Genomic DNA, 52,968 nt, shown 5'->3' with positions numbered 1-52,968 from the left:
CAGCAGGTTTGTTGCTGATCGTGGGCTCGCATGTGGTGGCTGCTGCGGTGGTGCTGATCATCGTGCGATCACGACTGCCAGGTTCGCGATCCGGCCCTGATCGAGCATCTCGGTCAGCTCGACCTTGAGCGTTTTCGCCTCGTCGGGGACGTCTCCGGCGGTCAACGGCGAGATCCCCAGATCCCCGGCCTCATCCACCCGAACCGGTCCGTCACCGCCGGACAACACCGCATCCAGCTCGTCGACCGACTCGTACAACTCGTCGACCACCGCCGCGAGGGCCTGGCCCGGGTCGGCGGGTTTGCCAAGGGCAGCTGATCGTCGGGACCATTTTCACGTCAGCGAACTGATCGGGGCTTGGAAAGCATGGCTGGCAATACCTTTCAAGGGCGACGGATCGAGATCATCGATCACGACGACCTCAGCGTCGATCAGCGAGTCTTCGAGTTCACCGACCCGGCCATACCCGAAGGCGGCTCACACTTCGCCATTGCAGTCCCGGACCCGGACGACGGGAACGGGTCATGGACCGATGCGGTGGTGAGCCTCCACATCAATGAGGTTCCCGTCGACCTGCTGCTGTGGGCGATCGCAAAGGCCAAGGAGATTTCCCGGTTGTAGGGGCTTTCAGAGGTCCCGATGATCTCGCGGCCCGCGGCAGACTGCCTGGGTATGAACATACGGGGAGCACTAGGAAAACGGCAGTGGCCGGCGCTCGGCCAGTACCAGATCGATGCTGCCGGTTGATCTTCCGACGTGTCACGCTGGCCGTTCCGAACAGCACGGCATGCGGCAGTACAGGAACGTGGCGGCCACTAGCTGCCTGCCCCAGCAGCAATCTCGACAAATGCGAGACCATCAGCAAAAGCGGGTGCTCCTACCTCCACGGTGATCTCGACGAGTCCCGGCGCTGCGTCGTCGGCGACGCTGATTCCTGTGGAGAACAGCTTGAACCCGCCTGGCGAGACATTGAGATTGACCTCGCCGATCCAGGTGAGCCGATCATCCGACAGCACTCCCTTGCATCCGCCCCCGGCCAGATTGTCCCAGAGCCACCTGCTCGCAACGGGAGTATGCAGCGAAACGGTGTCTGGCACAGAGATTCTGACGGTCTCCCGCCCAACTGGTCGCTGCCGTTGTTGAGGATCACCAGTCCGGCGTATACCAACTCCTCACCAGGATGAACCCTGCTGGGGTTCTGCGGCCAAAGAATGAGCTTGCGACCAACCTTCGACCTCAGCCCCTGAGTGGGATCGAGCCAGAACGACGTCTCTTGAAGGACTTGCCATTTCGTCATCGACGCACGCCATCACGGCGGCGCCGCACCTGCCACTTCATGCAACGGTATGCGGGCTCCTGCCCCAGCGACTCGCGTACGAAACTCGGCAGTAGCGGACGTTCCGCCGGCGTCGGATCGGCACGGCCAGTTGATCTTCCGCCGCGCCAGACTGGCCACTGCGGTCAGCGCGGTATGCGCAATAGCGTGCGTTTGCTGGGCGTCCGGTGCGCGATGAAACACCATGGCTCGGAGCCACCGGCGGTAACGGTTGCCCGCGCGATGACGAACACCTTCTCCGGGATCCGTCCGGCCGACGTGCCGGGCTTCGTGCTGGCCGAAGTTGTCGGCGTCACAGGAGCCATCCTCGTATTCGGCTGGCTCCTGCCGGTCTCCTCAAACACCGAGGGGCCACCGGCTATCTCGCCCGGTGTCTCCAAAACGAGACCGATCATCACCCCTGCTGTCTCGATCTCGAACGTCTCATCGGCAGAAACAAGCGGGACCTTGCCGACTGATCGAAGACCGACGGTGGACCCACCCCGGCGTTCTCAGCTGTCCGCACGGATCGAGAGGGTCAGGCCCTGGGTCGTGACGTTCGGCAGTTGGCTCATCTCCGCGAAGGCCCGTTGATCGTGGGCCGGCACAACAATCAGGTCGGGGATGCGCTGCATGATCGAAACCATGCGGAGGATGTTCTGCCGGTTGCCCTCGGCGTCGAAGTCGGCCAGCCGCCTGATCGGCAGCGGACGCTCCGCGCGGTGGGTGAGTCCCTCGCGCTGCCACACCAGATCTCCCACCAGGGCATAACGCACCTGATTCGGCAGTGTCACGAAGATGATCACACTGCCGGGCGTATGGCCGGGGGCTGGGACGCAGACGATCGAGCCGTCGCCGTACACATCGTGATGCCGCGGGAAACCTAGGTACGGCCCGCCCGGGAAACTCAGCTCCCGCCAGTTGAACGGGATTTCCCGGAAGAATCCGCGGAAGTTTCCGAACATTTCCCGGCTGTAGAACGCGGCTCGGTCGCGCGGGGAGATCAAGACCGGCAGATCGGGGAAATCGGTGATGCCGCTCATATGATCCCAATGTGCGTGGGTCAGCAGAATCCCGGACAGTCGCCCAAAGTCGTAGTCGGCCGCTTCCAGCTGATCGACAGCAGGCTTCCAGAGGTCATACTTGGTCATCTTCCGGAACAGCCGGGGCATCGTGGTCAACTGCTTCGCAATGTCGCGGCCGAAACCGGAGTCGACCAGAAGATCACCCTGCGGGTGCTGAATGAGCGCCGCGCCGATGTAGAACTCGCGCTTGTCGAAGATGGACCCGCCGACGTACGCGTATGCGGCAGTTCGGTGATTTACCCCGGTCGGCACCGCGACGAGGTTCATCTCGGCCGGTGGGTCAGCTCTCGGGATCGGGATCGATTCGGGCAACGGCAAGGGCATGGGGAGCTGCTTCATGACCTATTCCTCCTGCGTCAGGCCGGTCGCGTTCGACGGGACGTCGAAGGCGGCCAGGGTGAGCGAAACACCGGTGAACCAGCCCATCAGCATGGTGACATCGACAATGCCCGCCACGCCGATCGTTGGCCGGACCACGCGCGGGCAGGCTCGATGCGAGCTCATACCGGCAGATGAACAGGCACCACTGCCAGCCCGGTCACCGATCGGCTCCCGCGTAGATCGCAGTACCGTCGGTGTCGCCGCGATTGACCAGGCCGAACGACCAACCGGCGACCACGAGGCCGACACCCGCGGCAACACCGGCCGGGCGATGCCGGTAGGCCGCCCACCAGGCCACGATCTGTCCGGCCAGCCGAACCGCTTGGGCGGCGGGCGGCATATGGGCGAGTACGTAGCGGCCGCGTCGGGTCCGGCGCAGCGATGTCAGATCCCTGCGCACCAGCAACGCGGACGCGAGCACGGCGGGCACATGCGCGACGACCAGCGCCGCCGCCACCCGCCGCTGCCACATCAGGCCCATCGAGGCGATGCCGGCTGTGATATCGGTGGCGAGCTTGGCCGGATGAACCTGATGCAACAGATATGCCTCACGATCCATACGTTCATTCTCCGGATCTTCCGCGAGTGGGGCGGATTCTCCGCCTATCACTTCACCGCACCCGGCCGGCTACGCGCCGACATCGCCCATCTGCTACCTGAACTGGCCAGTGTTCGAAGCCGGGTCCACGGGAGTCAGGCTGCGCCGGTGGGGAACAGGGCGCGAGGTTCCAGGTCCAGGCGAGGCGAGTGACCAGCTCCCCCTCGGGTGGGGTGAGGTTGAGCACCCAGTCGCCGAATCGGCGGGGCCGGCGCGCCGAAGCGTCGAGGCCCGACCGGAGGTTCGGCATCGGGGATCGCTCGTGCCCATCGACGGACAGCGCTACACCATTCAGGACGTAGATGACGTTGGACAGTCGTCGTTTCAGGGCGCGGATCGCCTCCATCGAGGTTTTGCTCGTGCGGGTGTCAGTTGCGGGTCTTGGCAAGCATTTCGACGATTTCGGTGGTGGTACCGGTCTCGCCGAGGCGAGGGAAGAAGTTGCAGGTCGAGGTCGGTTCCGTAGAAAGCACCCCAGGCGCGCTTGGTCACGGTGATGTCGTCAGGGTGGCCGACGAGGTCATCGACGATGACATCCCAGCCTTGGGGCAAGGAACCGGGCTGGCTCGGGGTTTCGTTGCGACCTGGTGCGGCATCCGATCCGTCGGAACGGGTCGTGACCCGTACCAGGACGACCGGGGCGCTGTGTTCGTGGAAGCCACGGGCCAGCTCGACCGCCCGGACCACGACCGCAAGACCAGCACGGCGATCAGCGGTAACGACCTCCCGCTTCGAACAACTCGCTGTTGATGGCTGTGATCAAAGCGAGGCCGAAGGGGCGGAATCAAACAACTGACCTGGCGGCGAGCCACAACCGTATGTTGTGCGAGTAGGGTCTGCTGCGTGGATCTCAATGCCGTGCGCACCTTCGTCACTGCTGCGGACGCCGGCCAATTCCAGGAAGCCGCCGCGACGCTGTCGATCACCCAGCAGGCGGTCTCCAAGCGCATCGCGACTCTGGAGAAATACCTGGATGTGCGCCTGTTCGCCCGCACGGCCCGCGGCGCCCAGCTCACGATCGACGGCCAGGCATTCCTGCCCCACGCGCGCGAACTGCTCCGGGTCGCCGACCGGGCCGACGCCTCCGTGCGCCCTGGCCGACGCGTGCTACGCGTCGATGTCGTCGCCCGGCGAGTCATCACAGCAGTGCGCCTCCAGGAATTCCACCGCACGCATCCCGACATCGAACTCGACGTCGTCACCCTCGATGCCGACCTCGACGCAGCGATCGCCGCTGTCGAAGCCGGAACGATCGATGCCACCTTCCACGCAGTCCCCCCACAGCAGCATCTGCCCACGGCGATCAGCACTGCACGAGTGATCGACGAGCCGCACCAGCTGCTCGTCGGCCCCCGCCACCCGCTCGCCAACGCCCGCGCCGTCACGCCCGCGCAACTGGCCGGACACCGAATCTGGATGCCGGGCCTTCCTTCCCGCGGCGAGGTGGCTGACTACTACGCCGAACTCACCACCACCTTCGGATTCACCATCGACGTACTCGGCCCTGTCTTCGCAAAAGAGGCCCTGCTGGACGAGATCGCCGACTCATCGGACCTGGCGACCCTGATCGGCGAAGGCACGCGATATCTGTGGCCAGACAACTACGACCTGCGGCGCATACCGCTGCGTAACCCGACACCGGTCTACCCGATGTCAATAATCTGGCGCGCCGACAATCCGCATCCCGCGCTCACCAAACTCCGCAACCACCTCCACACCAGACGAGCAGATGCACCTGACACCGAGGTCTGGATACCGAAATGGACACAGCGCAACCCGCGCGCGGCGACATCCAGCTGATCGGCAGTAACAGTCTGTCTGATGCGGCGCGTCGATCCCCCTGGTCGTCTTCCTGACGAACGCGAGTCGGATGGCGCGGCGGTCCTGGATCAGTACCGACAGTGGCCGCAGCGGGGAGTGCCCGGGCCAGTGCCCCGGCAACCGTCGTGGATCAACGATTGCCGGGGCCGGTTCGGCCGGGTCAATCGTGTCCCCGGAAGACCCGCTTCTGCTGGCGTTGCGTTGTGGAGCACCCGAAGGCAACCACCCATCCCCACCGCACTCCACGGCAACGGGCGAGGGCGACTCGGGAAACTATCTGCGGCAGCAGGTGTGGCGCGGAGTCCTCCCATTGGAGGACGCGCACCGGCGGATGCCTACTATACGGTCGGCATATGGAGCCGCCGACTGCCGACCCGCCGCCCCGCGCCGCCGTATCCGCTGGAATTCTCCTGGTATTCGCGGCTGTCACCGGTTGGTGGATGCTGCTCATCGACGGAGTGGGCGCAGTCCTCGGTAGCGAGTACACCCGTGGCGGGCATATCGTCCGGGCGGTGGGGGCGACGCTGTTCGTGATTCCCCTGATCACGCTGATGCTGCGGTTCCCCGTCCGGCTCCGCTGGTCCGATCTGGGACTCACCGGGTGGCGGGTCGGGTGGAAAAAGTTCGTATCCGGTGCCGCCTGCTGGTCGGTCCCGGCGTTGCTCACGCTCGTCGCACTGCTCGGGGCAGGATGGGCCGAGTTGACCGTACGGGCGTCGGTGGCCGAGATCGCCGTCGCACTGCTCGGGCTCACCGCGCTCGTACTGCTCTACGAGGCGATACCCGAGGAGCTTGTGTTCCGCGGATACTTCTTCGCTGTCCTGGCGGGCCGTTTCGCGCCCGTCTGGGCGGCATTGGGCCAGGCGGCGCTGTTCACCGCCTGGGGCGCGCTGAACGGTGGCCAGATCTCGGTCGATCGCACAGTGCTGTTCGCGCTGTTCGCCACTGTGCTGGGTGCGCTGCGCGCGGTGACCGGCAGCCTCTGGGCTTGCATGGGCTTCCACACGGCATTCCAGGTGACGGCCCAGTTCTTCGGCGGATCCTGGACCCAGATGGAGTTGCACGATCCAGACCTGACCGTCACCGCGGTGGCTTTCGTCGCCGCGCCGTTCGCGTCGACCGCAGTGCTGCTGTGGTGGCAGCGCCGTTCCCGGAGAGCCCCGCGAGCCGTGCTGAGCTGATCACAGCGCCCGGAAGCCCCTCACGCGGTAATGGACCAGCAAAGACACTGGCAAGTAAAAGAGCACCTCCATGGGGCGGCGACTGGTCGATGACGGCCAGGGCGGGACGACCGAACCCGCAGAACTGATAAGGGGTCCCGGTAGTAATCGCCGAGAAAACAACGGATATGGCGTAGTCCCTGGTCAGGGAGGGTCTTTGCTGACTATTGCTCGTTGGAGCGCTCAAGGACTTGGGCCTGGAGGCGTTCGCGAAGGTCGGCTTCCTCGGGCGTCAACGGATCGCCGGGGCGCCGGATCCGGGCAGGTTTGGGCCGGGTCGGCAGGCCGACGTCCGCGGCGGCCTGCGGTTTCGTGATCGCTGCGGGGCTGTCGCAGAACTCTCGTATCCGGTTATCTATGGGAAGGATCGAGGTTCTCGGTGTCGGCGATAGTGGCCCATCGGTGTGCGAGACGGCGGCATGCGTGGACGAGCTCAGGTGGGTGCAGGTCAGTGAGTTCGGTGTCGAAGGTGGCGAGGATGCCGGCGATGCCGGCCCAGGACCAGGCGCCGAGAGTGAGCCGGCAGTGCTCGGTGTCGACGTGTTCCACGACGGAGCCGCCTGGTGCCCAGCGGGCCACGATGTGAGCGGGCAGGTTGAGCCGGGCGGTGCCCGTGTATGGCCAAGCGGCGGGGCTGTCGCCGCGGTCGTGGGTGCTCATCACGAAGTGGGCGAGGTCGTCGCCGGGAAGCGCGCGGGCGGAGAAGCGCTGGGTGGTGGGGCGGGGGTGCAGTCGGTCGACGCGGTGCACTCGCCATCGATGGTCGGTGACGTCGTAGGCGACCAGGTACCACCGGGCGGCCCAGACGACCAGGTGATGGGGCTCGATGTGGTGGGCGGGCAGGAAGTCGGCGTCACCGGGTTCGGGGCGTGTGCCGTCGGGACGCAGTGTCTCGGTGACGAGTAGGTGGCGGTGGCGGACCGCGGTTCCGACGGTGGTGAGGGCGGCCGGGTCGATCGGCGGCCCGGGGAACTCCCAGTAGTTCTGTAGCCGGGTCAGGCGCAGGGATTCCATGGATGCCCGCAGCGCGGGGGGCATGACTTGGTGCAGAGTGGCCAGCGCCCGCACGGCGTCGTCTCCGAGGCCGAACATCGTGCTGGGCGCGGTTTGCAAGGCCACCGCGATCGCGAGGGCCTGGTCGTGGTCGAACAGCAGTGGGGGCAGGGTCCGCCCGGCGCCGAGCCGGTAGCCGCCGTCGGGGCCGTGGATGGTGGCGATCGGATAGTCGAGTTGGCGCAGGGTTTCGATGTCGCGGCGGACGGTACGTTCGCTGGCCCCGAGCCGGGTCGCGAGCTCGCGCAGCGACCACTGCCGTCCTGTTCCGAGCAGGGACAACAGTCGCAACGCCCGGTGTGAAGTGTTCGCCATCGTCCCATCATGACCGGGTTGTGGCCACTCGGTGTCCACTACCGGTGTCAGCGTGGGTTGTTCTGTTTCGGACGGGCAATGGTGGAAAGGACGGTCAGGTATGCGGGTAGTCGTGGTAGGTGGTGGGATCGGTGGGCTCGCGCTGGGGGCGGGGCTGCGTCGCCGGGGGTTCGAGGTAGCGGTATTCGACCGTGACACCGATGTAGCGGCGACGGGTGGCTACCACATCACCTTGGATGAGCGGGCACAGTCGGCGCTGACGGATCTGGTGGAACCGAAGATCATGCAGCGGTTGCTGGCATCGGGTTCGGCGCTGCGGCTGCGCGAGCGTGACGCGTTCTGGGACCGCCGTGGCCGGCTGCTCGGCTACGGACCGGATCTGAGCGGCAGCGGCAGCATAGACGTCGATCGGATCACCCTGCGGATGCTGCTGGCCGAAGCGGTCGGAGATGACCTGCATCTGGGATGCAGCGTCTCCGGTGTCGGCCATGACGATCATGGCGCGCCGCAGGTGTTGTTCACCGATCAGGCGCCGGTCTCGGCGGACCTGGTGGTGGGCGCGGATGGCGCCCACTCGGTGGTCGCCCGCCACCTGGCGGGAGGCCCGACCAACAGCCCGGCGGGCATCATCGGGTTCTGCGGCCGCACCCTCCTGCAAGACCTCAGCCCCGGCGAGCAGCAGCGGCTGAAACCACGATCGGGGACGGCGATCGGCCCGCGCGGGGCAGCGCTGTATGTCGGGTTCCTCGACCCGGTCGGCAACACCGCGCTCGACGCCCCCGAGCTGAGGATGTCGATCACCACCGGACCCACCTACATCTGGGGCGCCATGTTCCCCGAATCCGCCGTCCGCGATTCCCTGCGTGACCTGCGTGGCGGCGCGTTGCAGGCCGCACTGCTCGGCATGTTCTGCGAGCGACGCTGGGCCGAGCACACGCTCGAGGTCATCGCCCAGGCCGACCCGCACAGCGTGGCCGGGTTCCGCTTCAACGCCGCCTCCACCCGCGCAGCCGATCTCGCGCCCTGGCCTGCGGGTCGCATCACCGCACTCGGCGACGCTGTCCACGCCACACCACCCACCGCCGGAATGGGAGCGGGCGCGGCCATCCGCGACGCCGCCAGCCTGCTCGAGCACATCAGCGCCGCTGCCAACGGCACCACCACCCTCACCGACGCCGTGGGCGATTTCGAGACCGGTATGCGCCGGCGTGGCAGCGAAGTTCTCACCCTGGCCATGAAAACCGTCCGATGGATCCTGGCCACCGACACCACACTCGGCGCCGCAGCCACCGCCATGAGCACCCCGATTCTGGCCGCAGCAGCCAGGCTGCGTCACTGACCAGCCACGCGACGGCCGTCTCCCTGGGCCCGCAGCGGCGCGCGGAGCTGGACCGGGCCAGGAGCTACGCCATATCCGCCCGAAATTCGGCGAATAGGCCCGTGGGGTCAAGTCCGCCGGATCCGGCGGTAAGGCGCCACCACAGATAGTTTCGCGAGTTCGCGAGTTGGTACCACCCACCGAGTGCACATGCCTAAGTGACTGTTCGAGTCGGCTATGCACTCATAGCGCGCTAACGCCAGATTTCACAGATTTGAACTGGCCGCTAAAACGCCCCTGGTCATAACGCCATCCCGTTGGCTACCGCCAGATTTCACGCTGATGGAACCCACGGGCAGGGTCGTCCGCAGGGCGGGCAAAACGCCTGGTCGAGCTCAACACAACACAACCTCATTCCAGCGGGACTCGCTCGCCGAGCCGGAACCGGACGGGCCAGTACGAGCGGCGCCAGCGGGTCTTGCATGGATCCCCCAGTCGCGCGGGCAGTTCGCCGAGCTAGAACGCTTCGTCGATTGCCGACCGGCCACCAGCCACGGTCGCTGTCGTACTGGTCGGGCCCGCCGACCTCGCCGTAGAACTTCCGGCATCCCCTTCCGGGCCCGGCTGGCTACGGGCCCGCCGGGAGATGAAGACGATCTCCTGAATTGAGGTGGCAAACCGACCCGAGTTCCGACGCGGCTCCCGGTGTTCGCGAAACGACCCGCTGTCAGCGGCTGCCAGCGGCGTGTCAGGCTGTCTGTGCAGACTATTCAGCATGTCAAAGCAGAGAAGCAGCCTTATGGCGGTGACGAGCATCGTGGGTTTCGGCGTCACCGTCGCGGTCGCCGGTACAGGTCCGGCCCTGTCGGCGGTCACCGTGTTGGACCACGATGGGGTCTATGCGGTCCCGAGCGACATTGCACCGGGGCAGTATATGACGTACCACGCCAATGATGACTGTGTGTTCACCGTCGCGGACGCGGCTGGGAATGTGCTGTTTTCGGGAGGTATCGGCGCGGCGATTCGCGGCAGCGGTGGACAGATCCAGATCGGCATCGGAAGCAATGCCGCAACGTTCTCGACGACGAGCTGCGGTGTCTGGCGCTTGGTGGACGGTGGTGGCCCGGCGACCGGCCCGAGCACGGGATCGTCCGGGCTCGGATTCTGAGCCCAGGTTTCACGAGCTGGCTCACCGCCACTGAAACTGAAATCAACCTAGTCCGAAAGCCGAAGGCTGGCGACGAAATTCGCGGGAACCTGCTCGGCCGACCTGGCTACCCGAGAGTCCGGAATTCGAGATCCGGTGCGATGAGGGCGATCTGGTGCGGTGGCCGAGCCTGTGCGGCGGGCGGGTTGGCGGCGCATCTCTGGCCTATTACCGCTGCTGGAACAACGAACCGGTGGCGCTGGCGTGGCTGGTGAAAGTGGCTGATGAAGGCGGTGTGCGAGCTGTCGATCTCGTCGATGGTCGATCCCATGCGTTTGGCCATGAACCGCTGGGCTTCGGGGTTGATGGCGTTGTCGTGGCGGGCGACCTGGTACCAGGAGGGGATCTGTTTCCACCCGGCCTCGGTGGCCTTCTCGGCCAATGCGGCTGCCGCGAGCGGTCGCTGTGCGGCGCCCATGATCTGTGCCAGGTCGACCGGAGCGTCAGCGCAGAAGGTTTCGCGGAACCGCTCCGCATTGATGTACAGGTCGGGCCCGCCGGCCGCGCCCGGCGCGTCGTAGGGCGTCGGACGGGCCGTTTCGGCCAGCAGCGACGGCGCGAACGGCTGCTGGACGTCGATGGTGGTGCTAGATGATTGATTCCAAGGGGTGTGGTGCTCGGTTACGTCGCGCACCACACACCTGGATCATCGACGGCGGGGTGGTCAATGCCGCCAAGGTAGTGGTGAAAGATGTTGCCGAGCAACGTATTCCGCTGATCGCGGTGAATTCGGGGCGAGGGTGTCGTAGATCAAGGTTGTGAGCAATGACCTCGACACCCTCGTCACCGCACTCTACGTCAGCACCGACGACCTGTTGAGGCTTCGCCCGGATCTGGCGCCGACACGCCCGGCGGTCGGATTCACCCCCTGGCTGACCGACTCCGAGCTGGTCACCCTGGCGGTGATGCAGGCACTGCTGGGGTTCACCTCCGAGGCCCGCTGGCTGCGGTATGCCCACAAGCATCTGCGGCACCTGTTCCGGTACCTGCCCCAACAGCCCGGCTACAACAAGCGGCTGCGCCACGCCGCCACCATGCTCACCGCGGTGATCCGTGCCCTGGCCACCGACACCAGCCTGTGGACCGATGACGTGTGGGTGGTGGACTCCACCCGGTCGGATGCGGATGCTCCCGCGAAACCGTGAAACGATCCGACCTGGCAGGGTGGGCCGAATACGGGTACTGCGCTTCGCATTCGCGCTACTTCTGGGGGCTGCGGCTGCATCTGGTCGCCACCCTGGGCGGCCTGCCGATCGGGTTCGCGCTGACCGGCGCGAAGGCCGACGAACGCGAAACCCTGCTGGGCGTGTTGGCCGCCGACCCGGCCCTGGTGGCCCAGCGCCCGGGGCAAACCCTGATCGGCGACAAGAACTACTTCGGTGCTGGGTTCGAGACCGAGCTCGCCGCGGCCGGGCTGAGGCTGCTGCGCCCGGCCCGCAAGGGCGAGCCCGACCGCGCGGGTGCTGCCCTGTTCAAGCCGCTGCGCCAAACCATCGAGTCGATCAACCAGACCTTCAAAGCCCAACTCGACCTGGAACGCCACGGCGGGCGCACCCGGGCCGGGGTCATCGTCCGTGTGCTGCAACGCATCCTGGCACTGACCGCCGCGATCTGGCACAACGACCACACCGGCGCACCGATCCACCGATCACTGATCGCCTACGACCACTGACACCGGGTGGCAGGCCCGCTGCGCGGGCCTGCCACCCCTTGGAATCAATCATCTAGTGATGGCGTAGGTGTTCGGCGTCCTTCCAGATCCCGTCCGGCGGCATGTCCAGGCGAGCGGTCAGCGGCGCCCGCCACTGCGGAGTTTGCGTTGGTTCGCCCCAGTAGTCGGTGACCCGGACCGCCTTTCCGTCCCGCAGTTCGCCGATCGTCACGTTGCGGTAGAGCCGGCCGTCGCCGTAGTTGCCGGTCCATTCCACGACGACAACGTCGCCCAAGTGGTGCCGCCGGCCGACCTCCAGCGTGAGCTCTGGGAAGTTCCCTTCGACCTCCGCGACGAGGCTACGGGTTCGTACTACCTCCCCCATCTGCGGCCACTGACGGACTACGTCATCGTCCAGCGGGACACCGAGAATGTAGGCCAGGCGGGTACTTCCATCTGATTCTGGCGTTTTGGTGGCCATGTGATCACGGTACCGTCAGCAGCCCAGGCCGCAGATCAGGGCTTTCGCAAGTGGACCGCACGGACGTATGCCGCGATCGCCGAACCCGTCCCAACCGCGCACTTTGTCCTCAGCCCGGCGCGAGCGGCCCTTTGCGCCCCACCACTGCGTCCTTGTCGAGGGTGTGGTCGTGCGGTCACCGTGCTGCGGGTGCGGTGAGGGCGTGGGCGAGGTCGGTGCCGAGTTGGTCCCAGCTGGCGTCGAACTTGGCGACGCCGTCGGCTTCCAGGGCGGCGACGACATCGTCGCAATCGACGCCAACCGCGGCGAGTTCGTCGAGGACCTGCCGGGCCTGCGGGTAGGTGCCGTGGATGCTGTCGGCGGGGACCAGGCCGTGGTCGGCGACAGCCTGCAGGGTTGCCTCGGGCATGGTGTTGCTGGGCGCCGAGGTCGTGCTCGCCGACAGACGATTGGTCACAGCAGACGCCACGCACGAGCCCGAGCTGTTCTGGGCACTGCGTGGCGGTGGCGGCAACTTCGGTGTGGTGATCTCTCTGCGGATCCGGCAGGCAGCCCGGCAGCTTTCGCCCGGGCCGTACCGCATCAGGGCACCCATCCGATGAGCAGCTTCCTACCGGAATTCGCGGTTGGGTTGCTGAAGAAAAGATAGGCTACTGAGGGCGTCTGATTCCCGAAGACAACCTGGCTCCTGGTCGAGTGCTATCCGGTCGAGAAGTCTAGGAGGAACTGATGGGAAAGACATGTAATGGGATCTGCGGTGTCGAAATCACTTGCCCCGACGGCTGCGGTGTCCTGTGCACCGACGATTGCGAGTGCACCCAGTGGTGCGAGCCGGCGCAGGTCGAGGTACCCGACGAAGCGTCCGGTGTAGCGCTGCCGGTGGGTGTGCTGACATACGTGTCTAAGCGCGACGGCACCGTGCGTGTTCATGTTGGGACAGCCGATGGCGCTGAGTCGCGACACTATCCCCCCGACACGCGATTCGAGCTCCGATTCGACGGTATCTCACCAGACGGACTCGCTCGTTTGCTGAGCAGTATGTCGCCCAACCGCATACAGGCGCCGTCGTCGAATGCGGCGGAGAGGATATCGGGCAGCGCTTCGGGAACAATTGCGGAGCTCGCAGAACAGTTTTCTCTTGTCGTGGAGTAACGTCCGACAGGTGGTGCCGCGCTGGGGAATTCCCCGGCAAATTTTCTGTCATATTTTCCAAGCACACTGAGCCGACGGCTGGTCAGGCGGGCGAGTGGCAGCATTTTCGGGGGTTGTTCTGTGCCGCTCATGCCCTCGGTGCCGTGACGACCGGGTTCTGGTTGTCGATCTCATGGACTACAACTGCTCGGCCGTGTCGAGTTCGGCGGCGACGTCGGGCACCGCATCCCGGTCGGAAGGTAGTGCCGGCCCGGCGTTGAGGTAGCTGTAGACGGTTTCACGGCTGATACCGAATTCCCGTGCAAGAGCGGCCTTTTTCTCCCCGGCAGCGGCGCGCTGGCGCAGCTGGTGGGCTTGGGCGTCGGTGAGGGCCTGCTTGCGGCCGGTGCAGGCGCCGCGGGCCTTGGCCGCGGCGATGCCCTCACGCTGGCGTTCCAGGATCAGGGAGCGTTCGAACTCGGCGAAGGCCCCCATCACGCTCAGCAGCAGCATCGCCATGGGCGAGTCCTCACCGGTGAAGGTCAGGTTCTCCTTCACGAACTCCACCCGCACGCCCTTGCCGGTGAGGGTGCGCACGAGGCGGCGCAGGTCGTCGAGGTTTCGGGCGAGGCGGTCCATCGAGTGCACACGCACGGTGTCGCCCTCGCGCACGAACCCGATCAGCTCGTCGAGCTTCGGGCGTGCGGTGTCCTTGCCGGAGGCTTTGTCGAGGAAGGTTTTCTCGACGTCGAGGTCCTCCTGGCGGGCGGTGTTCTGATCGACGGTGCTGACCCGGATGTAGCCGACCCGCATGGTTATCGCGTCTCCTCGCTCGTGGTGGTGTCGCCGGCGGTGGCAACCCGCACCGGCACGGGCAGCAGTGGCGCCAGGCCCTCGAGGGAGTCGGCGGCCTGCCACCGCACGACGAGTGGGCGGCGCGCTGGGATCCGGACCGGCAGTGCGTGGTCAGCGGTGTGCCGATGCCTGGTCAGAAACACGCACCCGAGCAGCGGCGAGAACGGCTGCTGGCGGTGTGTGACGCGGTCGTTCGCCGCTGTGGCATCCCACTGCCCCCACCCGGCCTGAACGGGGAACTCGACAGCGCGCGGATCCTGCCCCTGCTCCCCGCCGACGGCAACCTTCGGGTACCCGTGCCCGACCGGTTCGCCGACCTGGTCGACGCCGCGCGGCCCGAGCATCTGAGCCACGTACTCGCCAAGCAGATGACATCACTGGCCGCCGAGACCGGACTCGACACCTACGACGAGGTCACCGACGCACTGCTCCTGTTGAGCAAGGGCGATCGCCCCGGCCTTACCGACGATTCGGCCCTGGGCCTGCGGCTGCGCCGCGTGCACGCCGAGTCCAGAGCGATACACCCCGCTTTCGCCGACCAGGTTGCCTGGCAGAACCGCGCCATGGCCGCCCGCGCGCTGGCCGACGCGCTCAGCGTGCCGGTTCGTGAAGCACTCGGCTTGGTCGTGGTCCTGCGTCAGGATCCGCGTTGGCGGCAAGAGTTTCGGAAGCAGCTGAGGAACGACTGATTGCTGCCCTGCGAGCCGGCCCGCGAACCAGTCAGTGGTGGGCGCGCTTTTCGGACTTCCACCTGTGGTCCGAGCATCGCTATATCAGACACACGTGCTGCCGCCACTGATCAAACCCCGGCTGTGCACACGCACTCGATTCGGCATGATGGAGCGTGAGCCCGGACTCAGATCAGCAGCGCCCGTTGATCTTTCGCCGTGTCGCGCTGGCCGGTTCGGTCAGCGCTGTATGCGGCATGACCGGACGTTCCTGCCCGCCTTCGTGGCTGTCAGCTGAGGCCATTCATACCGGCATCAGTGGTATTCGGCCGCCTGTCCTCGACGTGTACGACATGCAGCTCGGTGCCGTCCCGATGGCGCTTGGTACGACCGCACAGCCCGACGGCCATCTGCGAAGGATCGTGGGGCTCATCGGGACCGACGTAGGTGAGGACATCGTTGTGGTGCCCAGTGACGACCCATCCCTCCACATTTTTGGGGTTGATCACGCCGAAATCTCCTGCCGCCGATCCGGCACGAGCCGGGCCGAACTCCGCCAGGATCGCGGTGGCTTGCTCGGCGAGGTCCCCATCCGGAGTGGTGAGCACGACAGAGGTGCCGTGCTCGAAAAGCACCCACGACTTGCGGGGGTCGGCGAGCAGCTGCCGCCAGACGTCGGTAAGTAGTCCTGCGTTCATGGTGGTCATCATTGCGCAGACCACTGACTTGTCCGGTTTCTGTTGCGGTACACGCTCGTTCGATGTTCTGGCTACACGCTGGAGGGGAGCAGCCGGAAGAGTGCATCAATCGCTCGCCATTCGGCATTCCAGTGCGTTTGTATACCTCCTGACCGGACAGAGGCGGCGGCCGGAACGCGGCTTCGAACATCGACACCACCCAGGCGGCCCGCTCGCGGCTGCGCGCGGGGCGGGCGGTGTATCGCGAATCCGCGAAAAAGGCCGTGTACACGGCATCCGTTACAGAACCGACCTGCGGAACACGTTGGCGCTGATGGTGTCTCGTGAATGATCATTACCGAGGCAACCAGCGCTCGTTCACACGCTGGGGCACAGCGTCAGATCAGTCGTCGACGCGATCCTTCGTACTCCGCCTCTCGTCGGCCACCACCGCCCAGGTAAGGGCCCGTCAGGGCTCTGGTCTGCGGTTCGTGGCATGATCTCGACCTAGTCGGCAGTGAGGGGGAGAGGTGGCCATCGGCATCAGGATTGGGGATTTCGGCGAATACGGCGCGTTGCTCGAGGTGCAGATCTTGGCCGATCAAGGCGTGCTGGAGGACCATCTCATGATGGCGACTCCGTCCGCCGCATTGGACTACCCCGATGCTTTGAGGGGTCTACCGGATGTTGCTCCCTTCGTGGAGATGATCGCGGCCAGCGGCAGTGCGTTGATGATGGCGATCAAGACGCTGCCCGAGTTCGTCCGGTCGCGGCGTACTGATGTCACGGTCAGTATCAAGCTGGGCTCGGGAGGGTCCAAGGCCGTGGTCATCACTGCAGCGAACGCGGACGATGCGGTTCGGGTGATCGGGCAGGCACTGGCTGCTGAACGCACCCCGAGTGTCGCAGCCCCGGCCACCGACGAACCCGAACCGGACCCCGGTAGTCAGAGATAGCCTGAGGAGGCGCCAACCGACGGCGCGAGAACTCCGCCACTCATCGCCGCGAGTCACAGCGCGGGCAAGTTCAAGGCGGGCGCACATGTTCGTCAGATCACCGTTTTCCGAACACTCGAGCGACGTGGGCGGACGGGGTGGTGGAGCCGATAACGACCTCATCATCGGTCGGCCACGATCGGGCACCGGCCGGTTGAGAGGGCCGAGCTGTTGGTGTGCGCTGAGATGGTCCGACCGCTGAGATTGTCCAATCTCATCGGCTGACTTCTCGGGGAACCCGGACACGGCGGGGCGCTCTGTGTCCCTGCCGTGTCCGGACGACCGCCTCTCAGGTCAGGGGGTCCACGCCGGAGGTTGTGTTGGCCCGATGCAATCGAGCAGAAGGGTGATGACAGCTATGACACATGAACCTGTCAATAAAGAAGCCGCCGGTTTCGACGAGTCCGCGTTCGGGTTGATCGACACCGACGGGGACGGACTGATTTCGGCCATCGACATCGCCACCGCGGTGCACGGCATGGGCCTGGAGATCCGCGAGGAAGACGCAGCCGCGATCGTGGCCGCCGCAGACACCGACGGGGACGGGTTGATCTCCGAGTCGGAGTTCGTTGAGGAGTTCGATGCGGTGCGAGCACAGGAAGGGCTGCCGCAGGGCGTCGCTTCTGTCGAGGATGCTTTCGCCGCCTTCGATGCCGATGGCGACGGCTTCATCTCGGTCGGCGAGTTGGAAAAGGCCGCCGAGTTCATCGGTCTCGATCCCGCCGATGCGTCGGCTCTGATCGAATCCTTCGACAGCGACGGGGACGGCAAGCTCTCCTTCGAGGAATTCTCCGCGCTTTTCGGCTGAGGCCGACCTGCACGAACCCCCGAGGGCGAGCCCTGGCGGGGCTACCGGAGGCCGTGGACCTCGGGCCAAGCTTGCAGCGGGTCACGGGAGTACCAGTGCCCGTCCCATTCCCGCCCCGCATCGCAGGCGGCATGGAAGTCCTCGTCGTCGGGCAGCGCGGGAAAATACGCGCTCACCACCGGCCTGTCGCTGTGGAAGCGGCGGGCCCGTTCCACACACCGTGCGGCCTGCTCGGCCTGATAGGCCCGCTTGAGGGTCCGCTGCTCATCGCCGGGCCCCTCGTCGAGGGGATAGTGCAGCTGGAAGTAGAAACGCGCGATCTCGGGATCGCGGTCATAGACCCAGTGGATCCACGCCGGGACCGCCGGCGTCGACAGTATCCGTTCAGCAAACCCGTTGTGTGGAGTCAAACCGCCCGGCTGCTGCCGCGTGGTCTCCCGGACCCCGGCCACCGCAGCACGGTCCACGGCTGCCTGCTTACGTCTCCTCCATTTCATAGCGAACGACTATAGGCAGCCATGGTGTGCATGACGCGATACGACACTATTGCGACAAAGCCGCCATCATGATCGCCGCCGCCTGGAAGTCGACATCCTGGGTGACTCGGGACGGCCGTGGGGCCCGGTGCTTGGGCTCATTTCGATTCTCCGCCCATCCAGATGTCCCAGCAAACGTTCCGCGTACGCTTGTGTGCTGGATCGATGACGAACCAGGACGGGGCTGTTCGGCGGTAACCAACCGGCAAAGGAGAAAGGGTATGGACCAGCAGCAGTTCATCGCCACCCGGCGCGAGTTCGACGAGATCGATACCGACGGCGACGGTTTCATCACCTTCGATGACGCGCTCGTGTGGGGTATGGCCCAGGACCCGGAAGTGCGGGAGATCGTCGGGCGCCGTATCAACGAAGACCACATCTGGGCCGAAGGGCAGGTCTCCTTCGTGGCCTTCCTGCGCTACAAGGAGCTGACCGACCACTGATAGGCGAACCGCTGGTTGATCTGGTTGAGAATGTGCACACCCGCCCGGTCCTGCCTCCCATCCCCTGCAGGCCAGGCGGGGCCACGTTTGCGAGGAGTGTGGTCAGCCCTGGGGCAACCCCGGGGCGTGGTCAGCGGGGGATGCGTTCGTGCAGGGTGAGCAGGATGTGGTCGAACGCCGACACCGTGGCGGGCTCGGCCGGCGGCATCTTGGGCAGCTCGTGCAGCAGTTGTTCGGCCAAGGCGCGCAGCTTGGTGTTGGTTTCCTGGGACCGCCACGCCAGCAGCTTGAATGCCTGCTCGTCGCCGATGCTGTACATGCGCATCAGCACACCCTTGGCCTGCTCGATCGCCGCGCGCGCTTCAATGACCTCCGGTAGCTGCTCGAGGAGGGCGTCGTGCTCGGCACGGGCGAGGGTGTCAGCCAGGTCGATGTAGAAGCCCGCGGTGCCGACCACGCACCCCTGGTCGAGGATGTGGTCGGCGACCACGCACCCCTGGTCGAGGATGTGGTCGGCGACCACCATCACCTGATGCTCGACCCCGTGGGTGTCGATGAACCGGTGACGGCTCGAGAACGGCTCACCCAACTCCACCGAGCGGGCGATCGTCTCGGCGACCTTGTCGCGGTCGTCGGGATGTTTGTGTGCCAGAAGAAGTTCGGTGGTCGGCTCGATCTCGCCGGGGGCGTAGCCGTGCATGCGGTACAGCTCCGGCGACCACTCCCAGCGGCGGGTGGCGAACCAGAATCGGAAACTGCCCGTCCGCGGTTCCGCGGTGCCGGATACGTCCTCGCAGCCCACACCTGCGATTCCTCAGTCGGCTCGGCAGGAGTACCCATATCCCGATTATCGCGCCGAGATGCCGATGCGCTTCAACTCGTTCGGGGATATATGCAGGTCACATACCCCGTGCGGTTGTCCATCGCCTGCGCGATATGCGATACAAACACTCGCCAATCCCTTGCGCACGCCAGTCAGCCGGACTCACCAATTCGGGTGTAACTGGCAGGCGGAGCATCTGGTGATGGGCAGGGGATGGTGTTGTCGGGGGCGGTGTTTCACACTGAAGGCGACCGGTGTGAGGCGTCCGCCGGTCGGTCCGGATCGGTGGACGGCACGGCTGGCCAGAGCAGGTAAGCACAGGCCGGCACCCGGATGTCTGCGGATCCCGGACATCCGGGTGCCGGTCGGCTTCCCCGGGCAGGCCGCGGCGCAAGCGGTCATCGTCCGGGCCCAGGCCCGGACGCCCATCCCACAGCGTCCGGGCCGCCCAGCTTCCATCGAGTGATCACCGGCTGGTTCGGACGTGGCCTGCCGTTGACCTTGAACGCCTACCCTGGCCCACGTCGGCCCCTCTGCGGGGCGCAGACCCCTTCGGCATTGCCCCTGGGTGTTCGTGGCATTCCTCGCGCGCGGTCGACCTCGGCGTACACCGCCGCCGCGAGTTGAGAATCCAGCCCGCCCCGGTGAGACCGGTCGCCGGGCCAGGGATTTCGGAGGCGCGCCATGACAGCAACCCCACGCGAACCACGCGGCGACAAACCCGTCCGCCGGCCGGGAAAAACGGGCTACTACCCCACCCACCATCACCAGCGGTTCCGATGACGATGTGCCCATGGTGCACTGGCCGGAGCCGAGCCGGCTCGAATCGTGGTGGCACGCCGTCATGTACCCCGGTGCCGAGCCACCCACGCCCACATAACCAGCAGCGGCCCGATCGGCGCGGACAGTACGACCAGGGGTGCTGGATTCCAGAGCATCACGATGATGCGACCGCTCGGTTTCTTCTGGGGTAGCGTTCGCCGTATGGTGCGCCCTCGGCGCCGATGCTCGCCACGGCCGGGCCCGTTCCCGCCGACGACGACACCCGGTACGCCTACGAATGGAAATACGACGGAATCCGCTGCCTGGCATGGATTTCCGACGGCGTGTGCCACATGGTCAGCCGTAACGGCAACTCCCTGGGCGCGGCCTTCCCCGAGATCTCCCACGCTCTGCTGTCGCTGGCGGCGGGGCGGGAGATGACCCTCGATGGTGAACTGGTGGCCCCGGACCGGGATGCCGCGGTTCTCCCGGATCGGGCGCCGCATGGGCGTGACGCGGCCGAGCCCGGCACTGATCCGGGTGCCGGTGTGCCTGTATGTGTTCGATCTGCTGGGTTTCGGCGGCCGAGACGCCTGCGGGCGGCTGGTGCTGCTCGGGGCGGTGGGGACCGGGTTCAGCGACGCCGCCCGCCGGGTGCTGCAGCGTGAGCTGCTGGCCCTGGCCGTTGCCGCACCGGCGGTCACTGTCGGCCGTGCAGATCTCGGCGAGCCGGTGGGGCGGGATCGCGTAGCGATGCGAGGGCTGACGAGCAGGTTTCGGCACCTGCCGGGCCGGATTGTCCGCACGCCGGATCCAGCCGCTGTCCTCGGCGTAGCGATACACACAGCGCACCGCGCCAACGAAATGCTCGACCGCGCTACCTCGGCCCCACGACGCGCGGCTCGCACGGGCGCCGGCCTGCACCTCACGCGCCCGCTGCTCCAGGTCGAGCTTGGAGATCTCATCGAGTCGGCGGTCGTCCCAGTGCTTTTCGAGCCAGGACAGGTGGGTGTCGTAGGTGCGCAACGTGCCCGGCGTCAACGTCGTGCGGACCTTCGGGACGACCTCGGCGAACGTCGGTGCCGAGGTCCCGGCGACCAGATCGAACGGGGCGATGCCCATCTGCGACAGCAAAAGTCAGGCCGCTGCCACCGTCTCCGCCGACGCACCTGCGGACGCTGTGGCGGTGCCGGGGCGCGGTCATCGGGACAGTCCGTCCAGGACGGGTCCGAACACCTCGGCGAGCGCCGCCGGCGCGTAGATAGCCAGGCGCTTGCGGGACGGGTTGGCGAGCAACAGAACCCGGTCGCCGAGCAACAGATTCACCCGACGCCGCCAGCGATACGGGACCCGGACGAAACCGGCCCGGACCACCATCACGGCGCCGGGCACCACGTCGGTCCCGGGCTCGGCGACCAGCACCGCGCCCTCGGTGCGCAGGCCCAGCCGGTCGCCCTCGGACCAGCCCAGCGCCGCTAAAAGCTGCCGGTCCACAATCCGGCCCCCTGACCGATCGTCGAGAGCCCAAAGGCCAGATCCGACGGACGAAGCATTGCAGGTCAGTGCAGATTCGACCCGTCCATTCGGTGTTTGGGACAGACGAGCCGCCTCGCCATGGAACCGCTGTTCTGCCAGCTCAGATACGGTTTCCATCTTGCCAAGAAGTTGCCAAGACAGCGCTGAACAGGCCGGATCGAACGGCACAGGACGGCCGGAACGCCTTCAGCACGCCGCCGATCCGTGCGCCTCCGGATATCGAATACACGGCCTGGGGCGGTGATCCAGAACTCCGGATCACCCGGCCATCGGGCTGGCGCCCTCAGTCCGCAATGAGGCTGAATGATGTCTTTAGCTGCGTAAACGCGTCAATGCGCCGCGGTGGTTCTCGCGCCGCGGCGGCGCGAGAACCACACCAGCCCGGTCCAAGAAGCCAGCACGCACAGCGCCACCAGGATGCGCACCAGGTCCAGAGCATCGCGCGGATAGAGCACGCCGGTGATGTAGTAGTCGATGAACCCGCTCGACGGCAGGCCCGCCTCGCCGGCCCGATGCCGCGCCCAGTTCTCCAGATTCGTCAGCGGGCACTCGATGGTGAGCAGCACCGTGCTGAAACCCCAGCCGAAGGCGAGCAGGTGCAGCCAGATGGTGTGCGGCCAGCGCCAGGCGATGAAACCACCCACCACCACATAGGCCACGAACAGGAAGTGCATGATCGCGGTCGCGTCGGCCAGCAGCCGGTAGCCCATGACCCCAGGATAGAAGTGATCAGCCCAGGTACTCCGATTCCAGGACAAGATCTTTGAGCAGGGACTGGTATTCGACGTGGGTGTCGTGCTCGATGGTCCGCCAGCTCGCGCCCTCGGCCTCGTGCAGGTAGCGGCGGTACTCCGGGGCACCCGGGATACGCACATTGTCGGCGACCGCGATGCTGCCCGGATGCAGCCAGCCGGCCGCCAGGATGGTCTTCAGATCGGGCAGGTAGGCGCTCTTGTCATGGTCGATGAAGACGAAATCGAGTGTGCCGGAACCGAATCCGTACTCGCTCGCGAGCCGCTCGACCGTCTTCCCGCCGTCGCCGATCGTGCCCACCACCACGCTCACCCGATCGGCGAGTCCGGCATGTGCCAGCAGGGTCCGAGCGATCCCGGCATTGTCGGGATTGAGCTCCACCGACACCAGGCGCGCCCCGGGGGAGAGGGCCCGCCCGATCCGGACCGCGCTGTACCCGCAGTAACCGCCCAGCTCGAGCGCCAGTTTCGGCGCAGCCCGCTGCACGGCGGAGTCCAGGATCAGCCCCTTCTCGTCCCCGACGTTCACCAGCATGCTCCGCGTACGGGCGAAGCCGTCGTAGGCCGCGAGCACACTGTCCGGATCGCCCGCGGTGGAATGGGTGAGTACGTAGTCCCGGGCGGCGGCCTCACGGCCATCGCCCACCTGCCCGGTCCGCATGAAAGTTGGCCCGCCCAAAGCGAATCGAATCACCGACCAGCGCAGGAACGGCAGTCGCTCCCGCAACGTGGTGGTCAAGGATTTTCCACTCATGAGATCGTCCGTTCTCGTAGTGGGGGAGTGCGTCGATTATGGTCCTGTGCTGGGACGTTGGGGTAGGGCGGGGGTGCTGTCCGAGAGGCCTGGGCGCGGATAGGGAGTCTCCTTCGGCTGGGAAGGAGGGCCTGAACCGGCGTGGCGTCGTTGAATCGTGGACATAACATATCGATACGGACATATGCGCATCTAAACATGAATCACCCTCTCATGAAAAAGTCCCGTACCAGCCCCATCACCCTCAAAAACAGCCAAGAGGGGAGGGGCCGGTCAGGCCCAGGTGGGGTGAGTTACCAGTTGGAGGGTTCGTAGTCCTTGAGGAAGCACCCGTAGAGGTCGTCACCGGCTTCGCCGCGGACGATCGGGTCGTACACGCGAGCCGCGCCGTCGACCAGGTCGAGGGGTGCGTGGAAGCCCTCCTCGGCCAGGCGGATCTTGGTGTAGTGCGGCCGCTCGTCGGTGATCCAGCCTGTGTCGACGGCGGTCATCAGGATCTTGTCGCCCTCGAACATCTCGCGCGCGCTGGTGCGGGTCAGCATGTTGAGTGCGGCCTTGGCCATGTTCGTGTGCGGGTGGCCGGCGCCCTTGTAGCCGCGCGCGAAAACGCCTTCCATGGCTGACACATTCACCACGTACTTGCGCCGGGCCGACGCCGCGGCCATGGACGGGCGCAGCCGGGAGATGAGGATGAACGGTGCGACCGAGTTGCACAGCTGCACTTCGAGCAGTTCGGTGGCGTCGACCTCGCCGACGGTCTGGACCCAGCTGTTGGTGTGGGCGAGGTCGGGGACGAGTCCGCCCGCGTCGATGGCGACACCCTGCGAAATGCGTTCCGGCGTGGCCGATCCGGCGACCAGAGCCAGGTCGGTGATGTCGGCCGCGGTGAGGTCGGGTGTGAGAGAGGCGGTGAGTGCGGTGGGGTGCGCCTGCATGGTCTTGCCGAAGCTGATCACGTCGGGCAGTTCGCCCGCGGGCAGGGGCCCGTTCTCGGCTTCGACCAGAGCGCTGTAGGCGCCGGCGGTGCGGCGCACGGTCTGTGCGGCGTTGTTGATGAGGATGTCGAGCGGGCCCTGTGCGGCAATGTCATCGGCGAGTGCGACGACCTGCGCGGGGTCGCGGAGGTCGATGCCGACGATGCGGAGCCGGTGCAGCCAGTCGGCGCTGTCGGGCTGGGCGGCGAAGCGGCGGATGGCGTCGTTGGGGAAGCGGGTGGTGATGGTGGTGTGGGCGCCGTCGCGGAGCAGGCGCAGGGCGATGTACATGCCGATCTTGGCGCGGCCGCCGGTGAGGAGGGCGCGTTTGCCGGTGAGGTCGGTGCGGGCGTCGCGTTTGGCGTGGCTCTTGGTGGCGCAGTCGGGGCAGAGCTGGTGGTAGAAGGCGTCCACGCGGGTATAGCGCTGTTTGCATATGTAGCAGGGGCGCGGTCGCAGTAGGGTTCCGGCGCTGGCTCCGGTGGTGGTGGAGCTGATCGGGATACCGGCGGTTTCGTCGTCGATGCGGTTGGGTGAGCCGGTGGCAGTGGCGGCCACGACTTCGCGGTCGGCTTCGGAGACGGCGTCGCGGGCGGCGATGCGCTTGTTGCGCTTGAACTTCTTGAACATGTGCGCGACGGCCCGCTGCACGGTGACGGAGTCCGGGTGTTCCTTGTCGAGCTGTCCGGCCTGTTCGAGGACGCGCAGGCAGATGGCCAGGTCGCCGGGGTCGATGGCCGGTGCGTCGGACTGTGGTGCCGGGGTGGTCTGCTCGGCCATCGGAAGCTGCGGTGATCCTTCGTGCGCGGGGTGGTGGACGAGCCATTCTCTCAAAGGGCCGGATGTGGGAAACGCCCGGCCGTTGCGGGGCCGGGCGTTGTGGTGGTGGGGTGCGGTCGGTTGGCCGTGGCGCCGAGGGGTGCGAGGTCGCCGGCGTCGTCGTCGCGGCCGCTTTCGGCGAGCCGGGTTTGCAGGCGGGCGGGGGCGTCGTCGCGGACCTGAATGAGGGCCTGCCACACCGTGTTCGGGATGTCGGGGTGTCGGGGTGTCGGGGTGAGGGCGGTGAGGAATTCGGCGATGTCGTCCATGTCGTCGATGAGGGTCAGGACGCGGGTGCGGCCCTCTCGGTCCTGAGCGAGGACGAGGTCGACGAGGGTGTGGATGTTGTCGCCGCGGGACGCGGTGAGGACGGCTGCGCGGGCTTGTTCGTGGGTGAGGTCGCCGATGAGGGCGGCGAGGGCGGGTTTGGTGGTGTCGGGGAGGCGTCGACGAGTGCCAGTGCCTGGGACCAGATCGTTCTCGGCGGTGGTGTCGTTGACGGATCTGTGGTTGTCGGATTCGGATTCGCCGTCCGGTGATCAGACCGCGGAGTTCGTGGAGCGGGCGGTGGAGCTGGTATGGGGCTCATCGATGGGTTCCTGCGGCGGCAGGGGATCGAGGCGGATGCGGGCACGCCGATCTTCTCGACCTTGGCCGAGGTGAATCAGTCCCGGTCGGGCGATTGTTGACACATTGTTGACACACCGCCAATAGCCGTGCACGCTGAGGGGCGAGGCGCTCAGGCGCACCCTTTCAGGCAAGCGAGGAACGGACGATGGCACGCCCCGCATGGAGCGACGACGAGGTCGAGGCGGTACGAGGATTGGCGACCACCTTCTTCGAGAAGGAGGTGATTCCGCACGAGGAGAAGTTCATCGCCCAGGGGCACCCCGACCGCGCGCTCTACAACCGCGCCGGTGAACTGGGCCTGCTGTGCGCGGCCATCCCGTCCGAATACGGTGGTGGCGGTGGCACTTTCGCCCACGAGGCGGCGATCATCGAGGCCCAGGCGCACTGCGGTGACGGTTCACTGGGCATGTCGGTGCACTCCTCGATCATCGCGCCCTACCTTCACGAGTTCGGGTCCGAGGAACTCAAGAAGCGGGTGCTGCCGAAGGCGGCCAGCGGTGAGATGGTGCTCTCGATCGGCATGACTGAACCGGGGACCGGCTCGGACCTGCAGAACATCAAGACCCGCGCGGTGCGTGAGGGCGACGAGTACGTCATCACCGGCTCGAAGATCTTCATCTCCAACGGGTGGCTGTGCGATGGCATCATCATCGCCTGCAAGACCGACCCCGCCCTGGGCGCGGCCGGCGTCTCGCTGATCTTCGCCGAAGTGGGCGACGACACTCCAGGTTTCACCCGCGGTCGCATCCTGTCCAAGATCGGCGGCAAGGCGCAGGACACCGCCGAGCTGTTCTTCGACGGCCTGCGCGTGCCGGTGTCGCACCTGCTGGGCCCGGCCGAGGGTCAGGGCTTCTATCAGATGATGCAGATGCTGGCCCAGGAACGCCTGGTCACCGCGATCATGGCGGTGGCGATGACGGAGAAGGCGGTCGAGTTGACCGTCGACTACACCAAGGGCCGCGAGGCGTTCGGCAAGCCGCTGTTCGCCATGCAGAACACCCGTTTCGAGCTGGCGGAGTGCGCGACCATCGCCAAGGTCGGGCGGGTGTTCCTCGACGACTGCATCACCAAGCATCTGCGTGGTGAGCTGGATATCCCCACCGCGGCCATGTCGAAATACTGGTTGACCGACCAACTCGGTAATGTGGTGGATCGCTGCCTGCAGTTCTTCGGCGGCTATGGATACATGACCGAATACCCGATTTCCCAGCTGTACACCGGCGCTCGGGTCCTGCGGATCCTCGCGGGAGCCAACGAGGTGATGAAGGATCTCATTGCCCGCTCACTCTGATATCGACATCGAGCCGCCCGCGTCCGAGGACGCGGGGGACGCGCGGTCGCGGCGGCGCCGGCTCGAACCCGACGAACGCCGGGCGCAGATCCTGTCCTGCGCCATCGACATGTTCGGCGAACGCCCGTATGCGGCCGTGTCCACCGCCGAACTGGCCCAGCGGGCCGGGGTGGCGCGCGGGCTGATCAATCACTACTTCGGCAACAAGCGGGACCTGTATCTCGCGGTGGTGCGGCGGATGGTGACGCTGCCGCGGCCGGAGAAGATGATCGTGCCCGCCGGGACCACCCGGGAGCGGGTGGACGCCAGCGTCTCGTGGCTGCTGGACACCATCGGTGAGCACGGCAGCACCTGGGTCAAGGTCACCGGGCACGAGGGCGTCGGCGACGACCCCGAGGTGCAGCGCATCCTCGACGAGGCCGACTACGCCGCGGCCGACCGCATGGTCCAGATGATGGGGCTGAGCGAGTCGCTGCACTCGGCCGAATTGCGGGCGCTGGTGCGCTGTTACGGCGGGCTGGTGAAGGCGGCCGGGCGCGAGTGGATCGTGCGCGGCAGCCTGACCCGCGAGCAGGTGCACCACCTGCTCGCGGACGCGTTGCTCACGCTGGTCAGCGACACCTTCCCGAAGGTCGACGCCGGGCGCTGATTCCCGTGTGGGACACGGCGTTCAAACGGCGGCGAGCTCCTCGACCTGCCAGGTCACCCCGGTGGTGGCGAGGTGGTCGAGGAAGCTCGCGGCGTCGAAGGCCTGGGCCGGGGCGAGGGTTCCGGCCGGGGCGCCGTCGGCGACCAGCCGGCGCGCGGCCTCCACGGCGATGACCGCGGTGGAGGCGTAGGCGTTGAACCCGGTCACCCAGCCGCGGGCGCGGCGGCCGTCCACGCCGGTGGCCTCGGCGAGCATGAACCAGCGCGCGGCGTCGAGCGCGGCCGGGTCGGGGGCCTCCGGAAGGGTTTCGGCGACTTCGGAATTCAGGCTCGCGAACAGCTCGCCGACCTCGCTGCGGATCACCCCGCGCACGCGGGGCGTCTCGAGATGACGGGGGATGGTGTAGACGCCCGGCAGCGCGAGAGTGCTCATGGGCACTGGTTCGGCCTCGCCCGGTTCGAACAGGGTGGATTCCGATACCTGCACCGATTGCCAGCTGCCGGAACGGTATTCGATCTGCTCGGCGACCGTGATGGCGGCCATGGAGCGTGCGGTGCCCCGGGATGCGGCGCCGGGGCGGCGCAGGTCGGCGATGACGACCTCGCCGATCGGGGCGGTGAGGCGGGCCGCGGTCAATGCGGCGATGAGGTCGCCGGGCACGCCGTCGTCGGTGACGGCCGGAACGACGGCGATCCCGGCCTGTTTCGCGGGTTCGTCGTAGGTGGTGAGGATCTTGTGCAGGTAGGCGGGCTCGCCGGTGGTGTCGAGGTAAGGGCGGCGGGCGGCGATGGCGGCGCGCACGACCGGTTCGCCCCAGAGGGTGAAGGGTCCGGCGGCATTGATCACCGCGTCGGTGCTCGCGAACGCGGCGGTGAGGGCCGCGGTGTCGTCGAGGCGGGCGACGTGGATCTCGGCCTGCGGGATCGCGGCCTGGTCGGCGATGCGGCGCAGGCGGTCCGGGTCGCGGCCGACCAGGACCGGGGTGAGGTCGCGGCGGACGAGCTCGGCCACGACGAGGGAACCGGTGAAACCGCTGGCGCCGTGTACGGCAATACGCATGGGAGACAACTCCATCGAGTGAAGGGTGCGAGCCGCTCGATCGGCTCGCAGTTCACGCTATGGATCACGATCCGGACGATCCATGCTCGAAAGTCCGGTCCTGATATCCGATCGTCCGGTGACGGTGGAATGGCCGGTACGGTTGGGTGGTGGACATTCTCAGCGACGCGGTCGCCGCGATGCGGTTGGGCACCCCGCACTCCAACCGGACCGTCAAGCACGCGCCCTGGCGCACGCATTTCCCGGCGCAGGGCAACAGCGCCGGATTCCATGTGGTGCTGCAGGGTTCGTGCTGGCTGCTGCCCGACGGCGGGGAACCGGTGCACCTGCAGGTCGGCGACGTGGCGTTCATGCCGCGCAGCCGCGGCCACGCCATCGCCGACAGTCCCGAACCCGCACGCACCGTGAGCGCGTCCGGCGCGGAGACCGTATTACTGTGCGGCGCCTATTCTCTCGACGGCTCACGCCCGCACCCCGCGCTGGCGGAACTGCCCGATGTGATCCATCTGCCCGCCCGCGTCGGCCACCACAGCCCGCTGCGTGCCGCCATCGATCTGCTCGGCCACGAGCTCGACACCCAGGACGGGTCCGGGGCCATCGCGCCGCTGCTGGAGGTGCTGCTGCTGTTCATGCTGCGCGCCTGGCACGACGCCCACCCCACCGGCACCGGCTGGGTTGCGGCACTGCGGGATCCGGCCGTACACACCGCCTTGCAGGCCATTCACGCCGAGCCGGGCGCGCCGTGGACGGTGCAGTCCCTCGCGGCCCGCGCCGGGGTGTCGCGCTCGGTGTTCGCGCAACGCTTCACCGCCACCCTCGGCACCGGCCCGCTGACCTATCTGACCTGGTGGCGCATGACCTGCGCGGCGCGGCTGCTGCGCGAGTCCGACGCCCTGCTGCGGGTGGTCGCGGAAAAGTCCGGCTACACCTCCGAATACGCGTTCGCCAAAGCATTCAAGCGCGAATTCGGGGTGGCGCCAGGACAATTCCGCGCCCAGGGCCGACCCGAAGCCGCCTAGGGGAGCAACACCAGTCGCCCGCGCAGGCCGCCCTTCTCGAAGCGGGCGTGCACGGCGGCGGCCTCGGCCAGCGGGAAGGTCTCCGCGATGCGCAGGGTGAGCGTGCCCGCCTCCACCAGATCCACCAGCTCGGCCAGTCGGCGGCCGTCGGGGGCCTGCTGGACCGTCGTCACCGTGATCCCGCGCTCGGCGGGCGGGGTCACCGGCGGCAGCAGCGCCACGAACGCGCCGCCGTCGCGCACCAGCGGCAGCAGCGACGCACCCACCAGCGCGGCATCGATGACGGCATCGACGCTGCCCGCGCCCACACGCCGCGTCAGATCCTCACCGCGCGTGGCGAATTCGGTCGCACCCAGTGACTTCACCAGGTCTTCGTCTCCGGGCCCGGCCACGGCGATCACCGTCGCGCCCCGTGCCGCGGCCAGCTGCACCGCGTATCCGCCGACACCGCCGGCCGCGCCGGTCACCAGCACGCGGGCTCCGGGGGCCGCCGCCACGGCCAGGTCAGCGGTGATCGCATTGAGCGGCAGGGTCGCCGCGGCGGTCGGATCGACGCCGGTCGGGGCGGCCGCGACCAGCTCGGCCGCAATCGTCACGTACTCGGTGTAGGCGCCGTCGAAGGTGGCCAGCCAGGGAATCAGCCCGACCACCAGCCGCCCCGGCTCGGCGTCGGCCACTCCCGGACCGGTCGCCTCGATCCAGCCGGAGAATTCGACGCCGGGCACGTAATGGTCGCGCTCGGGCAGCAGCGCGGCGAACGCCCCGGCCCGCGCCCCGATATCGACCGGATTGACCGGGGCCGCAGCGATTTTCACCAGCACCTCACCCGGTCCCGGGACGGGTACGGGGACGTCGATCAGGTCGAGGACCTCCGGACCGCCGAAACGGGAGAAAGCAACAGCACGCATGGGAATGCTCCTGTGACTGGGAAGGAATGAAGGTCCACCGGTGGAACGCCGCCGCGCCGGGTGACCGGCGGTGCGGGGCGTGGATTCACCGTAGGTCGGGGTCCGGGTGCCCGGCCAGTAGGCACCGAAAAGTATCCAAGTCACCGGTGAGAACGCGGATCGCGACCCGAAGCGGTCCCTGCGGGCGGGAATGCGCACGCCACCGCGTCGGCTGTACCTGCACAGCCAGTAGTCGATCCGGGCTCGCGACCGGGCCCGCACCAGGGGAGTGACGATGCCGACCACCACCGCCGCGCAACGCCGGGAACAGGCCAAAGTCGAGTACAACGCCTTCCTCGCCGCCTGCCCCACCAATCAGATGCTCGACACCATCGGCGACAAGTGGACCTGCCTGATCCTGGCCGCGCTCGGCCCGGGACCGCGCCGCTACGGTGAGATCGGCGCGACCGTGGCCGCGGTCAGCAACAAAATGCTCACCCAGACCCTGCGCACCCTCGAACGCGACGGCCTGGTGGTGCGGCGCATGACCGCGCAGGTACCGGTGCGCGTGGACTATTCGCTGACCCCGCTCGGGCAGAGCCTGCTGGTGATCCTGACCCGGCTGCAGCAGTGGGCCGAGGGCCACATGGACGAGGTGCTCGCCGCGCGCGCCGAATTCGACAACGCCGCCGGGAATGCGTCGTGATCTTGATGCGTTGGCCGCTGATATGGCATTCGACTACCTGGGCAAGTTCGGTGCATGGCAGTTCTACACGCAGTTCACCCCCGAAGCGGTGCGTGAACTCGAAGACCTCGGCTACGGCGCGGTCTGGCTGGGCGGATCGCCGCCGACCGACTGGGACGGTTACGAGAAACTGCTGGCCGGATCGGAATCGATCGTCGTGGCCACCAGCATCGTCAACGTGTGGGGCTCCACCGCCGAGGCGGCCGCGGACACCTACCTGCGGCTCGCGGAGAAATTCCCCGGCCGGTTCCTGCTCGGCATCGGCGTCGGCCACCCCGAGCACACCGGCACCTACACCAAACCCTATGACGCCCTGGTGAACTACCTCGACATCCTCGACGCCCGCGGCGTCCCGCAGCAGGGCCGCGCACTGGCCGCGCTGGGCCCGCGAGTGGCGCGACTCGCGCGCGACCGCAGCGCCGGCGCCCTGCCGTATCTGACCGTGCCCGAGCACACCGCCGAGCTGCGCGGCATCCTGGGCCCCGACAAGCTGCTGGTCAGCGAGCACAAGGTGGTCCTCGACGAGGACACCGTGCGAGCCCGGGTCGCCGGCCGCGAGAAGGCCGGATTCTATCTGGGCCTGGTCAACTACGTGAACAACCTGCGCCGCTTCGGTTTCGACGAGACCGACCTGACCCAGCCCGGCAGCGACCGGTTCGTGGACGCGGTCGTCGCACACGGCAGCGCCACCCAGGTCGCCGACCGGCTCGCCGAACACGTGCACGCAGGTGCGAACCATGTCGCGCCGCAGGTCGTCGGCGGGGACTACCTCGAGGTGCTGCGCACCCTCGCGCCGCTGCTGGCCGAACGACTGAACTGAACCCGGCACGAACCGATTCCGGGTGCCGGAGCCAGATCCGGCACCCGGAATCGGTCGGTTTCAGTGTGATTCGAGGCTGCCGAGCGCCTTGTCGAGACGGGAAGCGCGGGTTTTCGCGGTTCTCGCCCGCAGCAACTCCAGCACGATCGCATACTGGCGGGCCCGGTCCAGGGCATCGAAGGCGTGCCGGGCGCGGGGTCGATCGGCCAGCGCGGCAGCCAGATCCGGCGGCACCGTGAAGTTCGCCTGCGACGGGTAGGCTGCGGCCCACCGCCCGTCCGCGCGGGCTGCGTCGACCTCGGCGAGTCCCGGCGCGCGCATGCGCCCGGCGGCGATCAGGTGGGCGACCTTGTCGACATTGACCTGCGACCAGTGGCTGCGCGGGCGGCGCGGCACATACTTCTGCAGGTAGTAGTCGGCGTCGAAGGCCTTGCGCTGCCCGGAGATCCAGCCCCAGCACAGTCCGACATCGACCGCCTCGTCCTCGGTGAGCGTGGTGATGCCCGAGCCCTTCTTGGCCATGCGGATCCAAACCCCTTCCGGGCGTGCGTGATTGGCTTCGAGCCAGGCGTCGAAGGCGGCGGCGTCGGGGAAGGTCACCGGATCCATGACCGTCACTGTGGCAGACGGTACCGACATTCGAACTCTCCACCACGCCGGAAAATTGTCCCAGACACACCTTGTCGAGGTGGTCGCCGCGCGGCTACCGTGGATCGATGACGACCTCCAGCTCCGCCGCCGCTGCCGGACTGCCCACCGGGGTGCACGGCACCACCGAACCCCGATTCGACTCCGCCATCAAGACTTTCGCCCGCGTCTTCGCCGGCCGCCGCGGCAACGGCGGCGCACTGGCGGTCTACCAGCACGGCGAACCGGTCGTCGATGTCTGGGCCGGCGCCGCCGACGCCCACGGCACCCCCTGGACCGCCGACACCGGCGCCATGGTCTACTCCGTATCCAAGGGTGTCTCGGCGACCGTGCTGGCGCGGCTGGCCGACCGCGGGCTGCTCGACTACGCCGCCCCGTCGCCGAATACTGGCCCGAGTTCGCCGCCAACGGCAAGGCCCGCATCACCGTCACCGAACTGCTCAGCCACCGCGGCGGCCTGTCCGCGCTGCCCGCCGCCACCCCCGGCGAGGTCCTCGACCACGAACTCATGGAAGCGCGGCTGGCCGCCGCGAAACCCGATGAGCTGCTGGGCAGACCGATCTACCACGCCCTCACCATCGGCTGGCTCATGAGCGGACTGGCCCGCGCCGTCACCGGCCGCGAGATGACCCAGCTCTACCGCAGCGAGGTCGCCGACCCCCTCGGCGTCGACGGCATCCACCTGGGCCGCCCGCCCGCCGGGTCCCGCACCCGGCCCGCCCACCTCGTCGGCTCCCTGAAAACCCTTGCCGAACGCGGCATCCCGGCCGCCGTCCCGCGCCTGCCCCGCCTGCTGCGCGCCCCGCTCTCGTCGATCTACGTTCCCGGCCTGGAATCCATCTTCCGCGGCGACGACCCCGCCATCCTCGACACCGCCCTGCCCGCCGGCAACGCCGTCTGCACCGCAACGGCATTGGCGAAAATGTACAGCGCCCTGGCCTGTGACGGATACGTCGACGGCCGCCCTACCTGTCCACCCCGACCGTCCGCGAACTCGAACGCATCCGCACCTACCGCCTCGACCGCAGCCTGCTGGTCCCGTTCTGGCACCTGGGCTATCACAGCCTTCCCGCGGCGCGCGCACCCCGCGGCTACGGCCACGTCGGCGCCTTCGGCTCCACCGGCTGGACCGACCCCCGCTCCGGCATCTCCGTCGGCTTCGTCCACAACCGCATGTCCCTGACCTGGAGCCCCCTCGACCAAACCCTCGTCGTGGCCCTGCTCCACCTGATCCTGCGCGCCGCCCGCGAACCCGCCCTCGACATCCAGCAGCCCACCGCCGACGCCGCCTGAATAGGCGTGCGCAGCGAAAAGTCCTACGACACAACACCATCGGCGGTGTGCGTGATCGGTATCGAGACTCCACACCGGGGCGCCGAGGCGGTGTGAGCGTCCTTCGAGCAGGTGCAGGACAGGTCGTCGTAACCCACACATTACGTCGGCGAGTGCCCGGAGCAGGCCCCGGTGGCGGGGTGGGTTTGTCGGTGACCGGACCTATCGTTTGGGCGCATGACCGATATCGCTCCTCTAGCCTCCGCCGCGCGAGCGGTGTTCGGCGACTCGGGTGTGCACGCCGTCGTGCGGTCCGGGCGCACCGTGCACGCGGTCAGCCTCGGGCACTGGGTCGAGGGCGAGGAGGTTCCGGAGCTGTTGTGCCACACCGGTGTTGCCGGGTGGTCGCCGACTGCGCTGGAACCGACCCGGGCGGAGGTGACGTGCGCCCGGTGTCTGCGCAAGATCGGGGGATCGGCCGCTTCGTCGCGTCAGCTTGCGCTGTTCGGGGACGGCAGCCAGGACGGCTAGGTGAGGGTGTCGCTGAGGTGGGCCAGCAGTTCGGCGCGGTGGCGGGCGGCGGCGGTGGTGGCCGCGGTGATGGTGGCCAGGATGGCGGCGGCCTCGTCGCGGGTGGCGTAGGCCGAGGTCACCAGCGGCGCAAGGGTGTCCGCCACGTCGGCCAGGGCCCCCCACCTCGTCGCCCGTGCGCTTCAGGACGGGCACCGCCGCCGCTGCGGTCTCGGTGGACGCCAGCGGCGTGATCCCGCCGCGGTGGGCGTCCACGGCCGCGCGCACGGTGCCCGCCACCGCCGCCAGCGCCGCCCGGGCTGTCTCGTCGGGGCGGGACCCGTCGCCCAGGGCCGCACGCAGCTTCACCAGCGGCGCGACCAAGGCGGTGACCAGAGCGGGTTCCTCCACCGCGGTGAGGTCTGCGCCCGGAATGCCGGTCTGCATATTGGTTGTCCCCCTGATCCGCTGACGGGGCCTACGCCTGGATTTCGTCGGTGCCGGGGACGGCGCCGGCGATCCTGGCCGTGGACTCGGTGTCCACCCCGCCGAGCACGGTCCCCCACGTGGTAACGACCTGGCCGTAGGCGCCGGTGAGCGCCGACGCGGTCTGCAGGTGGCCGCCGTGGGTGGTCCAGGCCGCCGCCCAGGCCGCGGCGAACCCGTCGCCGAGGGTCCCCAGCCCGGACAGGTCCATACCGGCCACGGTGTGCGCATGATCCTTCGCGGTGCTCAGCAGGGCCGCGGCATCACCGGCCGCACGCACGTACGCGGCGGCGGCCCGGTGGTCCCACGCCACGCGTTCGATATTGCTGTCCATCGAATGTCCCTCCTGTCGGTGGTGTGTCGGAAACTGTTCGGACAGCACGACATTCCAGATATAGCGCGAGTCGTCGGCGTTGTCGCCGATGACGGTAACGCCACAACTCGCCGTCCGCCACCAAGAGACATCTCACAACCGCGCAGCCCCGGCGAGTGCGGCTCGTCGGGGCTGCGCGGTGAGAGTGCTACCAGCACACCGCTATTCGGCGGTGTCCCTGCGGGCCTTGCTCGGCTGCACGCGCGGCGGCTCGTTGGGCATCTTCGGATAGACCGGCGGCCAGGGCGCGTCCATCAACCCTGCGGCCATGTCCTTCTCCGACATCTCCAGCAGTGGCTCCAGGGACTGGGGGACACGATCGGCCCACGGGTCACCCAGTTCGGCGACCCGGGCCGGAACCGTCGCGATGGTCAGTTCGTCCGGGACGATCGCCTCCAGCGCCTCCCACGAAATCGGGGTGGACACCTGCGCGCCGACCTTCGGGCGGACACACCAGGCACCGAAAACCGTTTTGTGCGGGGCATTCTGGTTGAAATCGACGAACACCCGCGAACCCCGCTCTTCCTTCCACCAGGCGGCGGTGATGCGGTCGGGGTGGCCGCGCTCGAGCTCGCGGGCCAGCGCGACCGCCGCGGCGCGGACCTGATAGCCGTCCCACTGCGGTTGCAGCAGCGCGTACAGGTGCAGACCGCGCGAGCCGGAGGTCTTCACGCGCACATCGATACCCAGTTCGGTGCACAGCTCGCGGGTGGCGAAGGCCGCCGCGCGCAGATCGTCGAAACCGATACCGGGGGAGGGGTCCAGATCGATGCGCAACTCATCGGTCACACCGGTCGGCGGCAGGACAGTGCCGGCCGCGTCCATGACCGGCGGAAACGTGGAGGCGGCCTCGGCGCCGGCATGGGTCGGCCAGACGTGGAAACCCAGGCAGCCCAGGTTTACCGCCCACACGATGTGCGCCATATCGACAGCGACCAGCGCGTCGCTGGTGGTCCCGTTCGGCGTCGACACCACCGTGGTCTGCAACCAGTCCGGCACCGACTTCGGCACCCGCTTCTGGAACCAGGACTTGCCCGAGGCCCCATCCGGATACCGTTCCAGCAGCACCGGCCGCCCGCCGATGGTCCGCATGATCGGATCGGCAACGGCCAGATAGTAATTCACCAGATCCAGCTTGGTTTCCCCACGCTTGGAGAAGTACACCTTGCCCGGATTGGAGACGCCGACCGTATGCCCGGCCACCTCGAGCTCCACCGAATCGCTCACCGCGCAGTCCCTTTCGCGTTCCTGGCGTCGGCGAAGATGTCGGCCAGCTCGGCGGGGGCCACCTCGTCGAGCTGGGCGTAGGTACACGAGTCGGGGGTGCGGTCGGTGCGGAACCGCACCAGCCGGCCACCGTGGCGAAGCCGGCCCGCCATCACATGCTCGTAGCGCACCTCGGCCACCAGCTCCGGGCGCAGCGCCTCCCACGAGAGATCCTTGCCGCCGGTCCAGCGGCTCACCCCGCCCGGCATCTTCCCGTCCGCCGTGGCCTGCGCGGCCGCATCGGCCCACGACCGCCACGGATGCTGTTCGAGCGCGTTCTCGCGCAACGGTTCCAGCTCACCCACCAGCTCCTTGCGCCGCGCCGCGGTGAAACTCGACGCCACCCCGACGTGATGCAGATTCCCCTCGTCGTCGAACAACCCCAGCAGCAGCGACCCCACCCCCTGCCCGTCCTTGTGCCAGCGGAACCCGGCCACCACGCAGTCGGCGGTCCGCTCGTGCTTGATCTTGAGCATCACCCGCTTGTCCTGCAGGTACGGCAGATCCGCCGCCTTGGCCATCACCCCGTCGAACCCGGCGCCCTCGAAGCGGGTGAACCAGTCCGCCGCCACCTGCGGGTCCTCGGTCATCGGCGTCAGATGCGTGCCCGGGGCCTGCCCGTCGAGCACGGTTTCCAGCATCCGCCGCCGCTCGGCGAAGGGCCGATCGGTCAGATCCTGCTCGCCCAGCGCCAGCAGGTCGAAGCCGACGAAGCTGGCCGGTGTCTCCACCGCCAGCTTCTTCACCCGCGAGGCCGCCGGATGCAGCCGGTTCTGCAGCGTGTCGAAATCGAGGCCGTTCTCGGTGACGACCACGATCTCCCCGTCCACCACGCACTTGTCCGGCAGCGCCCGACCCAGTAGTTCCACCAGTTCGGGGAAGTACCGGGTCAGGGGCCGGTCGTTGCGGGAACCCAGTTCGATCTCGTCGCCGTCGCGGAAGACGATGCAGCGGAAGCCGTCCCATTTCGGTTCGAACAGCAACCCCGGGTCACGGGGCAGGTCCGAGACCGATTTGGCCAGCATCGGTTTGACCGGTGGCATGACGGGCAGTTGCACACGACCTCCTCGGTTCGCGATGGACCCGAGACCGATCGTAATGCGAACCGGTCAGTTCTCGATCCACCCGTGCTGATCGGCGAAGGCGGTGAGCCGGTCGCGGATGGTGATGATCTCCGCCGCGGTCAGCTGCGGCGAGGCATCCAGCAGCAACTCGGTGATCAGCCGGCGGTGCTCGGCCGCACTCATCTGCCCCGACCCCCGATGATCCTTGCCCTTGGCGTGCCGCACCGGGGCCGACTGCCCCGGCACCACCGCCAGGTTGATCGCCTTGGGACCCCGATCACCCTCGGTCACATCGAATTCGAACATCCGCCCCTGGCGCAACTCGTCCTCGTCCAGCCCGATGTCGTTGACGTGCACGAACACATCCGGACCACCGTCTTCCGGACGGATGAATCCGAAACCCCGAGAGCTGTCGAACGACACCAATTTCCCGATGGACACCTAAACACCCGCTCCTTGTCGCCGCGTCCCTCTGGCGGTCACTCTAGTCCGCGGGCTGATCATTGTTGGAGGAAAGTGCCTTTTGCAACGAATTGAAGACCGTCAGCCCCTGGCCCACCATGCCGTTCACGATCTCCGAGACCCCGTCGGGACCGTTGAGCACGGTCAGATTCGCCTTCGACAGGCCCACCGACGCCTGCTTGACGATCTCGGGCAACTGCTCGATCAGCAGCTGATCCAGCGCGATCCGGTTGTTCGACGCCGCCGCCTCGGCCTGGATGCGCGTGCGATCGGCCTCGGCCTCGGCCAGGATCCGCACCCGATCCGCCTCTGCCCGAGCCGGTTTCACCACCTCGGCCTGCAACTGCTGCTCGCGCAGCTCGGCCTGCTTGCGCGCCTGCTCGGCCTGTGCGGACAGCACCTCCTGCATCGCGGTGGCCTGCGCGAGCGGACCCGCCTGCGCCGCTTCGGCATTGGCCTTGTCGATATCGCGCTGGTACTGGGCCTTGAGGATCGCGGTCTCGCGCTGGTACTCGGCCTGCTTGCGCTGGGACTCCTGCTCGGCCTGGGCCGCCAGCTGCGCGGCCGCGGCCTGCGCGATCTGCGCGTCCCGCTTGACCGCGGCATTGTGCGGGGCGGCCAGGGCCGCGATGTAGCCGAGGTTGCCGTCGTCGATGTGCTGGATCTGGAACGAGTCCACCCACAGCCCGATATTGCTCATCTCCACCTTGGAGGCCACCAGCACCTCGTCGGCCAGCTTCTGGCGTTCGCGGATGATCTCCTCTACCGTCATCGAGCCCACGATCGAGCGCAGATGCCCGGAGAAGATGCGCCCGGTCAGCACGCTCATCTCGCGCTCCTGCTCGGACAGGAACCGTTGTGCCGCATTGACGATCGACTGTGTGTCGTTGGCGACCTTGAACGCGATCACCGCCCGCACATCGAGCTGGATGGCCTGCTTGGTGACGCAGCGTTCGCCGATCTCGGCCTCGAACATGGCCAGCGACAGATACCGCACCTTGCGGAACAACGGCACCACCCACGCGCCGTGCCCGATGATCACCCGAAACGGTGCGTTGTCCTTGCCGCCGCGGCCGCCGCTGACCAGCATCGCCTGGTCCGGCGCCGGAACGTGGTACCCGAGCATCGCTGTCTCCCTCTATTCGTGGAAAGAAGTTCTCGATCTATCGATCGCCCGGAAGGGGAATCCACGCAACAACATCGACGATGCGCCCTGGATGCACGGCCACGACGAGCACGGTCGCGCCGGCCGGCAACGGCTCCTCGGCGCGGGCGATGTAGAGCTCGGTTCCCCCTCTAATAGCGACCTGCACTTCACCGAGGAGTCCCTTGCCCCGGATCGGCGAGGTCAGCGTACCGGTCAGGCCCACTACCGGGTCGGTCATCGTGAATGATCTCCTCGACTGGATCGCTCGAGAACGCCAGCGTACGCGCGCCGAGGGACCCGACCGGGGCGCCGGGGAAATCGCCGGATATTTGCTACTGCTCGGTATGATCGGGTGATCCGGCTCCTGGCGACCATCGCGCTGCAGAGAGGATCCCTCGTGAGCACCGATCGCATCCCCGTCGATCCCATCGATTCCGAGGGCAGAAGCGATGTGCGCGAACCGGATCCGGGCGACCCGTCCGAGTTCGAGATGCGAGCCGAGGCCGCCGCCGACGCGGCCGCGGAGAACTTCTACGACAATGACGATGGCCGGCCGCCACCGTCGGAATGAGACACGATGACGATGCTGCCCGGATGCCGCCGAAACGCCGATATCAATATGTGCTGGTTTCGTAACCGACCGGCTGGCAGGCTGAACCGGTGACCACCCCTCCGGATACCGTGGCGGCCGATTCCGCCGACGACAAACTGGACATCGGCGTCTTCAAAATCGCCGGTGTCGTGGTGCTCGGCGCCATCATGTCGATCCTCGACGTGACCGTCGTGACCGTAGCGATCCCCACCTTCCAACACGACTTCGACACCACCTACGCCATTGCCGCCTGGTCGATGACCGGCTACACCCTCGCCCTGGCGACCGTCATCCCGCTCACCGGCTGGGCCGCCGACCGCTTCGGCACTAAACGCCTCTACATGATGGCGCTGGTGTTCTTCGTGCTCGGTTCGGTGCTGTGCTCGACGGCCTGGAACATCGAGTCCCTCATCGCCTTCCGGGTCCTCCAGGGCCTGGGCGGCGGCATGCTCATGCCGCTGGGCATGACGATCATGACCCATGCCGCCGGCCCGCAGCGCATCGGCCGCGTCATGGCCGTGCTGGGCGTGCCCATGCTGCTGGGCCCGATCGCCGGCCCGATCCTGGGCGGCTGGCTGATCGAATCCTTCAGCTGGCACTGGATCTTCCTGATCAACCTGCCCATCGGCATCATCGCGCTGATCCTGGCGTTCGTCGTCTTCCCGCGCGACAACCCCGAACCCTCGCAGAGCTTCGACTTCCTGGGCATGCTGCTGGCCTCACCCGGTCTGGCCGCCTTCCTCTACGGCGTGTCCTCGATTCCCGGTGAGGGCACCGTCGAATCGGCCAAGGTGCTCATCCCCGCGATCATCGGCCTGGCGCTGCTGATCGGGTTCGTCTTCCACGCCCTGCGCACCGAGCACCCGCTGATCGAACTGCGGCTGTTCCAGAACAAGCCGCTGCGCTTCGCGGTGCTGACCATGACCCTGTTCGCCATGGCGTTCTTCGGCTCCGGCCTGCTGCTGCCGTCGTATCTGCAGCAGGTGCGCGGCGAATCGACCCTGGCCGCCGGTCTGCTCATCGCCCCGCAGGGCCTGGGCGCCATGCTCACCATGCCGATCGCGGGACGGCTGGTCGACAAGATCGGGCCCGGCAAGATCGTGCTCACCGGTATCACCGTCATGGCGGCGTCCATGGCGTTCCTGACCCAGGTCACGGCCGACACCCCCTATACGCTGCTGTGCGGGGTGCTGTTCGTGATGGGTCTGGGCATGGGCTGCACCATGATGCCGACCATGACCGCCGCCATCCAGACGCTGACCCACAGCGAGGTCGCGCGTGGGTCGACGCTGATGAACATCGTCAACCAGACCGCCGGATCCATCGGCACCGCAACCATTTCCATGGTGCTGACCACCCTGCTCAACCGGGGCGACACCCTGGGCGACAAGGGCGTGCAGCTGCCCCCGGGCGCTCCCGACCCGTCGCTGGCCAACGCGGCCATCGGGTCGCGCTACAACGGCCAGCTCGCGCAGCTGCCGCACACCCTGCTCGGCGAGGGCTTCGACCTCGCCGCGCGCGCCTTCGCCCACACCTTCGTGGTGGCGCTGTGCCTGCTGGCGGCCACCTTGATCCCCGCGTTCTTCCTGCCCCGCGCCAAACCGGCCGTACCCGCCGAGGCCGACGTGCCCGCCGTCGTGCACTGACCCGAAAACCCGTGTGGCCCATCCGGAAATGCTTCCGGATGGGCCACACGGCATTTCCGGGTCTCAGGGCAGCCGGGAGCCGGTGGTGGTGAGATGCTCACCGTAGAAGGCGATCAATCCGGTGGCCGAGGCGATCGCGGCCAGCAGCCAGAACCGGATGATGACCGTGGTCTCCGGCCACCCGGTCAGCTCGAAATGGTGATGGAACGGCGCCATCTTGAACAGCCTCGTGCGGGTGGTGCGGAACATGACGATCTGCAACAGCACCGACAGGATCTCGGCCACGAACAACGCGCCCACCGCCACCATCAGCAGTTCGGTGCGTGTGGTGATCGACAGTCCCGCCAGCAGCCCGCCCAGCGCCAGCGCCCCCGTGTCACCCATGAAGATCTTCGCCGGAGCCGCGTTCCACCACAGGAATCCGACGCACGCTGCCGCCCCGGCCGCGCACACCAGCGCCAGATCCAGCGGATCGCGCACCGTGTAGCAGCCCGGCACCGCCTTGATCGCGCACGAATGGGTGTACTGCCAGAACGTGATCAGCACATACGACCCCAGTGCCAGACCTACCGAACCCGCCGCCAGCCCATCCAGGCCGTCGGTGATGTTGACCGCGTTCGACCACGCCACCACCAACAAGATCGCCGCCAGCAGGAACCCGGTCAGCCCCAGCGAGATCGTGGAGATGTCGCGCACGATCGACACCTGACGGCTGCCCGGCGTCAGGCCCGAACCGCCGCGGAAATGCAGGGCCAGCACCCCGAAAAGCACAGCGGCACTGACCTGCCCGAGATACTTGCCCGACGCGGTCAGCCCCAGGCTGCGCTGCTGGGACAGCTTGATGACATCGTCGAGGAGACCCACCGCGCCCAGCGCGGTCGCCAACCCCAGCACCAGCAGCCCCGACGCGGTCGTGCCGGTCCCCTCGTAGGACATCCCCACCAGGTGCGCGGCCCCGTACCCGCACCACAGGGCGATCAGGATCGCCAGCCCGCCCATGGTCGGGGTGCCGCGCTTGGCCAGATGGCTCGCCGGGCCGTCCGCGCGGATCTGCTGCCCCAGCCGGTGGCGGGTGAGCACTCGGATCAGCAACGGCGTCACCGTGATCGACACCGCCAGCGCCACCATCGCCGCCACCAGAATCTGCCGCATCCGCCCCCCTCGAGACCCGAATTCGGTCACATGCTAACCGGGACCCGAACGAAACGGACACGCGTGATTGTTAGCGTGAAGTATGGACACAGCGGGCCGACGACGCGACCAACTGCGAGAGTTCCTGCGCGACAGGCGCTCCCGCCTCACCCCCGATCAGGTCGGACTGCCCGCCGCGGGCCGCCGCCGCACCCCCGGCCTGCGCCGCGAGGAAGTCGCCGTCCTCGCCGGCGTCGGCGTCTCCTGGTACACCTGGCTCGAACAGGGTCGCGACATCACCGTCTCCACCGACGTCCTCGACGCCGTCGCCGCCGCCCTGCAGCTCACCGCCCCCGAACGCGCTCACCTCTACGTCCTGGCCGGCCTCAACCCGCCCTGCACCGCCACCGACAGCGGCACCGGCATCAGCGCCGAGATCCGCAACCTGCTCGACGTCTGGAACCCCCGCCCCGCCGTTCTGCGCGACCGCTACTGGAATGTGCTGGCCTACAACGACACCGCCCGCGCCGTCTTCGGCTACGACGGCCCCGGCGGCAACTGCCTGGTCACCTATTTCACCAACCCGCGCTACCTGGCCATGCCGCAGACCTGGTCCGAGGCCGCCCCTGCGGTCGTGGCCGCCTACCGTGCCGACTCCGCGCTCTGCCCCGGCGACCCCGGCTTCGACTCCGTCATCACCGAACTCGCCTCCCGCAGTCCGGAATTCGCGCGCCTGTGGTCCCGTCACGATGTCGGCCCGGCCCAGCAGGCGGTCAACGCGCTGGAACACCCCGAGGCCGGTGCACTCCACTTCGACGCCACCACCCTCACCCTCGCCGACCAATCCGACCGTCACCTGGTTCTCTACAACCCCCGCGCCGGCACCGACACCGCCGCTCGCCTCGATCAGCTCCACCGCCTGCGCCTGGCCCCGCCCGCCTGAGCTCGCCGGCACCGAGTCGTCCTCGCGGACCGCGGCCCAGTAATGTTGACCCTGCTCACATTTCTGGGCCGCAACCTCCAGCCGCACCCCGATGCCGAACTGGTGATCTACGGCCGACGGCGAAAAGTGCACGCACACACCGCGGATCACAGCGAACGAGCCGAATTGTGGCCGCAGATCACCTCGGCGTACCAGGGCTACGCGAATTACCAGGAGCGGACCACCCGCGAGATCCCGGTCGTCATCTGTGAGCTGAGGGACTGACAACGGTCACCACCGGCGGCGCCGGCGGGAGCCGTGCTCGGCAGGGTGGTGGTGGCACACCCACGATAACTGCGCACTGTTTACCCATCGCGCGCCCCGGCAGGCTGAAGCCATGACACACAACGGGTTCCGGTTCCAGGACAAGGTCGCGCTCATCACCGGCGGTAGCAGCGGGATGGGGCTGGCCGCCGCGCGGCGGCTCCTCGCGGAGGGGGCGCGGGTGGTCGTGACCGGGCGTGACAAGGACCGGCTGGACACCGCGGTGGCCGAGCTGGGGGAGCGGGCGGTCGGGGTGGCCGGGGACGCCACCGAGCCCGAGGATCTCGCGGCGCTGGCGCGGGTGGTGTCCGAGCGGTTCGGGCGGCTGGATGTGGCGTTCGTGAATGCGGGAATCGGTGCGTTCCAACCGGTTTCGGCGGTCACCGGCGACGAATTCGATCGGGTGGTGGGGATCAATTTCAAGGCCGCGTTCTTCACCGTGCAGCACATGCTGCCGCTGCTGGTCGACGGGGGTGCGATCGTCCTCAACGCCTCCTTCGCCCCGTATCGGGGCGCGCCCGGCGCCGCACTGTATTCGGCGACGAAGGCGGCGGTGCAGAATTTGACGCGGACGCTGGCGGCGGAGTTGGCGCCCCGCGGGATTCGGGTGAACTCGGTCAGCCCCGGCTACATCGACACCCCCGCCTACCGGGCCGAGGCCGCCGCCGACGCGCAGGCCACCGCGGGGTCACGGGTGGCGCTCGGGCGGGTCGGCGACAGCGACGAGGTGGCCGCCGCCGTCGCGTTCCTGGCCTCCGCGGACGCCTCCTACATCACCGGTCAGGACCTGCTCGTCGACGGCGGCCTGACCACGGTGATCCCGTCGGCGATGGTGTGACTCGGCACACGCGCAGATCGGCGGTGATACGGCCGGAATCGGTGTCGTAGTCGTACAACTCGGCGTAGCGGCCCCACCCGCGCGCCGCCAGCCCCAGCTCCACATTGTCCTGCACCGTCAGCCTCGGCATCAGCGCGAAGGACTGGAACACCAGCGCCGCACCCGGATTCGCGCCCCGCAACGGCTGCTCCCGGTACCGGACCTGCCCGCCCGTCGGGGCCAGCAGCCCCGCGATCAACCGCAGCAGCGTCGATTTCCCGGACCCCGACCGGCCCAGCAACGCGACGATCTCGCCCTCGCGCAGCTGCAGATTCACCTGGTCGAGCACATTGAGCCGCTCCCCCGACGCCCCGGTGAAGGACATGTCGATATCGGTCGGATCCATCAGAATCTGGCCGGTGGCAACGGTATCGGTCATGACATCCTCCACGTCACAGGGAGTAGCGGCGCTGCGCCAGCGCGTACAGCCGCCGCCAGAACAGGCGGTTGATCCCGACGACGAACGCGCTCATGGCCAGCACCCCGCGCAACGGATACAACCGCAGCGCCGCGTTCACTCCTCGGCCTCCGCCCGCAGCGGCACCGTGCGCCACCCGACGCTGGTCACCGAAGGCTCCAGGCTCAACCGGCTCACCGCGGCCTCCATCTGCCGGTCGTCGCGGCGGTCACCGGTCAACTCCGCCCGCACCTGCACCCGGCCCGGGGAAGTGTCGTGGCTCGAGATCGACACCAGCCGGAAATCGGTGCGTGTCAGCGACTGCACCAGCAGTGCCCGCACATGCGCCTCGTGCGCGTCGTCGGTGTCGGCGTGGAAGGCGTACAACGCCTCCTGGGCCTCGACCTCGTCGACGCCGGGGCGATCCACCGTGCGCGCCACCGTGCGCAGCGCGGTATTGACCACCACCACCGCCACCGTGCCCGCCACCGCGGTCGAATACATGCCGGCGCCCGCGAGCGCGCCCACCGCCGCCGCACACCACAGCGTCGCGGCGGTGTTCAGGCCGCGGATATTGAACCCGTCGCGCAGGATCACGCCGGCGCCCAGGAAGCCGATACCCGAAACGATCTGCGCCGCAACACGAGTCGGATCCGCCGAGCCGCCGTTGAAGCCGTGCGCGGACAGCAGCACGAACAAGGTCGCCCCGGCGGCGACCAGCGAATTCGTCCGCAGTCCGGCCATCCGGGCCCGGAACTGACGCTCGAACCCGATCACCGCGCCCAACCCGACACCCGCGCCGAGCCGCAGCAGCATTTCCCACATGGTCATCTCGATCTCCCAGCGCAGGACGGCGCACTCCGGACTCGGACGCTACCGGGGCACGGGTAGCGGCCAGGAGAGTGCGGGAGTGACGCCGAGTGAACGATTGGCTAACGGAACTCGATCCGGTCCATCGGGCACGACCACCACCTCCTCGACGCCACATGCACACATGCCAGGGGAGTGGGACCGGCGCGACATCGCCGGTACGGGTACCACCCCTCGTAAGACCTTCAGCACTCCACGGCGTAAACCCGCCACGGGTGGCGGGAGCCGGTCGGGGCATCCCCTTAGCTCGGGGAAACCTGTCCTGATCCGGGGCGTCTCTCGACGTTCGGGATCGCCGGCCTGTATCCGTGAAGGAGCCTCAGCTAACGACGGCACCTTGCGACCAGAAGTAAACACCCGCCCGCCGCGATCGGCAACCCGACGTGAGCGCCGTCGCATTCGCGCACGCCTCGACCGCGACCCGCGCCACCAGCCGCACCACACACAGCACCGCCACCACCGCCGCGAAGATCTGCACCGCAGCCAGCAAACCGGTCGCGCCCGCCAGCAGGCCGACACCGACGACCGGGCCGCCGCTGCCGCAATAGGCCATCACGAAGTAGGTCGACAGCACATCGGCGTGCCGATCGGCCGGCGCGGCCGCATTGATCGCGGTCAATCCCGACAGGAATACCAGGCCGTGACCGGTCCCGGCCAGCACCGTCGCGAACAACAGCAACGGCAGCGAGGAGACCGCCCCCGCGACCGCCAGCAGTCCCAGGCCCACCGCCAGCAGCGGGAATCCCGTGAAGTCCAGGGCCCGTTCGGGTTTGCCGTAACCGACCAGCTGCGCCACCGCCCACGCCGCGGGCAGCAGCGCGGCCGCCGCGCCACCGACCACCAGATTCGCACTGCCCGACAGGGTCGCGGCATAGGTCGGGATCAGCGTGAGGAAGACGCCGACCACCGCGAAACCCAGGAACGCGCCCGTGCCCGCGGCCGCGAAGACCGCACCCATCCCGGCCGGGATACTCGGCCGCCGCGGCCGCCACCGGGTGACCGTCGCGGTCTCCGGCAGCGCCGCCACCGCCACCGCGGCCGGGACCAGCAGCGCCAGCTCCACCACGAACGGCGTCGCGTATGGAGCCGGAAGATATTGCGCCGGAACAGCTCCCAGCATCGGGCCCAGGCCCATGCCGACCGCCGAGGCCACCGCCGATACCAGCGCCGCGCGGCGGCGGTTACCGTGCGGCTCCAGCTCGGTCAGCGCGGCGGTGAGCGCGCCCGAGGCCGCCCCGACGGCCAGCCCCTGCAGGATGCGGGCCGCGAACAACCACACCACATCGGTGGCCAGCGCGAAACCCGCCGTGCCCAGCGCCGCCAGCGCCAGCGCGGGCAGCAGAATCCGGCGCCGCCCCAGTGCATCCGAGGCCGGACCGGCGATCAGCAGCGCGGGAATCAGCACCCCCATGTAGACCGCGAACACCAGCGTCAGCACCAGCGGTGAGAATCCGAACCGATGCGCGTAGCCGTGATACAGCGGTGTGGCCACATTCGTGCCGGTCAACAGGATCAGCAGCGTGTAGGCGGTGCCCCGGAACCGCGCACCGCTCCCGGGCGGTGAATCCTGCGGGGCGGCAGCGTCTTCGGGGGCCGCGGTGGATTGCTCGACGGTCATGGCGTCCTCCCGGCACAGGCATGTTCGATAATTCCGAACATAACAGGATGTTCGGAATTTGTGAACATGTGGACTAACCTGGACGCCATGGCAAGCCGAACCGCAACCGAACTGGTTCACCCCGCCCGCGACGAACTGCGGTTCACCACCGTGCTGGCCGCCCTCGCCGACCCCGTCCGGCTCACCATCGTCACCCGCCTGGCCGCCGCCGAGAACGGCGAACTGGCCTGCACCACCTTCGACCTGCCGATCAGCAAATCCACCCAGAGCGGGCACTTCCGAACCCTGCGCGAAGCCGGCGTCATCCGTCAGCGCGACGAGGGCACCCGCCGCCTCAACCGGCTGCGTGCCGAGGACCTCGAGGCCCGCTTCCCCGGGCTGCTCGACCTGGTGCTCACCCACGGCCGCGATGCGGCCCTGAGCGTCTAACCCGAATCTCGCGGCGACTCCGCGCCGCCCGGCGCCGGTTCGTGCCCGGTCGGACCCGGGGCGGTCAGTACCCGCCAGATCTCGTCGACGTAGGATTCCCAGGCCTCATGGTCGGCCGGTAGCGTGCCGCGCATCGTCCGCCACAGCTGACCTGTGCCCAGATACGCCGAATACGCCAGTGCCGCACGATGTTTCGCCACCGGGTCGGCGAACCCGAGCCGGGTGAACAGTTCGGCCAGATACTCGATGCGCCGCACGGTGACCCGGGTCAGCACCGGCTCCACCAGCGGATCCGTCGCCCCGGCCAGCAGCACCGCGAGCTTCTGCTGCGGATGCGCCAGCGCCGCGCCGAGCAGCGTCCGCAGCCCGACCGCCGGATCTGGTTCGGCCGACACCAGCGCGATCACCGCATCAGTCTCCTCGTGCTCCCAGCGCTGCAGGGCCGCCGCCAGCAACTCGTCCCGATTCGCGAAATGCCAGTAGGCGCTGCCCTTGGTCGCGCCCAGCCGCGCGGCCAGGGGTTCGATGGCGACCGCGCCCACGCCGCCCTCGCCGAGCGCGGCCAGCGCGGCCGCGACCCAATCGTCACGGCTGAGCCGTCGCCTCTTCTCCGCCATAGCTCCGTACGGTACCGTATGGAATCGGAACATACGGTACCGTACGGAACGGGTGAGTCGATGATCTGGAACATTCACCAGCGAGAACTGCCGGTGTCGGCGCAGCAGGCCGGTGCCCTGCTCGATGCGGTGGCCGAGCCGGGCAATCCGCTCTGGCCCGGCGAGCACTGGCCGGTCCTGATCCTGGACCGGCCGCTGCAGGTCGGCGCCGACGGCGGGCACGGCAGCATCCGCTACGTCTGCACCGCGTACGAACCCGGCCGCGCCGTCGAGTTCACCTTCGCGCCGAGCATGCCCTTCGCCGGCACGCATACCTTCGAGATCATCGATCGCGGTGAACGGGGTTGCGTGATGAGGCATCTCATCGTCGCCCGGGCCCGCACGCCGCGGGGCCGGCTGCTGTGGAGCCTCGCCATCCGCTGGCTGCACGATGCGGTGCTCGAGGAACTGCTCGATCGCGCCGCGACGGAGATGGGGCACCCGCCCGCCGAACCGGCCCGATGGTCCCCCTGGGTGCGCATACTGCGCCGATCACTCGACCGCGTCCACGCCGCGGTACCGGCCGCCTGATCGGCCGAGCCGAACCCGCTGCGCCGCAAGCGGATCCGGGCGGCGGCAATCGCCCGGGTCAGCCGCGATACACGCCGCGATAAGCGTCGATGGTCTCCACCAGATGGTCGACGATCTGCTCGCGCGTGGCGCGCAGCGTGCCATTGAGCCACGCCGAGAACATGCCCGCGTTACCGCTGGCCATGGTGACCGCCGCCAGCCGCCGTCGCACCGGATCCTCGATATGGGCGAACAGGTGATCCTGGATCAACCGGGTGAACGCGGGCATCACCGCGATCGTCGTCTGCCCCAGCCCCGTCGAGGAATACGGCTCCACCAGAAACAGCCGCGACTTGCGCGGATCCTCGAGCACCTTCGCCACCAGCGTCTCCGACAGCGCGCGATCCCGGTCCGGATCGTCGGCGACCGCGAAGGCCGTCATCGGATCCAGGAACTCCTCGGCGATCTGGCGGTAGAGCACATCGAGCAGTTCGTCTCGGCTGGCAAAGGATTCGTAGAAGTAGCGGTCGGTCAGGTTGGCGCGCCGGCACACCGCGCGCATGGTCACCGCACCCGCCCCGGACTCACCGATCAGATCCAGTGCGGCCTCGAGCAACGCGGCCCGGCGCGCCTCACGGCGTTCGGTGAGGGTCGTTCCACCCCAGATACGGGGCTCGGCGTCGGAGGGCGGCTGCTCGGTGTGCACCGGGTCAAGAGTAATGCCCGGTGCCGGGCGGTACCGCGCACCCGGCGCCGGCGGGCGGATTCGCGGCGTAGTCGCCGGTGCCGACTACCGTGGGTGGATGGATATCAGCGCGTTCATCGCGGGCCGCCTCGACAAGCAGCAGGAAGCCGCTGAATTCGCTCTGAAACTCGAGCGCGACTTCCAGGACACCGGCCGCGAGATCAAATACGAATGGGTGCGTTACGTGCGCCGCCGCGGCAGCCGCACCGCTCCGTCGTCGGTGTTCCTGCCCGGCGCACCGACCCCGAAGGAACTATTGCGGCACCAGGCGGCGCTGCGGCTGATCCTCGGCCAGCACACCCCCGACACGGGCGGCCATTGCTCGGTGTGCCGGCAGCCCGACTCCCGTGGCGGCCAGGAACCGGCGGCGTGGCCGTGCCCGACCGTCCGCGCGGTGGCCGGCATCTGGTCCGATCACCGCGACTACCCGCTCCCGCGTGATTGATCGGCGTACAGGGCCGAACCCATTGGCCCGGTGCCGGATATCGCACACCCGGCACCGGACTACCGGGTACTCGCGCGGACCGGGCCCGCGCCGCTAGCCGGTGACCACGCAGGCGCTGCCGAGGTTGATGCCGGTGCTGACCGTCACCAGCGCCCACTGCGAGCCGTTGTAGGTCCAGGCCTGGATGTAGTGCACTCCGGTCGAGGTCGGCGTCCAGCTCGAGGTCCCGGTACCGCCGCTGCCCAGGCTGAACTGCTGCTGACCGAAAGTGGCGGTGTTGCTGTCGTAGAGCCAGACGTATTCGTACGGGCTGCCGTTCACGGTGACCGTGTACGAGCAGTTGGTGCCGTAGCCGCCGAGACCGATGCTCGAACCGCTGGACACGCTGACGCTGGTGACATACGCCGACGCCTGCGGTGCGGCGAGTACGAGCGCCGCGGCTGCGGCGGCGCAGGTGGTGAATGCGGTGAGGGCCGACTTCCGTGACCGGATCATCGTCGATCATCTCCCCAGATATACGGAGGAATGGGATCATTCGCGCCAATGGCGCATTCCACCAGTGTTGGCGGTCGGGACCCCCGGCACGCGCGTATCGGACGACTCGTTCCGGACAATCCGGGTGGTCGTGGCAGCCTCATGATCCGCGGTTATCGTTCAGCTGCATCCGATCGGCCCGAAAAGTCCGATGCCCCTAACGATCCCCTAATTCTCGCGCTCACCGAGCGATTCAGCTACCGCGTCGCTACCGTTCTCGTTATCCGAATCGTGCCCAGGCGGACACGCGCAGACGCCCACGGCACCGGATGCCCGCGAGACTCTTCCCCGAGGCTCGCACCCGCGTCCCGCATCAGGCGGCGCCGCGAACACGGCGGCGCCGAGGCCACCCCCGATCCCGGCCTCGGCGCCGCCGCACCGCAATTCGAAGTCGCGACACCTCCCCGGCATCGCGACTGTGATCGACCACGATTCCGCCGCAAAACCATCGGAAACCGGCCGCTGCTGCAATGATCGACCCGGATTTGTCTTCAGTTCGGGTCGGCACCGCGAATCAACCTGTGCCCGTGGACTGTTCGAGGTGCAGAAGGATCGACCTGTATGACCGCAAGCCGGTACGCCAGCAAACCCGTCGTCGCCGAGGTCTCCGAGCCTTCCAGCTGGGGGCGGCATCTGGGAATCAACGAGGACGTCGCCGACGGTCTCGACGCCGGGCAACTCGGCGCACTGATCTTCGTCCGGAAACTGGTGCGCTGCTGGTACATCGCCAATGTGCTGCTGGCACTGTCGATCTGGGCCGCGATCACGCTGTGGGCGCGCCTCTACGGGCAGGCCACCTTCGGCGACTGCGCCGCGGTCAGCGGATTCACCAGCCGCTGCGATCCCGGCTGGCAGTCGCTGGTCATGGGACTGGTCAGCGGATTCGTGGTCGCGACGGCGGTGTTCGCGCTGACCTCGCTGCCCTGCTTCATGATCGGCTATGCCATCCGCTGGTCGGCCCGCGCCATGGCCGACCGCAACGAATGGCGAATCACCGACTGAGCGCGCACACCTCGCCCGCCCGGTAGCCCCTAGCCGGCGGTAGTCGCCGGTGGCGTTGCCCCGGCGACGATCTCGCGCAGCGCCGCGATGTGCCCGTCGAAGGCCTCGCGCCCGGCGCGGGTCAGGCGGGCCCGAACCCTGCGGCGGCTGCCCTCGAGACGGCGTTCGGTCGCGACATACCCGGCGTCCTCGAGTATCGCCAGCTGCTTCGACAACGCCGAATCCGACAGATTCAGCCGCTCCTTGAGGAAGGCGAACTCCGCCCAATCCGCGGCGGCCAAGGTCGCGACCAGATTCAATCGCGTACTCGGATGGATCAATTCGTCGAAGCGGGCCACGCTCATGCGCGCACCCGGCGACGCCCCGCCCGCAGCAGCTCCGGCCCGCCGAACCCGATGACAGCCGCGATGAACACCGCCGACCAGGTCCGCGGATGCCCGGCCCCGTCGGCGTCCAGCAGCAGGGCCGCCACCACGGTCAGCGCGACCAGGACCAGCAGCATGGTGATCACGACCAGCGGTGTGCGCCGCCCGGCGACCTCCGCGCTGACCTGAACCCGCCCGGTGCGATGCCGCCCGTCCAGCAATCGCGACGCCAGCGCCGAATGCCCCGCGCCGAACACCAGCGTTGCGACCGCCACCAGCCAGCCCGGCCCGACATCCCCGATCACCCCCAAAATCACCCAGCCGCAACCCATTCCCCACCAGTACCCCCGCGGCAGCCCGACCTCCTCGGCCATCTGCCGCCGCGCCCGCCCCGCCGCATCCAGCGCCGCCCGGGCCTGATCCGGAGTAATGCCGTCCATGCCGACCCCTCACTTTCCTACTCGGAAAGTAAGCGTCCACTTTCCTGATGGGAAAGTCAAGGCGGCCGGTAGCCGACAGGGCATTCGGTGCTGCGAGAGCGTTGCGCACGAAGACGATCGACCGCCACCCTGCTGGGGCGGTCACCGCCTCGCCGCCGC

66 protein-coding genes, 2 pseudogenes and 1 riboswitch (1 of these 69 running past the window's edge) are annotated in these 52,968 nt (G+C 67.9%); of the genes and pseudogenes, 30 read left to right on the top strand and 38 right to left on the bottom strand.

All coding sequences use genetic code 11. The features are described 5' to 3' along the window. On the top strand, positions 1-128 hold the end of the coding sequence (locus AB0L60_RS12180; RefSeq protein WP_364611408.1) for a cation-transporting P-type ATPase. The gene continues 160 nt to the left of window position 1, outside the view; the window shows 128 of its 288 coding nt (coding positions 161-288); its start codon lies beyond the left edge, outside the window; it ends in the stop codon at positions 126-128. Here AB0L60_RS12180 and AB0L60_RS12175 read toward each other — a convergent pair. Further along, positions 58-270, bottom strand: coding sequence for a hypothetical protein (locus AB0L60_RS12175; protein ID WP_364612046.1), 213 nt, complete (start codon positions 268-270; stop codon positions 58-60). The two genes, AB0L60_RS12180 and AB0L60_RS12175, sit on opposite strands and share 71 nt — an antisense overlap. Positions 271-366: 96 nt before the next feature. Here AB0L60_RS12175 and AB0L60_RS12170 point away from each other — a divergent pair, with 96 nt between their 5' ends. Further along, the gene (locus AB0L60_RS12170) at positions 367-621 is read left to right on the top strand and encodes a hypothetical protein (protein ID WP_364611405.1); all 255 of its coding nucleotides are present in this window, start codon (positions 367-369) and stop codon (positions 619-621) included. A gap of 194 nt (positions 622-815) precedes the next feature. Here the strand turns inward: AB0L60_RS12170 and AB0L60_RS12165 are convergent, their stop codons facing one another. The 5 genes from AB0L60_RS12165 to AB0L60_RS12145 all read right to left on the bottom strand — a co-directional run bounded on the left by AB0L60_RS12165 (position 816) and on the right by AB0L60_RS12145 (position 4,066). Beyond that, positions 816-1,016 (bottom strand): hypothetical protein, encoded by a 201-nt coding sequence (locus AB0L60_RS12165; RefSeq protein WP_364611402.1) that lies wholly within the window; start codon positions 1,014-1,016, stop codon positions 816-818. A gap of 811 nt (positions 1,017-1,827) precedes the next feature. Continuing rightward, positions 1,828-2,739 carry an MBL fold metallo-hydrolase gene (locus tag AB0L60_RS12160; RefSeq protein ID WP_364611399.1) on the bottom strand — a complete coding sequence of 304 codons (912 nt, stop codon included), beginning with the start codon at positions 2,737-2,739 and terminating at the stop codon, positions 1,828-1,830. Positions 2,740-2,742: 3 nt separating this feature from the next. Further along, positions 2,743-2,904: a hypothetical protein gene (locus tag AB0L60_RS12155; RefSeq protein WP_364611396.1), complete on the bottom strand. Its 162-nt coding sequence runs from the start codon at positions 2,902-2,904 to the stop codon at positions 2,743-2,745. A 34-nt stretch (positions 2,905-2,938) separates the two neighbouring features. Next, complete coding sequence (locus AB0L60_RS12150; RefSeq protein ID WP_364611393.1) at positions 2,939-3,340, bottom strand: hypothetical protein; 402 nt, start codon at positions 3,338-3,340, stop codon at positions 2,939-2,941. Positions 3,341-3,703: 363 nt separating this feature from the next. Beyond that, a complete protein-coding gene (locus AB0L60_RS12145; protein ID WP_364611390.1) occupies positions 3,704-4,066 on the bottom strand; it encodes an isochorismatase family protein in 363 nt (120 codons plus the stop codon). A 156-nt stretch (positions 4,067-4,222) separates the two neighbouring features. Here AB0L60_RS12145 and AB0L60_RS12140 point away from each other — a divergent pair, with 156 nt between their 5' ends. Both AB0L60_RS12140 and AB0L60_RS12135 read left to right on the top strand, forming a co-directional pair. Then, positions 4,223-5,179, top strand: coding sequence for a LysR family transcriptional regulator (locus AB0L60_RS12140; protein ID WP_364611387.1), 957 nt, complete (start codon positions 4,223-4,225; stop codon positions 5,177-5,179). A 374-nt stretch (positions 5,180-5,553) separates the two neighbouring features. Further along, positions 5,554-6,381 carry a CPBP family intramembrane glutamic endopeptidase gene (locus tag AB0L60_RS12135; protein WP_364611384.1) on the top strand — a complete coding sequence of 276 codons (828 nt, stop codon included), beginning with the start codon at positions 5,554-5,556 and terminating at the stop codon, positions 6,379-6,381. Between the two features lie 390 nt (positions 6,382-6,771). On the opposite strand, the gene AB0L60_RS12130 is transcribed toward AB0L60_RS12135, so the two are convergent. Beyond that, entirely contained in the window at positions 6,772-7,788 is a 1,017-nt protein-coding gene (locus tag AB0L60_RS12130) for a WYL domain-containing protein (protein WP_364611381.1), read from the bottom strand. Between the two features lie 100 nt (positions 7,789-7,888). Here AB0L60_RS12130 and AB0L60_RS12125 point away from each other — a divergent pair, with 100 nt between their 5' ends. Then, a complete protein-coding gene (locus tag AB0L60_RS12125; RefSeq protein ID WP_364611378.1) occupies positions 7,889-9,127 on the top strand; it encodes an FAD-dependent monooxygenase in 1,239 nt (412 codons plus the stop codon). A gap of 778 nt (positions 9,128-9,905) precedes the next feature. Continuing rightward, positions 9,906-10,274 (top strand): hypothetical protein, encoded by a 369-nt coding sequence (locus AB0L60_RS12120; protein ID WP_364611375.1) that lies wholly within the window; start codon positions 9,906-9,908, stop codon positions 10,272-10,274. Positions 10,275-10,380: 106 nt separating this feature from the next. Here AB0L60_RS12120 and AB0L60_RS12115 read toward each other — a convergent pair whose 3' ends face one another. Beyond that, positions 10,381-10,950 carry an alpha/beta fold hydrolase gene (locus tag AB0L60_RS12115; RefSeq protein ID WP_364611372.1) on the bottom strand — a complete coding sequence of 190 codons (570 nt, stop codon included), beginning with the start codon at positions 10,948-10,950 and terminating at the stop codon, positions 10,381-10,383. Between the two features lie 121 nt (positions 10,951-11,071). Here AB0L60_RS12115 and AB0L60_RS12110 point away from each other — a divergent pair. Then, positions 11,072-11,985: pseudogene (locus tag AB0L60_RS12110) on the top strand (IS982 family transposase). Positions 11,986-12,037: 52 nt separating this feature from the next. Here AB0L60_RS12110 and AB0L60_RS12105 read toward each other — a convergent pair. The 3 genes from AB0L60_RS12105 to AB0L60_RS12095 all read right to left on the bottom strand — a co-directional run bounded on the left by AB0L60_RS12105 (position 12,038) and on the right by AB0L60_RS12095 (position 14,389). Continuing rightward, positions 12,038-12,445 carry a nuclear transport factor 2 family protein gene (locus AB0L60_RS12105; protein WP_364611369.1) on the bottom strand — a complete coding sequence of 136 codons (408 nt, stop codon included), beginning with the start codon at positions 12,443-12,445 and terminating at the stop codon, positions 12,038-12,040. 175 nt (positions 12,446-12,620) lie between these two features. Further along, positions 12,621-12,854 (bottom strand): transaldolase family protein, encoded by a 234-nt coding sequence (locus AB0L60_RS12100; protein WP_364611366.1) that lies wholly within the window; start codon positions 12,852-12,854, stop codon positions 12,621-12,623. A gap of 920 nt (positions 12,855-13,774) precedes the next feature. Beyond that, complete coding sequence (locus AB0L60_RS12095; protein ID WP_364611363.1) at positions 13,775-14,389, bottom strand: recombinase family protein; 615 nt, start codon at positions 14,387-14,389, stop codon at positions 13,775-13,777. Positions 14,390-14,556: 167 nt separating this feature from the next. On the opposite strand from AB0L60_RS12095, the gene AB0L60_RS12090 reads away from it, so the two are divergent. After that, entirely contained in the window at positions 14,557-15,120 is a 564-nt protein-coding gene (locus AB0L60_RS12090) for a hypothetical protein (RefSeq protein ID WP_364611360.1), read from the top strand. A 269-nt stretch (positions 15,121-15,389) separates the two neighbouring features. On the opposite strand, the gene AB0L60_RS12085 is transcribed toward AB0L60_RS12090, so the two are convergent. Next, positions 15,390-15,809 carry a hypothetical protein gene (locus tag AB0L60_RS12085; RefSeq protein WP_364611357.1) on the bottom strand — a complete coding sequence of 140 codons (420 nt, stop codon included), beginning with the start codon at positions 15,807-15,809 and terminating at the stop codon, positions 15,390-15,392. A gap of 497 nt (positions 15,810-16,306) precedes the next feature. On the opposite strand from AB0L60_RS12085, the gene AB0L60_RS12080 reads away from it, so the two are divergent. Continuing rightward, positions 16,307-16,732, top strand: a complete 426-nt coding sequence (locus AB0L60_RS12080) for a hypothetical protein (RefSeq protein WP_364611354.1) — start codon at positions 16,307-16,309, stop codon at positions 16,730-16,732. Positions 16,733-17,099: 367 nt separating this feature from the next. Beyond that, positions 17,100-17,579, top strand: coding sequence for an EF-hand domain-containing protein (locus tag AB0L60_RS12075; protein WP_364611351.1), 480 nt, complete (start codon positions 17,100-17,102; stop codon positions 17,577-17,579). 41 nt (positions 17,580-17,620) lie between these two features. On the opposite strand, the gene AB0L60_RS12070 is transcribed toward AB0L60_RS12075, so the two are convergent. Continuing rightward, positions 17,621-18,076 (bottom strand): hypothetical protein, encoded by a 456-nt coding sequence (locus AB0L60_RS12070; RefSeq protein ID WP_364611348.1) that lies wholly within the window; start codon positions 18,074-18,076, stop codon positions 17,621-17,623. 260 nt (positions 18,077-18,336) lie between these two features. On the opposite strand from AB0L60_RS12070, the gene AB0L60_RS12065 reads away from it, so the two are divergent. Next, a complete protein-coding gene (locus AB0L60_RS12065; RefSeq protein WP_364611345.1) occupies positions 18,337-18,558 on the top strand; it encodes a hypothetical protein in 222 nt (73 codons plus the stop codon). Positions 18,559-18,688: 130 nt separating this feature from the next. Here the strand turns inward: AB0L60_RS12065 and AB0L60_RS12060 are convergent, their stop codons facing one another. After that, complete coding sequence (locus AB0L60_RS12060; RefSeq protein ID WP_364611342.1) at positions 18,689-19,360, bottom strand: PAS and ANTAR domain-containing protein; 672 nt, start codon at positions 19,358-19,360, stop codon at positions 18,689-18,691. A 1,025-nt stretch (positions 19,361-20,385) separates the two neighbouring features. Between AB0L60_RS12060 and AB0L60_RS12055 the strand changes: the two genes are divergently transcribed. Then, positions 20,386-20,811 carry a hypothetical protein gene (locus AB0L60_RS12055; protein ID WP_364611339.1) on the top strand — a complete coding sequence of 142 codons (426 nt, stop codon included), beginning with the start codon at positions 20,386-20,388 and terminating at the stop codon, positions 20,809-20,811. 532 nt (positions 20,812-21,343) lie between these two features. On the opposite strand, the gene AB0L60_RS12050 is transcribed toward AB0L60_RS12055, so the two are convergent. The 4 genes from AB0L60_RS12050 to AB0L60_RS12035 all read right to left on the bottom strand — a co-directional run bounded on the left by AB0L60_RS12050 (position 21,344) and on the right by AB0L60_RS12035 (position 24,939). Beyond that, positions 21,344-21,637, bottom strand: a complete 294-nt coding sequence (locus AB0L60_RS12050) for a hypothetical protein (protein WP_364611336.1) — start codon at positions 21,635-21,637, stop codon at positions 21,344-21,346. A 371-nt stretch (positions 21,638-22,008) separates the two neighbouring features. Continuing rightward, positions 22,009-22,389, bottom strand: coding sequence for a DUF2784 domain-containing protein (locus tag AB0L60_RS12045; protein ID WP_364611333.1), 381 nt, complete (start codon positions 22,387-22,389; stop codon positions 22,009-22,011). Between the two features lie 19 nt (positions 22,390-22,408). Further along, entirely contained in the window at positions 22,409-23,185 is a 777-nt protein-coding gene (locus AB0L60_RS12040) for an O-methyltransferase (protein ID WP_364611330.1), read from the bottom strand. 293 nt (positions 23,186-23,478) lie between these two features. Continuing rightward, the gene (locus tag AB0L60_RS12035) at positions 23,479-24,939 is read right to left on the bottom strand and encodes an SDR family NAD(P)-dependent oxidoreductase (RefSeq protein WP_364611327.1); all 1,461 of its coding nucleotides are present in this window, start codon (positions 24,937-24,939) and stop codon (positions 23,479-23,481) included. Positions 24,940-25,049: 110 nt separating this feature from the next. Here AB0L60_RS12035 and AB0L60_RS12030 point away from each other — a divergent pair, with 110 nt between their 5' ends. The 3 genes from AB0L60_RS12030 (at position 25,050) to AB0L60_RS12020 (ending at position 27,548) form a co-directional block, all read left to right on the top strand. After that, complete coding sequence (locus AB0L60_RS12030) at positions 25,050-25,517, top strand: hypothetical protein (RefSeq protein ID WP_364611324.1); 468 nt, start codon at positions 25,050-25,052, stop codon at positions 25,515-25,517. Between the two features lie 236 nt (positions 25,518-25,753). Then, positions 25,754-26,899, top strand: a complete 1,146-nt coding sequence (locus tag AB0L60_RS12025) for an acyl-CoA dehydrogenase family protein (protein ID WP_364611321.1) — start codon at positions 25,754-25,756, stop codon at positions 26,897-26,899. Between the two features lies 1 nt (position 26,900). Continuing rightward, positions 26,901-27,548: a TetR/AcrR family transcriptional regulator gene (locus AB0L60_RS12020; RefSeq protein WP_364612014.1), complete on the top strand. Its 648-nt coding sequence runs from the start codon at positions 26,901-26,903 to the stop codon at positions 27,546-27,548. Between the two features lie 21 nt (positions 27,549-27,569). On the opposite strand, the gene AB0L60_RS12015 is transcribed toward AB0L60_RS12020, so the two are convergent. Then, a complete protein-coding gene (locus AB0L60_RS12015; protein WP_364611318.1) occupies positions 27,570-28,607 on the bottom strand; it encodes a saccharopine dehydrogenase NADP-binding domain-containing protein in 1,038 nt (345 codons plus the stop codon). A gap of 149 nt (positions 28,608-28,756) precedes the next feature. Between AB0L60_RS12015 and AB0L60_RS12010 the strand changes: the two genes are divergently transcribed. After that, positions 28,757-29,626: an AraC family transcriptional regulator gene (locus AB0L60_RS12010; protein WP_364611315.1), complete on the top strand. Its 870-nt coding sequence runs from the start codon at positions 28,757-28,759 to the stop codon at positions 29,624-29,626. On the opposite strand, the gene AB0L60_RS12005 is transcribed toward AB0L60_RS12010, so the two are convergent. Further along, a complete protein-coding gene (locus AB0L60_RS12005; RefSeq protein ID WP_364611312.1) occupies positions 29,623-30,534 on the bottom strand; it encodes an NADP-dependent oxidoreductase in 912 nt (303 codons plus the stop codon). The genes AB0L60_RS12010 and AB0L60_RS12005 overlap by 4 nt on opposite strands. Positions 30,535-30,808: 274 nt before the next feature. On the opposite strand from AB0L60_RS12005, the gene AB0L60_RS12000 reads away from it, so the two are divergent. After that, positions 30,809-31,219, top strand: coding sequence for a helix-turn-helix domain-containing protein (locus AB0L60_RS12000; RefSeq protein WP_364611309.1), 411 nt, complete (start codon positions 30,809-30,811; stop codon positions 31,217-31,219). A gap of 10 nt (positions 31,220-31,229) precedes the next feature. Continuing rightward, positions 31,230-32,078 (top strand): LLM class F420-dependent oxidoreductase, encoded by an 849-nt coding sequence (locus tag AB0L60_RS11995; protein ID WP_364611306.1) that lies wholly within the window; start codon positions 31,230-31,232, stop codon positions 32,076-32,078. Between the two features lie 60 nt (positions 32,079-32,138). Here the strand turns inward: AB0L60_RS11995 and AB0L60_RS11990 are convergent, their stop codons facing one another. After that, complete coding sequence (locus AB0L60_RS11990) at positions 32,139-32,717, bottom strand: YdeI/OmpD-associated family protein (protein WP_364611303.1); 579 nt, start codon at positions 32,715-32,717, stop codon at positions 32,139-32,141. A gap of 77 nt (positions 32,718-32,794) precedes the next feature. Here AB0L60_RS11990 and AB0L60_RS11985 point away from each other — a divergent pair. Further along, positions 32,795-33,909 (top strand): annotated as a pseudogene (locus tag AB0L60_RS11985) (serine hydrolase domain-containing protein). 326 nt (positions 33,910-34,235) lie between these two features. Further along, the gene (locus AB0L60_RS11980; RefSeq protein WP_364611300.1) at positions 34,236-34,529 is read left to right on the top strand and encodes a hypothetical protein; all 294 of its coding nucleotides are present in this window, start codon (positions 34,236-34,238) and stop codon (positions 34,527-34,529) included. Here the strand turns inward: AB0L60_RS11980 and AB0L60_RS11975 are convergent. Then, positions 34,526-34,675, bottom strand: a complete 150-nt coding sequence (locus AB0L60_RS11975) for a hypothetical protein (RefSeq protein WP_364611297.1) — start codon at positions 34,673-34,675, stop codon at positions 34,526-34,528. The genes AB0L60_RS11980 and AB0L60_RS11975 overlap by 4 nt on opposite strands. A gap of 29 nt (positions 34,676-34,704) precedes the next feature. On the opposite strand from AB0L60_RS11975, the gene AB0L60_RS11970 reads away from it, so the two are divergent. Next, the gene (locus AB0L60_RS11970; RefSeq protein WP_364611294.1) at positions 34,705-34,980 is read left to right on the top strand and encodes a hypothetical protein; all 276 of its coding nucleotides are present in this window, start codon (positions 34,705-34,707) and stop codon (positions 34,978-34,980) included. A 6-nt stretch (positions 34,981-34,986) separates the two neighbouring features. Here AB0L60_RS11970 and AB0L60_RS11965 read toward each other — a convergent pair whose 3' ends face one another. From AB0L60_RS11965 to AB0L60_RS11940, 6 genes are all read right to left on the bottom strand, one after another. Next, positions 34,987-35,328: a hypothetical protein gene (locus AB0L60_RS11965; RefSeq protein WP_364611291.1), complete on the bottom strand. Its 342-nt coding sequence runs from the start codon at positions 35,326-35,328 to the stop codon at positions 34,987-34,989. Positions 35,329-35,529: 201 nt separating this feature from the next. Next, positions 35,530-36,594 (bottom strand): ATP-dependent DNA ligase, encoded by a 1,065-nt coding sequence (locus tag AB0L60_RS11960; protein ID WP_364611288.1) that lies wholly within the window; start codon positions 36,592-36,594, stop codon positions 35,530-35,532. Beyond that, on the bottom strand, positions 36,591-37,691 hold the full coding sequence (locus AB0L60_RS11955; protein ID WP_364611285.1) for an ATP-dependent DNA ligase: 1,101 nt from the start codon (positions 37,689-37,691) through the stop codon (positions 36,591-36,593). The genes AB0L60_RS11960 and AB0L60_RS11955 overlap by 4 nt, the downstream gene beginning before the upstream one ends. 51 nt (positions 37,692-37,742) lie before the next feature. Next, positions 37,743-38,138, bottom strand: coding sequence for a cold shock domain-containing protein (locus tag AB0L60_RS11950; RefSeq protein ID WP_364611282.1), 396 nt, complete (start codon positions 38,136-38,138; stop codon positions 37,743-37,745). Between the two features lie 43 nt (positions 38,139-38,181). Continuing rightward, entirely contained in the window at positions 38,182-39,285 is a 1,104-nt protein-coding gene (locus tag AB0L60_RS11945; protein WP_364611279.1) for an SPFH domain-containing protein, read from the bottom strand. Between the two features lie 37 nt (positions 39,286-39,322). Continuing rightward, positions 39,323-39,544 (bottom strand): hypothetical protein, encoded by a 222-nt coding sequence (locus AB0L60_RS11940; RefSeq protein WP_364611276.1) that lies wholly within the window; start codon positions 39,542-39,544, stop codon positions 39,323-39,325. Positions 39,545-39,703: 159 nt separating this feature from the next. On the opposite strand from AB0L60_RS11940, the gene AB0L60_RS11935 reads away from it, so the two are divergent. Beyond that, positions 39,704-39,877 (top strand): hypothetical protein, encoded by a 174-nt coding sequence (locus AB0L60_RS11935; RefSeq protein ID WP_364611273.1) that lies wholly within the window; start codon positions 39,704-39,706, stop codon positions 39,875-39,877. A gap of 89 nt (positions 39,878-39,966) precedes the next feature. Further along, positions 39,967-41,544, top strand: coding sequence for a DHA2 family efflux MFS transporter permease subunit (locus AB0L60_RS11930; RefSeq protein ID WP_364611270.1), 1,578 nt, complete (start codon positions 39,967-39,969; stop codon positions 41,542-41,544). A gap of 63 nt (positions 41,545-41,607) precedes the next feature. Here the strand turns inward: AB0L60_RS11930 and mraY are convergent, their stop codons facing one another. Beyond that, positions 41,608-42,696 carry a phospho-N-acetylmuramoyl-pentapeptide-transferase gene (mraY, locus tag AB0L60_RS11925; protein ID WP_364611267.1) on the bottom strand — a complete coding sequence of 363 codons (1,089 nt, stop codon included), beginning with the start codon at positions 42,694-42,696 and terminating at the stop codon, positions 41,608-41,610. An 82-nt stretch (positions 42,697-42,778) separates the two neighbouring features. Between mraY and AB0L60_RS11920 the strand changes: the two genes are divergently transcribed. The 3 genes from AB0L60_RS11920 (at position 42,779) to AB0L60_RS11910 (ending at position 44,759) form a co-directional block, all read left to right on the top strand. Next, positions 42,779-43,618 carry a helix-turn-helix transcriptional regulator gene (locus AB0L60_RS11920; protein WP_364611264.1) on the top strand — a complete coding sequence of 280 codons (840 nt, stop codon included), beginning with the start codon at positions 42,779-42,781 and terminating at the stop codon, positions 43,616-43,618. 42 nt (positions 43,619-43,660) lie between these two features. Further along, a complete protein-coding gene (locus AB0L60_RS11915; protein WP_364611261.1) occupies positions 43,661-43,882 on the top strand; it encodes a nitroreductase/quinone reductase family protein in 222 nt (73 codons plus the stop codon). A 112-nt stretch (positions 43,883-43,994) separates the two neighbouring features. After that, the gene (locus tag AB0L60_RS11910; protein ID WP_364611258.1) at positions 43,995-44,759 is read left to right on the top strand and encodes a glucose 1-dehydrogenase; all 765 of its coding nucleotides are present in this window, start codon (positions 43,995-43,997) and stop codon (positions 44,757-44,759) included. Here AB0L60_RS11910 and AB0L60_RS11905 read toward each other — a convergent pair. The 4 genes from AB0L60_RS11905 to AB0L60_RS11890 form a co-directional block, all read right to left on the bottom strand. Further along, positions 44,695-45,177 (bottom strand): ATP-binding cassette domain-containing protein, encoded by a 483-nt coding sequence (locus AB0L60_RS11905; protein WP_364611255.1) that lies wholly within the window; start codon positions 45,175-45,177, stop codon positions 44,695-44,697. The genes AB0L60_RS11910 and AB0L60_RS11905 overlap by 65 nt on opposite strands. A 13-nt stretch (positions 45,178-45,190) precedes the next feature. Beyond that, positions 45,191-45,316: a hypothetical protein gene (locus tag AB0L60_RS11900; RefSeq protein WP_364611252.1), complete on the bottom strand. Its 126-nt coding sequence runs from the start codon at positions 45,314-45,316 to the stop codon at positions 45,191-45,193. Beyond that, positions 45,313-46,026, bottom strand: coding sequence for an MgtC/SapB family protein (locus tag AB0L60_RS11895; protein WP_364611249.1), 714 nt, complete (start codon positions 46,024-46,026; stop codon positions 45,313-45,315). The genes AB0L60_RS11900 and AB0L60_RS11895 overlap by 4 nt, the downstream gene beginning before the upstream one ends. Positions 46,027-46,227: 201 nt before the next feature. After that, positions 46,228-46,403: riboswitch (M-box (ykoK) riboswitch) on the bottom strand. Then, positions 46,385-47,683, bottom strand: a complete 1,299-nt coding sequence (locus AB0L60_RS11890) for an MFS transporter (RefSeq protein ID WP_364611246.1) — start codon at positions 47,681-47,683, stop codon at positions 46,385-46,387. (Overlaps the previous riboswitch by 19 nt.) A gap of 87 nt (positions 47,684-47,770) precedes the next feature. On the opposite strand from AB0L60_RS11890, the gene AB0L60_RS11885 reads away from it, so the two are divergent. Continuing rightward, the gene (locus AB0L60_RS11885; protein ID WP_364611243.1) at positions 47,771-48,112 is read left to right on the top strand and encodes an ArsR family transcriptional regulator; all 342 of its coding nucleotides are present in this window, start codon (positions 47,771-47,773) and stop codon (positions 48,110-48,112) included. On the opposite strand, the gene AB0L60_RS11880 is transcribed toward AB0L60_RS11885, so the two are convergent. Then, positions 48,109-48,729 (bottom strand): TetR/AcrR family transcriptional regulator, encoded by a 621-nt coding sequence (locus AB0L60_RS11880; RefSeq protein ID WP_364611240.1) that lies wholly within the window; start codon positions 48,727-48,729, stop codon positions 48,109-48,111. The genes AB0L60_RS11885 and AB0L60_RS11880 overlap by 4 nt on opposite strands. Before the next feature lie 60 nt (positions 48,730-48,789). Between AB0L60_RS11880 and AB0L60_RS11875 the strand changes: the two genes are divergently transcribed. After that, positions 48,790-49,299, top strand: coding sequence for an SRPBCC family protein (locus AB0L60_RS11875; protein ID WP_364611237.1), 510 nt, complete (start codon positions 48,790-48,792; stop codon positions 49,297-49,299). Between the two features lie 58 nt (positions 49,300-49,357). On the opposite strand, the gene AB0L60_RS11870 is transcribed toward AB0L60_RS11875, so the two are convergent. Then, positions 49,358-49,984 carry a TetR/AcrR family transcriptional regulator gene (locus AB0L60_RS11870; RefSeq protein WP_354833038.1) on the bottom strand — a complete coding sequence of 209 codons (627 nt, stop codon included), beginning with the start codon at positions 49,982-49,984 and terminating at the stop codon, positions 49,358-49,360. Positions 49,985-50,081: 97 nt separating this feature from the next. Here AB0L60_RS11870 and AB0L60_RS11865 point away from each other — a divergent pair, with 97 nt between their 5' ends. After that, positions 50,082-50,468: a DUF6221 family protein gene (locus tag AB0L60_RS11865; protein ID WP_354833036.1), complete on the top strand. Its 387-nt coding sequence runs from the start codon at positions 50,082-50,084 to the stop codon at positions 50,466-50,468. A gap of 93 nt (positions 50,469-50,561) precedes the next feature. On the opposite strand, the gene AB0L60_RS11860 is transcribed toward AB0L60_RS11865, so the two are convergent. Continuing rightward, positions 50,562-50,963, bottom strand: coding sequence for a hypothetical protein (locus tag AB0L60_RS11860; protein ID WP_364611232.1), 402 nt, complete (start codon positions 50,961-50,963; stop codon positions 50,562-50,564). Positions 50,964-51,563: 600 nt separating this feature from the next. Here AB0L60_RS11860 and AB0L60_RS11855 point away from each other — a divergent pair. Next, a complete protein-coding gene (locus tag AB0L60_RS11855) occupies positions 51,564-52,004 on the top strand; it encodes a hypothetical protein (RefSeq protein WP_364611229.1) in 441 nt (146 codons plus the stop codon). Positions 52,005-52,033: 29 nt separating this feature from the next. Here AB0L60_RS11855 and AB0L60_RS11850 read toward each other — a convergent pair whose 3' ends face one another. Then, positions 52,034-52,348 (bottom strand): transcriptional regulator, encoded by a 315-nt coding sequence (locus AB0L60_RS11850; RefSeq protein WP_364611226.1) that lies wholly within the window; start codon positions 52,346-52,348, stop codon positions 52,034-52,036. Continuing rightward, a complete protein-coding gene (locus AB0L60_RS11845; RefSeq protein ID WP_364611223.1) occupies positions 52,345-52,809 on the bottom strand; it encodes a hypothetical protein in 465 nt (154 codons plus the stop codon). Before AB0L60_RS11845 ends, AB0L60_RS11850 begins: the two co-directional genes overlap by 4 nt. Between the last annotated feature and the right edge of the window lie 159 nt (positions 52,810-52,968).

Source organism: Nocardia sp. NPDC051981, from assembly GCF_040680715.1.
Lineage (GTDB): Bacteria > Actinomycetota > Actinomycetes > Mycobacteriales > Mycobacteriaceae > Nocardia.
This window is presented reverse-complemented; position numbering and strand designations above follow the sequence as displayed.

Coding starts and splice junctions, on each gene's coding strand:
- AB0L60_RS11965 (WP_364611291.1), bottom strand. CDS start 35,328: ATGGACAGCAATATCGAACGCGTGGCGTGGGACCACCGGGCCGCCGCC.
- AB0L60_RS12025 (WP_364611321.1), top strand. CDS start 25,754: ATGGCACGCCCCGCATGGAGCGACGACGAGGTCGAGGCGGTACGAGGA.
- AB0L60_RS12120 (WP_364611375.1), top strand. CDS start 9,906: ATGGCGGTGACGAGCATCGTGGGTTTCGGCGTCACCGTCGCGGTCGCC.
- AB0L60_RS11990 (WP_364611303.1), bottom strand. CDS start 32,717: ATGTCGGTACCGTCTGCCACAGTGACGGTCATGGATCCGGTGACCTTC.
- AB0L60_RS12085 (WP_364611357.1), bottom strand. CDS start 15,809: ATGATGACCACCATGAACGCAGGACTACTTACCGACGTCTGGCGGCAG.
- AB0L60_RS12070 (WP_364611348.1), bottom strand. CDS start 18,076: ATGAAATGGAGGAGACGTAAGCAGGCAGCCGTGGACCGTGCTGCGGTG.
- AB0L60_RS11855 (WP_364611229.1), top strand. CDS start 51,564: ATGACCGCAAGCCGGTACGCCAGCAAACCCGTCGTCGCCGAGGTCTCC.
- AB0L60_RS11860 (WP_364611232.1), bottom strand. CDS start 50,963: ATGATCCGGTCACGGAAGTCGGCCCTCACCGCATTCACCACCTGCGCC.
- AB0L60_RS11915 (WP_364611261.1), top strand. CDS start 43,661: ATGTTGACCCTGCTCACATTTCTGGGCCGCAACCTCCAGCCGCACCCC.
- AB0L60_RS12155 (WP_364611396.1), bottom strand. CDS start 2,904: ATGAGCTCGCATCGAGCCTGCCCGCGCGTGGTCCGGCCAACGATCGGC.
- AB0L60_RS12015 (WP_364611318.1), bottom strand. CDS start 28,607: ATGCGTATTGCCGTACACGGCGCCAGCGGTTTCACCGGTTCCCTCGTC.
- AB0L60_RS12055 (WP_364611339.1), top strand. CDS start 20,386: ATGCTCGCCACGGCCGGGCCCGTTCCCGCCGACGACGACACCCGGTAC.
- AB0L60_RS12150 (WP_364611393.1), bottom strand. CDS start 3,340: ATGGATCGTGAGGCATATCTGTTGCATCAGGTTCATCCGGCCAAGCTC.
- AB0L60_RS12090 (WP_364611360.1), top strand. CDS start 14,557: ATGCCTGGTCAGAAACACGCACCCGAGCAGCGGCGAGAACGGCTGCTG.
- AB0L60_RS11845 (WP_364611223.1), bottom strand. CDS start 52,809: ATGGACGGCATTACTCCGGATCAGGCCCGGGCGGCGCTGGATGCGGCG.
- AB0L60_RS11865 (WP_354833036.1), top strand. CDS start 50,082: ATGGATATCAGCGCGTTCATCGCGGGCCGCCTCGACAAGCAGCAGGAA.
- AB0L60_RS12170 (WP_364611405.1), top strand. CDS start 367: ATGGCTGGCAATACCTTTCAAGGGCGACGGATCGAGATCATCGATCAC.
- mraY (WP_364611267.1), bottom strand. CDS start 42,696: ATGCGGCAGATTCTGGTGGCGGCGATGGTGGCGCTGGCGGTGTCGATC.
- AB0L60_RS12045 (WP_364611333.1), bottom strand. CDS start 22,389: ATGGGCTACCGGCTGCTGGCCGACGCGACCGCGATCATGCACTTCCTG.
- AB0L60_RS12000 (WP_364611309.1), top strand. CDS start 30,809: ATGCCGACCACCACCGCCGCGCAACGCCGGGAACAGGCCAAAGTCGAG.
- AB0L60_RS11910 (WP_364611258.1), top strand. CDS start 43,995: ATGACACACAACGGGTTCCGGTTCCAGGACAAGGTCGCGCTCATCACC.
- AB0L60_RS11905 (WP_364611255.1), bottom strand. CDS start 45,177: ATGACCGATACCGTTGCCACCGGCCAGATTCTGATGGATCCGACCGAT.
- AB0L60_RS12065 (WP_364611345.1), top strand. CDS start 18,337: ATGGACCAGCAGCAGTTCATCGCCACCCGGCGCGAGTTCGACGAGATC.
- AB0L60_RS12105 (WP_364611369.1), bottom strand. CDS start 12,445: ATGGCCACCAAAACGCCAGAATCAGATGGAAGTACCCGCCTGGCCTAC.
- AB0L60_RS11875 (WP_364611237.1), top strand. CDS start 48,790: ATGATCTGGAACATTCACCAGCGAGAACTGCCGGTGTCGGCGCAGCAG.
- AB0L60_RS11940 (WP_364611276.1), bottom strand. CDS start 39,544: ATGACCGACCCGGTAGTGGGCCTGACCGGTACGCTGACCTCGCCGATC.
- AB0L60_RS11890 (WP_364611246.1), bottom strand. CDS start 47,683: ATGACCGTCGAGCAATCCACCGCGGCCCCCGAAGACGCTGCCGCCCCG.
- AB0L60_RS12135 (WP_364611384.1), top strand. CDS start 5,554: ATGGAGCCGCCGACTGCCGACCCGCCGCCCCGCGCCGCCGTATCCGCT.
- AB0L60_RS11880 (WP_364611240.1), bottom strand. CDS start 48,729: ATGGCGGAGAAGAGGCGACGGCTCAGCCGTGACGATTGGGTCGCGGCC.
- AB0L60_RS12160 (WP_364611399.1), bottom strand. CDS start 2,739: ATGAAGCAGCTCCCCATGCCCTTGCCGTTGCCCGAATCGATCCCGATC.
- AB0L60_RS12095 (WP_364611363.1), bottom strand. CDS start 14,389: ATGCGGGTCGGCTACATCCGGGTCAGCACCGTCGATCAGAACACCGCC.
- AB0L60_RS12075 (WP_364611351.1), top strand. CDS start 17,100: ATGCAATCGAGCAGAAGGGTGATGACAGCTATGACACATGAACCTGTC.
- AB0L60_RS12125 (WP_364611378.1), top strand. CDS start 7,889: ATGCGGGTAGTCGTGGTAGGTGGTGGGATCGGTGGGCTCGCGCTGGGG.
- AB0L60_RS12130 (WP_364611381.1), bottom strand. CDS start 7,788: ATGGCGAACACTTCACACCGGGCGTTGCGACTGTTGTCCCTGCTCGGA.
- AB0L60_RS11920 (WP_364611264.1), top strand. CDS start 42,779: ATGGACACAGCGGGCCGACGACGCGACCAACTGCGAGAGTTCCTGCGC.
- AB0L60_RS11945 (WP_364611279.1), bottom strand. CDS start 39,285: ATGCTCGGGTACCACGTTCCGGCGCCGGACCAGGCGATGCTGGTCAGC.
- AB0L60_RS11850 (WP_364611226.1), bottom strand. CDS start 52,348: ATGAGCGTGGCCCGCTTCGACGAATTGATCCATCCGAGTACGCGATTG.
- AB0L60_RS12100 (WP_364611366.1), bottom strand. CDS start 12,854: ATGCCCGAGGCAACCCTGCAGGCTGTCGCCGACCACGGCCTGGTCCCC.
- AB0L60_RS12035 (WP_364611327.1), bottom strand. CDS start 24,939: ATGGCCGAGCAGACCACCCCGGCACCACAGTCCGACGCACCGGCCATC.
- AB0L60_RS11980 (WP_364611300.1), top strand. CDS start 34,236: ATGACCGATATCGCTCCTCTAGCCTCCGCCGCGCGAGCGGTGTTCGGC.
- AB0L60_RS12040 (WP_364611330.1), bottom strand. CDS start 23,185: ATGAGTGGAAAATCCTTGACCACCACGTTGCGGGAGCGACTGCCGTTC.
- AB0L60_RS12005 (WP_364611312.1), bottom strand. CDS start 30,534: ATGCGTGCTGTTGCTTTCTCCCGTTTCGGCGGTCCGGAGGTCCTCGAC.
- AB0L60_RS11895 (WP_364611249.1), bottom strand. CDS start 46,026: ATGACCATGTGGGAAATGCTGCTGCGGCTCGGCGCGGGTGTCGGGTTG.
- AB0L60_RS11885 (WP_364611243.1), top strand. CDS start 47,771: ATGGCAAGCCGAACCGCAACCGAACTGGTTCACCCCGCCCGCGACGAA.